Source organism: Corynebacterium sp. HMSC072G08 (assembly GCF_001809185.1).
Classification (GTDB): Bacteria; Actinomycetota; Actinomycetes; order Mycobacteriales; family Mycobacteriaceae; genus Corynebacterium; species Corynebacterium phoceense.
The window spans coordinates 1-52,861 of sequence record NZ_KV796462.1 but is presented as its reverse complement, the minus strand read 5'-3'; the positions used below and the strand labels follow the sequence as shown (position 1 = coordinate 52,861).

Below are 52,861 nucleotides of genomic sequence, written 5' to 3'. Positions count from 1 at the left end.
GATTAGTAGAGAGCGGGGCGGATAGCCGCCCATGCGGGAGCGAGTTGGCCCGAGAACATGGACCAGTCATGGACGCCACGGTCGAGATAGTTCGTGGTGTGCTCGATGCCGGCGCGGGTAAGAGCAGAGTCGAGACGCTGCGTGCACTGGCGCGAGCCTGCCTCGAGCAGCGTGCCGCCAATCTGATCCGTGAGCGGCTTGCCAGCGTAGCCGCGCTGGTCGGCCTCGGTGACCTCGCCGGTTGCCGCGGAGAGGTAAATGCGCGTGCCGCGCAGGCCTTCCGGGTGCGAGGTGACGTCGTTGCGCTTCCAGTCGGACGCGTCCCACATGTTGGCGGTGCTGCCGCCGCCGTTGCCGACGGTAAGCTCCACGGTGCCGCGGCCCGTCGGGTCGAGTGTCGAGTAGCAGCCGGAGATGCCCGCGACGGCGTCGAAGAATCCCGGATTGTTATTGGCCATCATGACGGCGCCGGAGGCACCCATGGACAGGCCGATGGCGGCGCGCTTGCCGTTATTGGGGATTTCGCGGTCTACAAGCGGGGCGAGTTCCTTCGTGTAGAACGTCTCCCATTTCATGCGGCCGAGCTTGGGGTCATCGCGGCGCCAGTCCTGCCACATGGAGGAACGGCCTTGGTTGGGAATGATGACGGTGGCATCGGAGTCCGCGAAGACCTTCTGCGCAATGCCGCGTTTGATCCAACCGGAGGTCTCCGGCGAGTCGACGCCCTCGAAGAGGAAGACGACTGGGCCGGTGCCCACGAGGACGTCGGCCTCGATGACGCGGCCCATGGCCGGTGAGGCGATGTCCCAGCGCTCTTGGCGACCATCGACCTTGTGGCGGGTGATGGATGCGGAGGGGAGGGAGGTGATGGGGTGGGGATAGGCGGCATCGGAAGCAGCCCAAAGATCGGTGAGAAGCTTGGCGTTGGGCCCCAGCGCGCCGAGGAGCGTGGTGACGGCCTCGACGGTGACGCGGGAGGAGCCGTGGTTGGTGCTGGAGAGCTGGTGTGCCTCGGAGGAAAGGTCCTGGGCGTGGGCCGCCGGGGCGGCGAGGGTAAGGGTAGCGGCGAGAGCAAGAGGGAGAATTCGCATGCGCGTTACCTTACAATAGGCGGGCATGACTACACCCCACATTGGCCAGCAGCTCCCGCCGCTTCCGGCGCCGGGCGCGACCTTGCAGGGCGAGCCTGCCGTCGACGTCCTGCGCAGCGAAGCTAAGGAATTATTGAATAACCTGCAGGTTATTCGGCGCGACCTGCACGAAAACCCTGAGATTGGAAATCAGCTTCCGCGTACGCAACGTCGCGTGCTCGAGGAGCTCGAAGGTCTGCCGCTGGAGGTGTCGACCGGCTTAGCCGTGTCCTCGGTCGTCGCGGTGCTGCGCGGGGGTAAGAGGGGCGACCATCCGGTCTCGGTGTTGCTGCGCGCAGACATGGACGCGCTCGAGGTGGGGGAGCGCTCTGGCAGCCCCTTTGCTTCGACGAATGGCTACATGCATGCGTGCGGCCACGACCTACACACGTCGGCGCTCATTGGCGCGGCGCGCATGCTCTGCGCGCACCGCGAAGAGCTCGAGGGCGACATTATTTTCATGTTCCAACCGGGCGAGGAAGGCCCGGGCGGCGCGCAGCCGATGATTGAGGAAGGCGTGCTTGACGCGGCGGGGCGCCGTCCGATTGCGGCGTACGGTTTGCACGTCGGCCCGCAGGACTTTGGCACGTTCAACCACGCACCGGGGCCGCTCATGGCATCCTCGTCGAACCTTCGCATTACGGTGCTGGGCAAGGGCGGTCACGGCTCGCGCCCGCACGACGCGGTGGATCCCGTGCTGGCGCTGGCGGAGATTCAGCTCGCGCTGCAGTCCGCGGTCACGCGCCGCTTTGACGCGCTCAATCCGGTGGTCATCACCGTGACCAACCTCTGGGCGGGCGACGGCGCGATTAATGCCATCCCGGAGCGCGCGGGCTGCTCGGCCACGGTGCGTGTGCTTGACGATGCCGCCATTGAACGGGTCCGCCAAGTCATCACCGAGGTCACCACCAATGTCGCAGCGGCGCACCGCTGCTCTGTGGAGACCGAGTTCGAGGTGCTCTACCCGTCCACGAAGACGAATGCGCGCGAGGACGCGTTTGCCGCGGGCGTGTGGGCTCGCCAGTTCGGGCAGGAACGCGTGGTGCGCATGCGCACGCCGATGATGGCCAGCGAGGACTTTGGCGTCGTGCTTCAGCAGGTACCGGGCACGTTCGCGTGGCTGGGCACGGTTGACCCGAGCCTGCCGGAGCAAAAGCGCGAGTGGAATCACTCGCCGCTCGCGCGCTTTGATGATCGCGTGCTCGGCGATCAGGCGGCGGCGCTGGCTGCGGTGGCGGTGGAGCGACTGCATGCGGCGCAGTCGCACCCGTCACCGACGATTCATGCGGCGCGCCAGGCTGCCCACCAGGTATAGGACCACCGCGGCCGCGATGAGCGCAAGGGTTTGGGGCAGCCAGTAGAGGGGGTAGTACTGCGCTGCATACCCGGCTGCGGCGGGATCGTCGAAGAGACGGTAGGCAAGAACGGGAATCCACCACAGGCGGTGGAGTGCGAGGAGGACGCCGGGGATGAGCAGCCAGCGGAAGCGCCAGCCTGCGATTGCGATGAGCACGAGGCCGACGATGGCGAGCAGCGAGAACGGGCCGCCTTCGGTGAGGAAGAGATGGTCGATCTGGTGCTGCTCGGCGAGTGAGTAGCCGTCGAGGACGACCTCACTAGGAATTCTTGTAGCCATCGGCCCATTCTCCTGTCTCGAAATCGTAGTCGACGTTCTCGCCGTCTTCGTCCGTGCGCTGGTACCACTCAGTGTAGCGGTCCGCGGCGGAGTCGAAGTCGGAACCGGCGCCGCGGCCCTCTTCCGCATGCTCGACGGAAATCTCGAAGTCGTCTCCGTGTTCCTCGATGCCGCGGACGACGGCGTTTTTGACGGCGGTGCGCGCGTAGGCGCGGCGGATAAACATCGGGTCGGAGTGCAGGTCCTTGATGAAGGCGACCATCATGACGAGCAAGACAACGCTAAACGGCAGGGCTGCGAGGATGGTGAGGTTCTGCAGTCCGGAGAGGACCTCCTCGCCGCCGGTGAGCAGCATGACGACCGCGATGCCCATCATGGACAGACCCCAGAAGACGACGACGAATTTATTGGGGTCGGGTCGCCCTTGGAGGACATGGTGCCCATGATGACGGAGGCGGAGTCCGCCGAGGTCACGAAGAAGACCGCGAGGACGAAGAGCAGCAGGAACGGCGTGATGGTACCCAGCGGCAGATCCTGGAACATGGCGAAGAGCACCTGTTCGTTGGATGCGGAGCCATCGAAGCCCTCGAGCCCCTTCTGGTTGAAGCTAATCGCGGTGCCGCCAAAGACGGTGAATGCGAGAATGAGGATGGCCGTGGGCGCGAAGACCGTGATGAGGGTGAATTCGCGCAGGGTGCGGCCGCGGGAGATGCGGGCGACGAACATGCCCACGAACGGGGTCCACGCAATCCACCATGCCCAGTAGAACGCCGTCCAATAGGACTGGAACTCGATGGTCTCATCACCCCAGGACAGGCCCTTGGCCATCATGGGCAAAAGCTGGTCGAGGTAGGTGATAATGCCCGACGGGATGAGGTTGAGCAGCAGCGTGGGGCCCACGATAAAGACGAAGATGACGAAGCCGAGCGTGAGCGTGATGTTGATATTCGACAGGTAGCGCACGCCGCGCGAGACGCCGGAGACCGCGGACAGGATAAACGCGCAGCCGAGGATGCCGATGATCACGAGCAGGCCCGCGTTCGCCACCGGGTGGCCGGAGATGATGGTTACGCCCTCGCCAATTTGGATGGCGGAGACACCCAGCGTTGCGGCGGTGCCGAAGAGGGTCGCGATGAGCGCGAGGGCATCGATAAGCTTGCCCAGCGGGCCGTCCGTGTCGCGGGAACCGAAGAGCGGCTTGAAGATGGAGGACACGAGCGGGACGCGGCCGCGGCGGTAAGACGAGTACGCGATGGCGCCGCCCACGAGGGCATAGGCCGCCCATGGGGAGATGCCCCAGTGGTAGTTGGCTTGCGCCATGGCCTGGTGGAGGGCCTCGACCGAATTGCCGTCCACGGTGTGCGGCGGCGGGGTGAGGTAGTGCGCCAGCGGCTCAGACGGGCCGTAGAAGAAGATACCGACGCCGATGCCAGCGCCGAACATCATGGCGATCCAGCTAAAGCGGCCGAACTCGGGTTCTTCGTCATCTGTGCCGAGCTTGATGCGGCCCAAGCGCGAGAAGCCGACGTAGGCCATGACGAAGATCGCGAGGATCATCGTGATGTTGAGCAGCCAGCCAGCGTTCGTAATCGCCCACGAGAACGCGGCTGAGGAGACATTGGCCACGGAGTCAGGCCAGATGACGCCCCAGATAATGAAGGCGATGATGAAGGCGGCCGTGGTGAAGAAGAGCGGCTTGTCGAGCCCGAAGCGGTTGCGCTGGTCATCGACGGAAATGCCCGGGACGAGGCCCGGGTGCATGTCGTGGGGATACAAGCCGACCGCGGTCTCCTTATCCGCGGGGTTGAGTGAAGCGTGGTAGGGATCCGAGGTTGTCACGGGAAATCCTTAAAGTAGACAGTGTCGCCAATTATCCCTGTGCGGCGCGGAAATTGCTACTATATGGCTAATCTAGACCGGTAGGTGATACGCATGCATGTACCTGATTTTGATGAGGCCCTGGTGGAACTCGACGTCTTTGAGCGCGTCGAGGAACATATCCTCAACCCTACCGTCCTGCTCGACATTTACTCCTCATAAGGTATTTGAGTGCGGTCTTGCCGCCCGACGAGGTCGCGCTTGTCGAGTCGCACCTGGGTGAGGGCCGCGGCTACGAGATTATCCAGATTTTTCTACTGCGCTCACCAGCTCGCGCAGCTCCGGCTCTATGGGCCGGCGGTCCGGGTGAAGTGAGCAGAAGTCGAGCAGGTGATAGCCCGCGCGGCGCAGCCGCTGGTGGCGCTCCCAGAAAAGCTCACCGTGTCCATTGGCGGCGAGCGAAAGAATGGCACGGCGCTCGGAGAGCAGCTCGTACTGGAGATCGCGGCGGGTGGTGAGCGCTGCGTCCGGGGTGGTGGTGAGCAACGAGCCGAGCAGCGTGGACATCGCCTGGACGCAGCGTGCCTGAAGACGCTGTTGATCCTGGGCCGCCGCACGGGGACGCCACAGCCACAGCACGGCGAGCGCGAGCGAGACGGACAAGGCAATCTCGGCGAGACGCGCCTCAATCGCCGCGAAGTTCGAGTTGCCCATGAGAAGCGCCAGCGGCGTGGAGAAGATAACGCAGATCGCGTAATTACGCACGACGAAGGTTTCCGCCGCGTACTGGCAGGCCGCGAGCGCGAGCAACAGCGTCCACCCGGAGACCCCGAAGTAGTGGAACGCCGCGAAGAGGCATACGCCCAGGCACGAGCCAAGCATGCGCTGCACGCCGCGAATGGTGCCGGGTACGCGGTCGGGACCCCATTGGAGGACGAGGAGCACGGAGACCGCTCCCCAGTCCGGGCGGTTGAGCCCGAGTGCGAGCCCAATGAGCACGGTGAGCAGACCGCCCACGAGGACGCGCTGCGCCGCCAAGGACGGGTGCGAATTGCGCGTCGCCGAACGGTAGAGACGGTAGCGCGCGGTCGGGTTCGTGTGCGGAATGACGGTGCGGGAAGGATCGATATCTGCGGGTTCATCCGAGAGCAGCGCCGAGTCCACGTGTTGTGCGGCGACGGCGCGTTGGGCGGCGAGCGTGCGCTCCACGAGGTCGCGCTGTGCGGGCTGGAGGATGCGGCCGCCGCGGATAATGGCGGCATCGGAAAGCGCTTGCCACGCGGAGACCAACGCGGTCTGCGCCTGGTGATGGTGGGCAAGCGTGGGCTCTTCTACGAAGGCGCGCGCGGCCTGTTCGACGCCGAGGACGCGGCGCTTCTCCGGCCCATGCGCGTCGAGGGCTGCGGGCAGCATGCCAAGGATGATGCCGGTGAGCGAACCGACCGCGCACCAGAGGCCGACTTCCCAGGCGGGCACTCCGGTGATCATGGTCGAGCCGCCGCCGACCATGACGATGAAGAAACAGCCCGGCGGCGGCAGGCGCAAGGCGTTTTGTACGAAGGTGCCCAGGACGCCGAGAGCTACCGCATAGAGACCGCCAGCGAGAAGGCCGTCGACGAGCACGCCGCCTACCGATGCCCCCAAGAGCAACAGCGCCGCAGTCGCCATCACCCGCAGGCGCGTGCGGTAGGGATGGCCCTCGCCGTAGATGACCGCGAACGCGCCGGCGGAGATGAGCAGGACCGCATGGTCATAGCCCAGGAGCAGCGCGATGGAGCCGGGGATGAGGATGGCGAGTGCTGCGCGCAGCGCGCCGGGCCAGCGGCGAACCTTCGAGTTGTAGGCGGTGAGTAACTGGAGGGGACTGGGTCTTTGGGGTAGCGCTTCCACGTCAGGGTAGCTTAGCCGCCGCGAGCAAACGCTGCGTATACGGGTGCTGGGGGTGCTCCCAGATCTCGTCGACAGGGCCGTGCTCGACAATCCGGCCCTCGTGGACAACGGCGACTGACGAACACATCTCTGTGACGACGCCCAGATCGTGCGTGACGAAGACGAGCGTGAGCCCGTATTCGTCGACGAGCCGGTCGAGGAGCTCGAGGATCTGCCGGCGCACCGTGACGTCGAGGGCGGAGACCGCCTCGTCCGCGAGCAGGATATCCGGGCGGCCGACGAGGGCGCGCGCGATGGAGATGCGCTGGCGCTGGCCGCCGGAGAACTCGTGCGGGTACTTCTTCGCGTCTGAAGGTTGGAGGCCGACGTCCACGAGAGCCTGTGCCACGTCGGGACCGGCTTCCTTGATCGACCGGCCGACCCGCAGCCGCGGGTTGAGCGAGCCCCGCGGGTCCTGGAAGACCATCTGGATTTTCCCGTGGACCTCGACCGTGCCTGACGCTGGCTTGAGCAGCCCCGTGAGCATCTTCAACAAGGTTGTCTTACCGGAGCCGGAGCCGCCCACAACGGCGAGCCGCTCGCCGCGCGCCACCGTGAGATCGACGTGCTCGAGCCCATAGGGCGCGGCGGCGTGGACCTCGATAATGGGTTCGCCGGTCCTAGCCGGCGATGGGGTAATCGGCTGCGGCACGAGGCTGCGGCCATACTCGGACTCGAGTGACTCAAAGTGGCCCGCCTTGAGCAGCAGCCGGCGCGTCGTCATGCGGTCGATGACCCGCAGGTCGTGCGAGATGAAAAGTAGCGCGAAGCCACGTTCATCCGCGAGCCGCTCGATCAAAGCGAGCACGCCTGCCTGAGTCGTCGCGTCGAGCGCCGTCGTGGGCTCGTCACAGATGAGCAGTTCCGGATTCTGCGCGAGCGCCATGGCGATGAGCACGCGCTGGCGCTGTCCGCCGGAGAGCTCATGCGGATACCGCTTCGCCACAGCAGGGTCGAGGTCTACGTCCTTGAGGGACTCCGGCGTCGCGCCGGCATAGTGCAGCTGGCGCGAAATCTTCATCAACGGGTCCAACGCGGAGAGCGGCTCCTGAAAGACCATGGCGGCTTTTCCATCGAGCTCCACATCACCGGAATGCGCAACGAGCCCCATGATGGACAGAGCTGTCTGCGACTTGCCCGAACCAGACTCGCCGATGAGGCCCACTCTTTCGCCGCGGCCGACCTCGAAGGTGAGGCCGTGGAGGATCCCCGGAATCGTGAGGTTGCGTACTTCCAGAACGTTCATTAATCCTCCGGATCCAGTAGGTCGCGCAGGCCATCGCCCAGCAGGTTAAAGCCCAAGACGGTGAGCGCGATGGCCAGGCCCGGCCAGAGTGCGAGCAGCGGCTGCGTGCCGAGCATGGTCTGTGCGTCGTGGAGCATGCGGCCCCAGGAAGCGGCCGGGGGAGCGGTGCCCAGGCCCAGGTAGCTCAGGCCAGCCTCGGCGAGGATGGCGAGCGCGCAGTAGACGGAGGCCTGCACGACGATGAGGCTCACGATATTGGGAAGCACGTGGCGCACCGCGATGACCGGATTGGATACGCCCGAAATCCGCGCGGCCGCGATGAAGTCCTGGTGCATGACCTGCAGCGTGCCTGCCCGGGCGACGCGGATAAACGACGGAATGCCTGCGATGCCAATGGCAATCATCGCCGTGAGCGTCGACGGCCCCCACACCGCGCCCGCGATAATCGCGAGCAGCAGCGCCGGGAACGCGAGGAGCAGGTCCGCGCCCCTCATGATGAGCGGGAAGCCCATGCCCGCCGCGATGCCCAGCGGCACGCCGATGACTGCCGCGATGAGCACCGCGACGATGGCAACAGACAGCGTAATCTGCGCGCCGGACATAAGGCGCGAGAGTTCGTCGCGGCCAAAGCGGTCGGTGCCGAGAAGATGCTCCGCCGACGGCGAGGCCGCAAGCTGGTTCGAGACTTGGAACGGGTCATACGGCGTCCAAATAAACGCGACAACGGTCGTGAGCACCGTGAGCGCGACGAGGATCGCGCCAATCCACCCTGTGCGACTCATGCGCGCGCTCCAATCCGGGGGTCGATGACGCGGTACACTACGTCCGTGAACAGGTTGACCGTGAGCGTAAACGCCACGAGCAGCATGACGAGCGTCTGTACCGTCGTGAGGTCGCGCACCGCGACCGCGTCAAGGAGCATGGAGCCCAGCCCTGGGATGACGAAGACGGATTCGATGACTACCGCGCCGATGACCAGCGTGGTGAGCTGCAGCCCCGCGACGGTCAGCACCGGCAGCGCGGCGTTGCGCAGCCCGTGCCGCAGCAATGCCTGGCTTTCCGATGCCCCCAGCGAGCGCGCCGTGCGCATATAGTCCCGGTGGAGCTGCTCCCGCACGGCGCTGCGCACGTAACGGGTGAGCATCGCGCCTTGGACGAGCGCCAGGGAGATGACGGGCAAGACGAGATAGCGCGGCGAGACCGGCACGACCCAGCCGTTGGCGGGCAACCAGCCGAGTTTTACGGCGAAGACGGCAACGAGGAGGATACCGACGAGGAAGCTCGGCACGGCGATGCCCAGCTGCGTGAGCGCCGACACGGCCGTCGAGTCGCGTCGAGCCAGGAAGATGCCGGCGGGGATGGCGCCGAGGAGGGCGAGCGCCATCGCGGCGAGGACGAGGATGAGCGAGACCTGAGCTCGGTCGAGGACGAGCGGCGTGATGTCCTGGCCGGAGCTCAAGGACGTGCCGAAGGCGCCGGTGAACAGTCCGGAAAGCCATTCCCAGTACTGCGTGAGCAGCGGGCGGTCCAGGCCGAGCTCATGTGTTAGCGCGGCGACGGACTCGTCGTCCGCGTTGACGCCGAGGGCGACACGTGCCGGGTTGCCGGGGACAGCGCGCATGAGAGCGAAGATGATGACGGAGGCGGCGAAGAGCGTGCCGAGGTAGCGAGCGAGGATTTTCACTGGGTGATCTCCTTCAAACGAATGCCGTCCGTGACCTGGTTGGCGTCGACGCCCGTGACGCCGTGGGAGAGCACGATATTGGGCATATTCGCGACGGTGAGCGCGCCGGCGTCGTCCATGATCTGGTCGACGGCGTCGTGCATGAGCTCCGGGTCCTTGGCGTCGGCCTCGGCGAAGAGCTCGCGGGTGTGCGCGTTGTCGTAGCCCAGGTAGTAGTCCGGGCTGCCGAAGAGCGTGGTGATATCGCGCGGCTCGACGTGCGCGACGATGGACATCTGGTAGTCCTTGGCACCCATGACTTGGCCGAGCCACAGTGCAGGGAACTCCGCGGACTCAAGCGTGACATCGAAACCGATATCCGTGAGCTGCGAGTAGAGCAGCTCGCCTAGCGTCTGCGCGTAGGGCAGCGTGGGCACCGTGATGGTCAATGGGGTACCCTCCGCGCCAGCGGAGGCCATGAGTTCCTTGGCCTTCTCCGGGTCGTACGGGTAGTAGTTTTTCCCGGTAAACCATGGGTCCGCGGGGGCGACGGGGGCGCCGCCGGTGTCGGTCGCCATGCCGTCGAAGAGGATGCGGTTGGCGAGCTCGCGGTCGACACCGTAGGCGACGGCCCGGCGCACGGTCACGTCGTCGAAGGGCGCGGTCTGGTTGTTCATGGAGACGAGCACCTCGCCGTTCGTGGCACCCACCTGGACCTCGTAGTCCTCCGGCAAGTTGGCGAGGAGCTCCGGATTCTGGACGGCCCACACGATGTCGACGCTGCCGGATTGCAAAGCGTTGACGGACGAGACGATATCCGGGAAGTAGCGGATCTGGACGTCCTCGTGCGCGGACTCGCCCCAATAGTCGCGGTTGACGGCGAGGTCGACGTACTCGCCAGGGGAGAAGGCGCGCACCGTATACGGTCCGGTGCCGATGGTCTCGCCGGACGGATGGAGCATGGCGCCGACGGTCGTGCCGAGCTTCCACAAGAAAGACTCCGAGGGCGCGTCCAGGCTGATCTTTAACGTGTGCTCGTCCACGGCGCGCGCGTGCGCGGCGGCGAGCTGCTTGCCCAGGGCGTTCGTCCACTCATGCGTATGATTAATCGCCCACGCGGCGGTCTCTGCAGAAAAAGCGTCGCCGTTACTGAAGGTGGCTTCGCGCAGGTGGAAGGTGTACTCCGTACCGTCGATATCCCAGGACTCGGCGAGGCCCGGCTGGATGGAGCCGTCGTCCGCGATGGTCACGAGGGTCTCGTAGACGTTGCCCATGAGCGCGGCCGGAATGGCGGCGCCGCCGGTCGTCGTGAAGTCGAGCGAGGTCGCCGCGGCCGTGGTGGCGAGGACCACGGAGGGAGTATCGGTCGCCTCGACGACGGCGGTGTGCCCGGCGGAACAGCCCGCGAGTGTGAACGCGAGCGCCACCGCCCCGAGAGAGGGTAGTTTCATACCCGATTAAGTTACTCGGTGGGTGATTGGAGAGTGAAGCGCAGGGGGGATCCGGCGCCGCGGATGGCGTTCATCTGCATCTGCATACGGTCAGCGGGGAAGACGTAAACGCCGTACTCGATGGGGTCGCCGTTGTGATTGTGGAGGCGATTGGTCACCTCGAAGACCGGGAAGCCCTCCTCAATGCCGAGCGTTTCCGCCTCCTCCGGAGTCGCGGGGCGGGCGCGCAGCTGACGCGAAAGATTGTCGACCTCGACGCCAGCGCGGGCGAGGACGGCATGCAGTGACGGCTCTGATTCATCGAAGTCGAGGATGTGGCGTCCCACCTCGAGCGGGAAGTATTCCTCCTGGATGAGGCGCGTCTGCCCCGCGCGTTGACGAGTGCGGTGGATATAGACGATGGGGTCGCCCTCTTTGACACCAAGGGCCTCGGCCACCTCGCGGGGCGCCGGGCGGCGGGCGAGCCAGTGAATCTTCTGCTCGAGCGTGAATCCAGCTTCCTTGTAGCGCTGCGCCGCGGAGTAGGAGGCCTCGAAAGACTCGGAGCTGAAGTTGCCCAGCACGACGGAACGGCGGCCGCGGCCCGAGGAGATGGTTCCCTCGGAACGCAGCTCGGCCATCGCCTGACGCACGGGGCCGCGCGAGGTCTGGAACTGCTCGCACAATTCCGCCTCGCTGGGAAGGACATCGCCTACACCGAGGCGACCAGAAGAAATTTCACCGCGCAGGAAGCTTGCGATCTTTTGGTACTGCTGCGGTTCGCGCCGACCAGGCATGGTGGTCTCTCCCCTGAATAGAATAGAAATGACCCACGTGGAACAGTGAAAGGTCGCTTAGATATTACATCGTGACGCATCAATGAATGAAGTCAGTTTGCATATTTTTGCGCATATTATTCACCCAGGTGCGGTAGAGCACTACGTGAGGTCCCAGGCCTCCGCGAGGAGCTCCATGTTGTGGAGCACGCTGTCATGCGTCGTGGACTGGAGCGAAATCATGAGTTCGTCGGCGCCCACGGACTGCTGGAACTGCTCGAGGTAGTCGCGCACCTCGTCCTTGGTGCCCACGGCGGAGTACTTGAGCATCTCGAGGATCTGCTGGCCCTGGTAGGACGCCACGATCTGCTCGACCTGCTGGTCAGTGAGGTACTTCCCGCGGCCCGCGAAGGCCTTGACACGGTTGAAGCAGACCTTCTCCCATTCTTCCTGGGCGGCCTCGTCCGAGTCCGCGGCAAGCACGTTGACGGCGGCGATGAGGTACGGCTCCGGGTACTGCTCGGACGGCTCGTAGTTGTCCTTGTAATACTTCGTCGCGGTCTGGAGGTGCTGGGGTGCGAAGTGGGAGGCGAAAGCGTAGGGCAGGCCCAGCTTCGCGGCGAGCGAGGCGCCGTACATGGACGACCCCAGGATGTAGATCGGGATACTGGTGTTCTCGCCAGGGATGGCGCGCACACCCGGGATGATCGACTTACCGGTGAGGTAGCCGTTTAATTCCTTGATGTCCTCAGGGAAGCGCTCGGCGGAGTGCGAGTCGCGGCGCAGTGCGCGGCCCAAGGTCTGCATGTCAGTGCCCGGTGCGCGGCCCAGGCCTAAGTCGATGCGGTTGGGGTGCAGCTCGGCGAGTGTGCCAAACTGCTCGGCGACGACGTAGGGGGAGTGGTTGGGCAGCATAACGCCGCCAGAACCCAGGCGGATGGACTGGGTGTTGGCGGCGATGTGTGCAATCAGCACGGCGGGGCTGGAAGAGGTGATGGTGGGCATGTTGTGGTGCTCCGTGTACCACATGCGCTTAAATCCGAACTTCTCTGCGTGCTGGGCAAGCTCCACGGAGCGGGCCATGGCCTGGCCGTAGGTTTCCCCTTCGTAGACGGTGCAGAAGTCGAGGACTGAGAGTGCGGCGCGGGTCATGGATTCTCCTTGAAAGTAAACAGCGTACTTACTAGAAAACCCTATCCGCGTCACGTTTATTCCGGTACCGTCACGGGCTCACCCTGCAACACGGCGGCGTCTTTGGCGCGGCCGCGGCGGGTGGCGAAGTCGAGGAGCAGGCCCACGATGAAGGCGAGGACGGTCGGCACGATCCAGCCCAGCTGAGCGTCCTGGCCCGGTGATAGCGCGAGCATGTCAGGGAAGATGCCCAGCTGGCTCAGTGCGGACCACAGGACGGACATCCACAATGCGAGACGGTAGCCCCAGTAGAAGATGACCTGCTTCTTCACCAGCGGCTGGACCATGGTGAGTGCGATGAGCGTGATCGCCGGCGGGTAGAGGAAGACGATGAACGGCACGGCGATGGAGAGCACCGTCTCCAGGCCCTGGAACGCGAAGAGGATGGACAGTGCGGTGAAGATGATGGCCCACAGGTGGTACGTCGTCTTCGGCACGAGGGCGGAGAAGAACTCCGAGGTCGAGGTGATAAGTCCCACGGCAGTGGTCATGCAGGCGAGCAGGACGATGGCGGAGAAGACGACCTGGCCGGCGGTGCCCATTGTGGAGTTGGCGGCATCGGCAAGCAACTGTGAACCGGACTCATAGGACTGGCCGTTGGGCATGGTCTGCGCGATGTAGCCCAGGCCCAGGTAGATGGCGGCGAGCAGGACGCCCGCGATGGCGGCGGAGACGACCGTCGCCTTGATGACCGGGGCACCGGCTTTGAAACCCTTGCCGCGCAGCGCGGAGACGATGACGATGGAGAACGCGAGGCCCGCGATGGCGTCCATCGTGTTGTAGCCCTCGAACAGGCCGGTGGCGAAGGCGCCGGAGGCATAGTCCTCAGTGGGCGTGCCAGGGTTGCGCGGATTGGCGAAGGCGGCCAGCGCGATCAGCACGACGAGCAGCGTCACCAGCGCCGGGGTGAGGAAGCGGCCCAGAGTGTCCATGATGGAGTTGGCCTTCCATGACAGCGCGAGTGCGATGAGGAAGAAGATGGCGTTGAAGATGCCGTTGGCGGCGGTGCCTTCCCAGCCCGTCATGGGAGTAATCGCCAGTTCCATGGACACAGCGCCGGTACGCGGCAGGGCATAGAACGCGCCGATGGCCAGGTACGCCATGGCGGAGAAGACGATGCCGAAGAGCCAGCCGCCGTGGTTGGCGATATCGCGCACGGAGCGACCGGTGATCGCGACGGCGACGACGGCGAGGACTGGCAGGAGCACGCCCGCGGTGAGGAAGCCCAGGATGGCGGGCCAGAAGTTGGTGCCGGAGCTAACCCCCACCATGGGCGGGAAGATGAGGTTGCCCGCACCGAAGAACATGGAAAAGAGCATGAGGGAGGCGACCACGACGGTCATCGCGCTCGGTGTTTGGGGAGATCCTGAGGAGACAGGTGAAGCCATGGAATTGGGGATCCTTTCGCGGCTTGAATACTTATCGACTACTCAACAGAGTAGCGATCCTCAGTATGGAAACACAATCCCATCATGTGAGACTACAGTGCGGTCGTGATCCTTTCGACCGCCTCACGGAGGATCTCCGGGGAGGTCGCAAAGTTGAGGCGGGCGTGCCCCGGGGCCGCGAAGGTCACGCCTTCGTTGACAGCGACCTTCGCGTGCGCGCGCAGCCATGCCGCAGGCTTCTCGCCGAGCTGGGGGAGCGTGAGCCACATGAGGTACGTCGCCGCGGGGCGCGTGGACTCGATACCGGCCTTGGTGAAGGCGTCAGCGGCGAAGTCGCGGTTCTGCTTAAGGATGGCGAGCTGCTCGTCCAGGTACGGGTCGCCGTCACGGTAGGCGGCCTCGGCAGCGAGCACACCGAGTGTGCCCGTGCCGTCCTTGGCCACGCCGGTGAGAGAACGCCACGTCTTCACGTCGTCTGCGTTGGCGAAGATCATCTGCGCGCACTTGAGACCCGCCACGTTAAACGCCTTGGAGGTCGCCGTCACGGTGATGACGCGGTCCGAGAGCGAGGCGAGCGGGATGTGCGTGCCTTCGTAGACAATGCCCGCGTGGATTTCGTCCGCGAGGATGCGGGCGCCGTATTTATCGGCGATGTTCACCAGTCGTGTGAGCCAGTCTTTTTCAAACGCGATGCCGAGCGGGTTGAATGGCGTGGACAGCACGATGGAGCCGGCGCCCTTCGCGAACGCAGCCTCGATCTCATCCAAGTCCAGCGAGGTCTCGATCTTCTCGCGGCCGGCGGTCTCCGGCAGCTCGAGCAGCGGCGGGTAGCTGGGCACCGGCACGACGACGGGGGAGCCGGGCGTGGTGAAGTACTGGACGCCGAGCAGCATGCCGCGCACGACGTCGCCGATGGTGAAGATGTAGTCCGGGTTCGGCTCCCACCCGAAGCGACGGTTGTAGAAGCCGGCGAGTTCCTCCGGCAACGTCGACGTGCCCGGCGTGTAGCCGAAGGACTCGTTCTTTACCGCGCGCTCGATCGCCTCCATGACCGGAGGGGCGGTGGGGAAATCGGACTCCGCGATCCACAGGGGCAGGACGTCGTCTCCGTAGACGGTCCACTTGCGGGTGCCGCGGGCTTTCAGTTCTTCAAGGCTGGGAAACTGCATGCACCCAGACTACTCATCGTCCTCAGATCCTGGCTCAATAAATCCATAGCGCTTGAGCCGCTCGCGGTCCTCCTTCGCCGAGGACTGCGTGAGCGCGAGCAGCTCAGCATAAATGCCTCCCGATGCCGCCAGCTCCGCAGGCGTACCAATCTCCGCGACCCGCCCGTGGTCCAGCGTGATGATGGTATCGACGTCCGCGATGGTGGACAAGCGGTGGGCGATAATGAGCGTCGTGCGGTCCTTCATGAGCTCGTCGAGGCCCGCCTGCACGACGCGCTCGGACTTCGTGTCGAGCGCCGAGGTCGCCTCGTCGAGGACCAGGATGGGCGCGTCCTTGAGCATCGCGCGGGCCACGGAGACGCGCTGCTTCTGGCCGCCGGAGAGCTTGAGGCCGCGCTCGCCGATGATCGTGTCGTAGCCTTCCGGGAACGCCATGATGAAGTCGTGGGCGTTGGCGCGCCTGGCCACGTCGAGGATTTCCTCCTCGGTCGCGCCCGGCTTGCCGTACGCGATGTTCTCGCGAATCGTGCCGGAGAAGAGAAAGGGATCCTGGAAGACGACGCCCACGGAGGCGCGGATTTCCGCCGCGGTGAGGTCACGGACGTCGTGGCCGAGGATGTGCATGCTACCGGAGTTGGGGCGGTAGAGGCCCAGGAGCAGGTTGACGAGCGTCGACTTGCCGCCGCCGGACTCGCCCACGAGCGCTACCTTGTGGCCTTCCGGCGCGGTGAACGTGATGTCCGTGACGACGGGCTTGCCTTCTTCGTATTCGAAGCCGACGTGCTGGAAGTCGAAGACGGGCGCGCCGGGGGTGACGTCCAGCGGTTCTGCCGTATCCAGGTCCAAGGTCGGTTCGTCCGAAGCCTCGATCGCCTTGACGAGCGACGCATTCGCCGTGGGCTCGAGGTCCTCCTCCATGACTTTGTAGTAGTCTGCCGAGCCCGCGATGGCGCGCTGGCCGGTGTCGACGATCCAGGAAAGCATGGTCACCGGCTGCTTGGACATGGTCACCAGCTGCATGAGCATGACCATGTCACCCAGAGTGAAGTCACCGGAGAGCGTGCGCCAGAAGATGACACAGTGAATGCCAAAGAACGCCGCCGCCATCGCGAGCTGACGCGCGGTGTCCATGGAATGCCACCAGTTCGACTGCGGCTTCGTCGTATCCACGATCCCGCGGTAGTGGTGCGCAAAGGAAGCGAGCTCGCGCGTCTCCGCCACGAAGGACTTGGTCACCTTCACCTGGCCGATGACCTCGGAGAAACGCCCGTTGGCCACGTCGATGTGCTCGTTCTTGACCTTCTCGAACTTCTGCCAGCGCTTGGAGGTAAGCGCCGTGAGCCAGAAATACAGCGGGAACAAGATGAGCAGCAGGATGGTGAGCGGCCAGTAGTAGAACGCCGTGATGACGAGCACCGCGACGATCTGCAGGATCATCGAGAAGAAGTTATTGCTAAACGACTGCAGGAACTGCGTGATGTTCATGATCGAGCGGTCGAGCCGTGCGATGATCGTGCCTGTCACCTGGTTGTCGTAATAACCCTGCGGCAGTGCGAGCAACTTTGCGAAGTAGCGCGTGGAGAGCACCTGACGCAGCCGCGCGACCATGACATCGCCGAAGTAGCCGCCGATATTGGCGACGATGCCTCTAGCGGCATCGGCAGCAAACAAAGCAACCGCAAGCCAGAGCACGGTGCGCAGCGCGCCCGTGGACGAGCCGCTCACGGCGTCGACAATCGTGTTGGTCGCCTCGCGGATAATGAACGGGGAAATAAGCGTCAGCACCGCGCCGGCCACGGCGGTGAGGAAAATTGCAAGATAATACGGCCACAGCGCAGCGGCGCCGCGCACGATACGAACGAGAGGTTTCATCAACCGGCTACTATGCCACCGCACGCGCGCGGTTGCACCTTGCCGTTACCTAAGATGGCCGGTGCGTCGGTTAAGGTAGAAGCACACTCATCGATATTCCGGAAGGTTCCTCCATTGCGTAAGCTCACCGTGGCATTTCTTGTGTCCGCCGCGTGCCTCCTCGCCTCGTGCAGCATCCTCGAACCAGGCGAGACCGGACTCAACCCAGGCGACGACATTTCCGTGACCACCTCGGAGACCCCCGCCTACCAGCCGCAGGACGTGAAGAACAAAGAGGTCAACTCGGACCTCGGCGCCCCCGTCCACGATGACGGCATGAACGTCGATTGGCAGCTCCAGGGCGTCTACTCCGACTCCGTCCAGGGGAGCGTGCTCACCGTGCTGCTCAAGAACCTCAACGACCAGCCCCTGCCTGTCGACGCCGTGACCGAGCCAGTCCTCGAGGTCGCCGACGGCAACGGCGGCTGGACCCGTGTCGAGCTCCTCCCGTATGACCCAGAGGCCAACGCGGACGTCCTCGCGCCGGGCCTCGACATGCCGCTGGGCGCGCATTCCGCGACGAACCTCCAGTACCGCTTCGACGCCGCCACCAGCACCCTGTGGAACGCCCGCCTCACCATGGGCAACGTGACGTGGACTGGAAACCTCAACCTATGACGGAACTTGTAGTCCTCTGCGACGACGCAGGCAACCCCACCGGCACCGCCCCCAAGGCAACCGTCCACACCAGCGACACCCCCTTGCACCTCGCGTTTTCCTGCTGGGTCTTCCGCGGCGACGACGTGCTCCTCACCCGCCGCGCGCTCACGAAGAAGACGTGGCCCGGCGTGTGGACCAACACCTTCTGCGGCCACCCCGGCTCCGGCGAGGCCACCGTCGACGCTGTCCACCGCCGCGCCGCCTTCGAGCTCGGCGCCCAGCTTTCCGATGTCGCCCTTGCCCTACCCGATTTCCGCTACCGCGCCGTTGATTCCTCAGGCGTCGTAGAAAACGAGATTTGTCCCGTCTACACCGCGTGGATCGCGGGCACCATCGACCCCAACCCGGAGGAAATCGACTCGTTCGCGTGGGTTCCCCTCGATGACGTGCGCCGCGCCGTCGCCGCGACCCCCTTCGCGTTCAGTCCGTGGATGGTGGAGGAGCTCGCGCTCCTCTAATTCCCCCTACAACCTCAAAGGCCATATCCCGTTGGCCATATTCCCTGGTCGCTTATTTTCGTCTCGTTTAGGCGACCTGCGGTTATGGCCACCGTGACATGGCCTTCTTGGGTTTAGTCCTCCTGGAACGCCTGTCCCACGTAGTCGAGCGCACCGTACGTGGTGGTCGCCTCGCCGGTGTCGAGGTTGAAGCGCCACACGGCGTGCTCGGGCTGGTACGGCTCGAAGCCCGGCTCGCCGGTGCGTGCGAGGCGCTGGAGCCAGCCGGTGAGTGGGGACTCGGTGACGCCGAAGAGCGGGCGCAGCTCTTGACAGTGCAAGGCGTTGCCGTCACGAACGAATTCGACCATCCACGTGTTCACGTTGTGGCCCACGAGTTCGACCCAGCGGCGGATGCAGCCGTCGCCGATGAGCCGACCCACAATGCCCTTCGTGCCCGCGAGGTCTGCCCACGTGCTGAAGCGCTCGCGCCGCATGCCGAACTTGGGCGCAATATACCAGCCAATCGCCTTGGGAAACGGCGCGCGGTCGAAACGCTCGCCGAGGTTGGCGAACTCTTCGCGCGTGGAACCGAGCACGATGGGAATATCCGCGAGCTGCGTCGGGTCGAGCGGGTAGGGGCCGAGCGCCATGTCGAAGCCAAACTTCTTGCGAAACTTCGCGTAGCCGGCCGCGAGTTGTTCGTCGGTGAGTTTGTCCAGGCCCGCGCGCGTAATGGGCACCTTGAGAAACTGCCGCAGGGTGGCCTTGCGTGCCTCGAAGGGCTCGCGTGGGTAGCACGGCGAGAGCGCGACGAGACGACGGAACGCGCCGCGGTAGTGGTCCCGGCGCGCGAGCCACAGGCCGATGGTCGCGCCCGCGGATTGACCGACGAGCGTGACATTCGTGGGGTCACCGCCGAAGGCCTCGATATTGCGCTGGATCCACTCGAGGCCCAGCTGCGCGTCGTCGATGGCGCGGTAGCGGAAGTACTCGTCCTCGGGGAATTTCGCGAGTCCCGCCAGGCCCACGCGGTAGCCGAGCTGCACCTCGACGATGCCAGCCCGTGCATTCGCGCTGCCCTCGGCCCGCGGATCTTCGTGGGTGCCCGACTCGAAGCGTCCGCCGTGGATATAGACGATGACGGGGGCGTCGCAGGCGTCCTCCGGTGTGGTGATGGTGAGCGCCACTGCGTCCGGCTGCGGCTCGCGCGCGTCGACGATGCCCTGGTCACCCAGCTTTTCCGCGTCCGCGAAGCGACTCGGGATATGCGAGTAGGGGATGGAGTGGAAGTAGCGGACTCCGCCTTCCGCGGTGCCGCGGAACGTGCCGCTGGGGGCCTCAATGCTCAACTCGTGCATGCCTTAAAGACTACAATTGCTCCCCATGGAATGGTTGCGCGAGGTCCTGGACGCCTTCTCCCAGTGGATGGTGGAGGCGCCCATCGCGGTGCAGATGCTCATCCTCACGGTGACGGTGGTGCCCGCCTTCGTCGCTGTGGCGTGGGTGCTCATGTTCTGCATTGACCGGGTGGCTAGAATAAAGCACCATGTCGACGCCGAATAACAATGATCCGCGCGAGGGCCTGTGGGACCCGGAGCGCCGCCCGGTCAAGCGCAAGCGGGCGCTGCCCAAGTCCCGCGTCGCGCCCACCCTGCTGGCGATGTTCGCTTTGATCTTCATCGCCGCCGTGCTCGGCTTTATCTTCTAGACGCCTCCGCGACCTGCTGGAAGAGCTCGAGGCCCGCGAGGTCCTCGATAATTACCGGCTTGCCATCCGGATCCGTAAGTGGCATGCACCAGTTGGGGTAGGTGTCGTGCGTCGTGCCCGGCATATTCTGCGCGCGGCGGTCACCCACCATGTCCACGAGGTTCGTGCACGTGAGCGCCGACGGCGTGCCCGCCATAAACTTGTGCAGCGCTACGAGCTGTTCGCGCTCGGTCTCGGCACCCGGCGCGGCGACGGCAAGGACGCGGTCCATCCACTCGCGCTCGCCAGCGAGCTCCTCGTCCGCCGGACGCGTGAGCAGGCCCAGGCGGGCGCGCAGCGTGATGTGCTCGCCAGCCAAGTACGCGAGCGTGGGCGGCAGATCGTGCGTGCCCACCGAACCGAGCGCCAGCGCGCGGTAGTCCTGCTGTGCCAGCGCGCTCACATTGTCCGAGGCGTGCTCGAACCACACGATGGACGTGCCCATGACACCGCGCGACGCGAGCGCATCCAAGACCCACGGCTCGAGCGTGCCCAAGTCCTCGCCAATGAGCACCGCGCCAGCGCGCTCGGCCTCGAGCGTGAGCACGCCGAGCATCGCCTCCCAGTCATAGGCGACATACGCGCCCATCGTCGGCGCCTGCATGCGCGGAATCCAGTACAGACGGAACAGGCCGAGCACATGGTCGACGCGCACGCCGCCGGCGTTGCGCAGCACCGTGGCCATCATGTCGCGCCACGGCTTGTAGCCCGCCTCCGCCAAACGGACAGGGTGCCATGGCGGCTGGGACCAGTCCTGGCCCATCTGGTTGTACTCGTCCGGCGGGGCGCCTACCGATGCCGCCGGCGCCAGGTAATCCGCCAAGCTCACCGCCTCTGCGCCGCCCGGGTGAATGCCCACCGCGAGGTCGGTGACGAGGCCGATGCCCATGCCCGCATCGATCGCCTTCTGTTGCGCCGCGGCGAGCTGCTCGTCGCAGAGGAACTGCAGCCACGCATAGAAATCCGTGAGCTCGGTGAGGCCTTCCGTCATCGCGTGGCGGCGGCCCGTGTCGCGCGCCAGGTGCTGCTCCGCGCACCACACGGCGAAGTCGCGCAGCGCCTGGCCCTCGCGGGCCTGGTACTCGCCGAAGGCCACCGCGCGCTCGTCGCTGAGCGGGTGCCCAAACATCGCATGGAGGGCCTGGAGCTTTGCCTCGAAGATGTCGTTGCGCACGATTTCCTCAGCCGACTGGTTGCGGGCGCGGAATTCCTCGGCGAGCTCGGCGACATCGGAAAGCTCGTCGGGGGAGAGGTTGTTCAGCTCCGGGACGTCCTCGACGCGCAGGTAGATGGGGTTGACGTAGCGGCGCGAGGTGGGCAGGTACGGGGAGTCCTCGACCGGTGGGAAGGGCTCGGCGGCGTGGAGCGGGTTGATAAGCAGGAAGTCCGCCCCAGCGTCGTGGGCGAGGGTCTGGGCGAGCTCGCCCAGATCGTGGAAATCGCCCATGCCCCAGGACTCGGCGGAGCGCACCGAGTAGAGCTGCGCCATGACGCCGCCGGTCGGGTGCTCGAGGTACTGGTCCACGGTGGACAGGCGGGTGGGGGTCACGATGAGCGGGCATGTGGCAGCGATTCCCTCGGAGACGAGTTCAATTTCGTGGTAGCCCAGCGGCAGGTCGCCCGGGACGTGGAAGGTGGCCTCGCCCCACATCTGGCCCGCGACGTCAGCGTCCGGCTGCATGTTCTCGTCCTGGTAGACCTCGCGCGTGCCGCCGTCCTCCAGTCGAATCTCGACACGGGCTTCCATGCCCGCGTGGACGTGGACGTCGAAGCGTTTCTCGTGCCCCGACGTCGTCACCACACATGCAGGCAGCGGCCGTGACATACGGGTCTGGTACTCCTCGAAGAGCAGGCGCGTGAGCTCCTCATCGGAAGGATCGGAGCTCACGTTCACACCGAGCGCGGTGAGGGTATAGAGAATAGACGAGGTTGGGGTGACGATGTACTGGCCGCCCGCGGAGGTATACCCGGTGGCGACGCCGTACCGTCCGGCGAGTTCGCTTAGCAGCTCATAATTAATCACGAACCCGATTGTGCCATCTTGAAGCGTTGCTAGAGTGGTGAATAGCAAATTTATCGCGCTACAAGGAGTTTCGCCCATGACCCTGCAGGAAGCCACCACGCCCGCCCCGTTTACCATCGAGCCGGGCGAAACGTGTCTCACCGCCATGATGGACACCGCCAAGGCGCGCCCGCACGGCGTCATGTTTACCCGACCGGCCAACTACGAGTGGGTTAACGTCACCGCGAAAGAATTCGTAGACGAGGTCTTCGAGGTGGCCAAGGGCCTCATTGCGTCGGGTGTTGAGCACGGCGACCGCGTGGTCCTGCTGTCGAATACCCGCTACGAGTGGTCGCTGCTCGACTTCGCCATCTGGGCCGCGGGTGCCGTAAGCGTGCCGATTTACCCGTCCTCCTCGTTGTCCCAGATTCAGTGGATTGTCGAAGACTCCGGCGCCGTGCTCGCTATTACCGAGACCCGTGACCACTCCGAGCTCATGCGCCACCTCGTCCTCGGCGAGGACGGCCAGCCGGGTATCAAGGGCTCGCCCTCGCAGCTGCGCCGCATGCTCGAAATCAACTCCTCGGCCATCGCCACCCTCAAGTTCGAGGGCCGCGAGGTCTCCGATGACCAGGTCTGGGAGCGCATTCACGGGACGAAGACGGAGGATCTTGCCTCGCTCGTCTACACTTCCGGTACCACCGGCCGCCCCAAAGGCTGCATCATCACCCACCGCAACTGGTTGGCGGAGGCCCGTGGCCTGCTCACCAACCCCATCGGCGCCATCGCCGTCCCGGGTTCTCACGTGCTCACGTTCCTGCCGCTTGCCCACGTGCTCGCCCGTGCGGTCTCGCTCGCCGTGGCCATCGGCGGCGCCTCGCAGAACCACTGGTCTGACTTCTCGACCATCACGATTGAGTTCGCCCGCTCGCGCCCGAACCTCATCCTCGGCGTCCCGCGCGTCTTCGAGAAGGTCCGCAACGCAGCGGCTGCGAAGGCCTCTGCGAACCCGGCCCAGGCGGCCATCTTCGCCCGCGCTGAGGCCACTGCCATCGAATACTCCAAGGCGCTCGACCTGCCGGAGGGCCCGTCCCGCCTGCTCAAGGCCCGCCACGCCATCTTTGACAAGCTCGTCTACTCCAAGGTCCGCGCGGCCATGGGCGGCGACGTCAAGTACGCGATTACCGGTGGCTCCGCCATGAGCCCGGACCTCCTCCACTGGTACCGAGGCCTGGGCGTGCCGGTCTATGAAGGCTATGGTCTCACCGAGGTCGCCGCGGCCGCCGCCGTCGACTTCGTGGACCAGACCATCGGCACCGTCGGCCCGCCGCTCGAGGGCGTGTCCATCAAGATCAACGACGAAGGTGAAATCCTCATCAAGGGTGACATCGTCTTTGACGGCTACTGGAACAACCCGGAGGCCACCGCCGAGTCCATCCAGGACGGCTGGTACAACACGGGTGACCTCGGCGAAATCAACGACGAAGGCAAGGTCGTCATCACCGGGCGCAAGAAGGACCTCATCGTCACCGCCGGCGGCAAGAACGTCTCGCCGGGCCCCATGGAGGACCAGCTGCGCTCCCACCCGCTCATCTCCCAGGCGATGGTGGTGGGCGACGGCAAGCCATTCATCGGTCTCCTCGTCACCCTCGACGACGACGCCCTGGCTCGCTGGCGCCTGGCTCACAACATCCCGGAGGGCCGTTCCATGAAGGAGCTTGCTACCGATGCCACCCTCCGCGCCGAGATTCAAGACGCCATCAACCAGGTCAATTCCACGGTCTCCCATGCCGAGGGCATTAAGAAGTTCTTCATCCTCGAAACCGACCTCACGGAAGAGGAAAACGAGCTCACCCCGACGATGAAGGTCAAGCGCAACGTCGTGGCGCAACGCTACGCGGATGCCATCGACCACATTTACCAGCGTTAGATTTCCTGTGAAATCCATCGGAGTGTCGCACAGTTAATCCGCGCGGCACCCGATAGAGTTTCACCCGTTGAGCAAAACCCTCAACCTTTACTAGAGGTCTTGAAAGGAGTGCGCGGGTGCACAAAATCGCCGCTGAGCTGCGTCACCGCGAGCTCACCCAGGAGCTCTACAACATCGGCGACGAGGTTGTCGAATACATCGAGCACCTCATCGAGGCCATCGAAGACTGGGACGACGAACTCACCCTCGACTGTCTGGCCGAGCTCCACGACATCGTGGGTGACGCCCGCCGCGACTCCGGCCGCGTCGTAGGCGAACTCATCGGCCTGCGCCACGCGCTCGTCTCGGGCGTACGCGCCGGCACCATCTCTGCGGCCGTCACTGGCGACTTCGACATCGAAGCCCCACGCGACGTCACGGCCCGCACTCTCACGCTCAAGTTTCCGCTCGAAGGACCCCAGGTCATCTCCGAGATGGCCCACGCCCTCCAAGGCCGCACGTTCCTCGTCACGGACTACCTGCGTGACATGGTCGAGTACGTCCTTGAGCAAACCGATGCCGTCGCCCGCAACCTCGACATGGTCTCGCTCCCGCAGCTCTACCGCCGCTCCGGCGAGTCCGTCGCCACCGCGGTCGAGGGCTGGCTCCACACCGTGGTCCACGCCCAGCCTGCCTATGCCCGCGCCATGCGTGGCCACAACCCGCCGCCGTTCCTCGAGGAACGCGCCCGCGTCAACGCCATCGTGGCCAAGGTTGCCGCGAAGCGTGCCGCCGCCCGTAAGAAGGGCCAGACGGCTTAAACCCCACATTCTTCGACTCCCCGCAGCACTCCCTCTTCCGCTGCGGGGAGTCGAGCCTTATCCGGAACCTTTCGCGGCGTGCTGCGGTCTAAGGAGGTATGAACCTTCACGAAGTACTCATCCGAATCCCCGGAGATCCGAAAGCCTCGAGACCCCTTATCGACGGAATCTCTGACGGCGCCTACCTGCGTCTCGGCAATGCTCATGCCGTGGCGCGTGGCGCGTGGTCGGAGATGCCCGCCTATCAGCAGCACCATCTCCGCACTCTGGCCATAGGTCGCGAGCTGCGCGGCGGCGTGCTCGCGGGGCGTTCTGCTGCGCGGGTTCACGGACTATGGGTAATTGCGGCAAAGGAAGAGCGCGTCCATGTCGTGTTGCCTTCCGGTGGCCGGCGTCCGCGTGGTGCATGGGGACCCCACACTCTTTATCTTAAACGGCGAATTTTCCCCGAGGATATCGTTGAGCTCCATGGCATCCGCGTGACAGCGGCTCCGCGTACCTGCGTTGATATTGCGTGCTGGGAGGGCTTCGCGGCCGGTCTCGCGGCGATGGATTGCTTCTTGAGCAACGGCGGCCACCTTTCTGCCTTGCAGAAAGCCATTGCGCGTGCAGCACGGCACAAAGGAGTTGCACATGCCCGTCGGGCTTTCGCCGCTGCGCGTAACGACACCGAGTCGCCTTACGAGTCTTATTTCCGTGCGCTGCTCCTCGACACTGAGATTGCCGGCCTAGTGAGCTGGCGCGAACAAGTCTCGCTCTATGGCTATCGGGTCGACTTCCTCATGCCTGGCGGGCTTGTCGTCGAAATCGATGGCGACAGCAAATACGGTGAGCGCCCAGAGTCGGTCATCGTCGCGGAGCGCAAACGGGAGAAGGAACTCACCAACCGTGGCCACCGAGTGCTGCGTTTCTCTCCGCGGCAGTTGCTTACGAAACCACAGCAGTGTCTCGCCCTACTGGAGCAGGCCCTCAGCGAGGTGAACGCAAAACAGAAGTAAACCAGAAGAAGTGAAGTTTTCGATCAATTTTTCGAGTGGTTCACTTCTTCTGGTTTACTCTTGAGGTCTCCGGCGCGTGCGCCTCGAGGGGCTACGACGCCGCCGGCGGAGCCGCCTGATCCAGCTGCTCCGTAATCTGCGGCCACAGCTGGCCCATGATGTCGTCCCACGTGAGGATCCAGGCCGCGTTGTCGGAACTCGGGCGGCCGACCATGACGAGCTGTTCGCCGCGGGCGCGCATGAGATCGAGCGTGCGCTGCACCGTGGCGGTGGGCGTCACGATGACGGCGGGGCGGGAGAACTCGAGCGCCTTCGTGTCCGGGGAAGCGAGCAGAGTGTCTCGGACGTGGACCACGCGGACATTGCGGGCGCGGTCGAAGACGAGGACGCGCATGATGTGCTTGGACGTCACGAGACGCTGCAGGTCGGCGACCGTCGCATCCGCGGGCAGCGGCACGATCTGGGAACCGTGGGCGCGCGCCATGTCGGCGGCCGTGGCGGACTCGAGCTCGATGACGCCGGTGATTTGGTTCGCGGACTCATCGTCCATGGTGCCGACTTGGCGGGAGTGTTCGACGAGATTGCGCAGCGTCTCCGGGTCGTAGCCAGCCGCACCCGCCCGGTCGACCGGGGTTTCACCGGCGGCGCGGACCATGTGGTTGGCCATGGTGTTGATCCACGTGAGCAGCGGGCGGAAGACCCAAATGAAGCCGCGCGCGGGAACTGCGATGAGCTGCAGCGCCGTCTCCGGATGGGTAATCGCCCAGGACTTTGGGGCCATCTCGCCGATGACGAGGTGGATGAAGGTGACGATGAACAGCGCGAGGATGAACGCGACCACGTCCGCGATGCCCAGCGAGAGGCCGAGCGCCTCGAGCGGGTGCATGAGCAAGTGGTGCACCCATGGCTTGGTCACGGCACCGAGGATCAGCGTGCAGGCGGTAATGCCCAGCTGCGCGCCGGCGAGCATGATGGTGAGTTCGTTGAGGGAGCGCAGGCCGGCACGAGACGTGCGGGAGGTCTCCGCGGTTTCTTCGAGGCGGTTGCGGCGCGCGCCCATGGTGGCGAACTCGATGATGACGAAGAACGCGGACGCGATGAGGATGAGGATGGTGATGATCAAATCAGTCATTGTCGGCCTCCTCTTCGATAAGTTCCAGAGCAAGGGAGGACGGGACGTGACGCTCGACCTCCTGGACGGTGATGTGGAGGCGGCGGGTGGGGGCATCGTCGCCCTCGACCCAGTCCTCCGGCTCGGCCTCGAGCTCGACGGAGAACTCTTCGCCTTCCTCCGGCAGAGAGGAGGACTGCGCGATGAGCAGGCCCGCGATGGTCTCGTAGTCGCCATCCGGCAGGTCGTGGCCCACGGCGCGCTCGATCTCATCGATGGGCGTGTCGCCGTCCACGATCCAGTGGGAGTCGTCCGTCTCCGTGATTTCCTCGGTTTCCTCAAGATCGTGTTCGTCCGTGACGTCGCCGAGGATTTCCTCCGCGAGGTCCTCCATGGTGACGATGCCGATGAAGCCGCCGTATTCGTCAATGACGCACGCGAGCTTCTCGGAAGAATCGCGCAGCTCCTTCACCGTGTCCGGCAGGTCCATGAGCTCCGGCACGACTACGGCCTCGCGCATGAGCGTGGTGACGTGTGCGTCGGAAGGCAGTGTCGATTCGAGCACGTCATAGAGGTGCACGACGCCAATCGGGTTGTGCTCGTCATCGATAACGGGGTAGCGCGTGTGGTTCTCGGCCATCATCTCGCGCACCTCGCCCAGCGTGGTGTCCGGGTCGACAACGTCCACGCGCGAACGCGGAATCATCGCGTGGCCCGTGTCATGTTCCGGGAAGTCGAGCAGACGGTCGAGCACCATGTACGTGTTCTCGTCCAGGGTGCCAGACTCGTGCGAGTTGTCCACGATGGATTCAAAGTCTTCCGTCGTCGCCGAGGAATCGAGGTCCTCGACCGGCTCAATGCGGAACAGACGCAGCAGGCCGTTGGAGGCGTACTCGAAGAAGTGGATGAGCGGGCCGAAGATGCGCAAGTACCAGCTCGTCGAGTTGGTAATGCCCATCGTTACCTTCATGGGCGTGGCGAGCGCGTAGTTCTTCGGGAACAGCTCCGCGAAGACCATGGACGCCACCGTCGACAAGGCGAGTGCTGCCACCGTGCCGACGGTCACCGACGCCGCGCGCGGGATGCCCACGCCGCCGAGGAGCTCGCCCAGGCCGTTGCCCACGAGGGGCTCTGCGATATAACCCACCAACAGGCCGGTGACCGTAATGCCCAGCTGCGAGCCGGAGAGCACGAACGAGGTGCGGTGGGTGAGCATGAGCGCGCGCTCTGCTTTTTTATCCCCCTGTGCCGCCATGGTGCGCAGCTGCGCGCGGTCCACGTTCATAAACGCAAACTCTTGGGCCACGAAATACGCGTTAAACGCGATGATGATGCCAATGACAACAATGCCTAGGACAATCATGCCGATTGCAGTCCACATGGCTAGACCCCGCTCCTAAGCTTCAGGAAACGGGGACTTCGACTCGGAGGTTCCACCTCGGTAGTGCCTTTCTTCAGGTAGCAGATTAAAAGATGAGAAATAGCGTACACGCACGCTAGGCTAAAACGCTATGAATCCTCCGTTTGGCGTTTATATCCATGTCCCGTTTTGTTCTTCACGCTGCGGATATTGCGACTTCAATACCTATACGCCGAATGAATTAGGGGGCGCCGAACTCATCGGCGCCTACCTCGACGCGCTCGACCTCGAACTTGAGCTGGCCGCTGCTCGCGCGCCTCAGCGTGCCGATACCGTCTTTATCGGCGGAGGCACTCCCTCCCTGCTTGGCTCGGAAGGCCTTGCACGCATTGTGAACAAGGTCAAGGACACCTTCGGGCTCCAGCCCGGCGCCGAGGTGACGACCGAGTCGAACCCCGAATCCACGAGCCCCGAGTACTTCGCGGCGCTCCGCGACGCCGGTTTCACGCGCATCTCGCTGGGCATGCAGTCCGCGTCTTCGCACGTCTTAAGAATCCTTGAGCGCGTCCACACGCCCGGCCGCGCCTTCGACGCCGCGCGTGAGGCGAAAGACGCAGGCTTCGAGCATGTGAATCTCGACATGATTTACGGCACGCCCACGGAAACGGATGACGAGGTCAAAGAAACCCTGGACCGTGTCCTTGAGACCGGCGTCGACCACGTCTCCGCGTACTCGCTCATCGTCGAAGACGGCACCCGCATGGCCCGCAAGGTGAAGAAGGGGCTGCTGCCGGCGCCGGACGAGGACGTCCTCGCGCGCCGCTACGAGTTCATCTCCGAGACTCTGGAAACCGCAGGTTTTCAGTGGTACGAGGTCTCCAACTGGGCGAAGCCCGGCGGGGAGTGCCAGCACAACCGCATCTACTGGGTCGATGGCAACTGGTGGGGAGCCGGCCCCGGCGCGCACTCGCACCTCGACGGCGAGCGCTTCTATAACGTCAAGCATCCGCGCCGCTACGTCGACACCCTCGCGCACGGCGAGCTGCCCATCAAAGAATCAGAGACGCTCACGCCGGAGGAACGCCACGAGGAAAAGGTGATGCTCGGCCTGCGCCTGCGGGAGGGCATCCCGGCGGACTGGATAAGCGACAACGCGACGCAGACCCGTGACCGCTTCATCGACAGCGGTCTCCTCGAACTCGCAGGCGGTCGCCTGCGAGTAACAAAGGAAGGCCGCCTGCTCGCTGACGGCATAATCACCGACTTGCTCGTCGCCGAGGAACGAGGCGACGAAGTACACTAACGGGCATGTCTACCTCAACCGAAGCGCGGCGCCGCGAGGTCCTGCGCGCCATCGTCTCGGACTTCATTGCGAGCCAGGACCCGGTGGGCTCCAAGGCGTTGCTCGAGCGCCACCAGCTGGGCGTGTCCTCGGCGACCATTCGCAATGACATGGCGGTCCTCGAGGACGCCGGGCTCATCACGCAGCCGCACTCTTCGTCAGGGCGCGTTCCCACCCAGGCGGGCTACCGCCACTTCGTCGACACGCTCCACGACGTCAAGCCGCTGTCCAAGCCGGAGCGCCAGGCCATCCTGCACTTCCTCGAGAACGGCGTGGACTTGGAAGACGTGCTGCGCCGCTCCGTGCGGCTGCTCGCGCAGCTCACCAAGCAAGCCGCCGTCGTCGCGATGCCGAACCTCAAGGTCTCGCGCGTCAAGCACTGCGAGGTCGTGGCGCTCTCCCCGGTGCGACTGCTGCTCGTGCTCATCACGGACGCCGGCCGCGTGGACCAGCGTAACGTCGAGCTCGACCAGATCATCGAGCCGGACGACGTCGCGCGCCTGCGCGACCTGCTCAACCAGGCGCTCGAGGGCCGCACGCTCGACGAGGCCTCCGTGGAGCTCGCGCAGCTTACCGAGCAGGCGCCGCTCGACCTGCGCGGCCATGTGCTCAACTGTGCGACGACGCTCATCGAAACACTCGTCGAGCACCCCGCGGACCGGCTCATCATTGCGGGTGCCTCGAACCTCACGCGCGTGGCCCGCGACTTCCCGCAGCGCCTGCCCGGGATCATCGAGGCCCTCGAGGAGCAGGTCGTCGTGCTCAAGCTGCTGTCCAAGGTCCCGGATCTGGGCAACGTCTCGGTCGTTATCGGCGAGGAGCATGAGGAGGATCGCCTGCGCGGCTCGTCCGTCGTCGCCACCGCGTACGGCACTGACGGCGCGGCGCTGGGCGGCATGGGCGTCGTGGGACCGACGTTTATGGACTATTCGGGAACAATTTCCAAGGTTTCTGCTGTTGCACGCTATGTGAGTGACATCGTGGCGGGCGAGTAAACTCGCAACGATCCCCGAAGACGATTGAGTAAAGGACTGGTAATTTCCCGTGGCTCGTGATTATTACGGCATTCTCGGCGTGGACAAAGACGCTACCGATCAACAGATTAAGAAGGCCTACCGCAAGCTAGCGCGCAAGTACCACCCGGATCTCAACCCGGACGACGCGGAGGCCGCGGAGAAGTTCCGCGAGGCCTCGCTCGCCCAGGAGGTCCTGCTTGATCCGCAGAAGCGCCAGATTGTCGACCGCGGCGGCGACCCCATGGAGCAGGGCGGGTCCATGCCTGGCGGCGGATTCGCCGGCGGCTTCGATACCGGCGGCCTGGGCGACATCTTTGCCGAGTTCTTCGGTGGCGGCGCGGCGTCTCGCGGCCCGCGTTCGCGCGTGCAGCCGGGCTCGGATGCGCTGCTGCGCACCCAGATCACGCTCGAAGAGGCGTTTGCTGGTGCGAAGAAGCCCGTCACCATCGACACGGCCGTGCTCTGCGATACGTGCCACGGCTCCGGCTCGGAGTCCGGCTCCAAGCCCGTGACTTGCGAGACCTGCCACGGCGCCGGCGAGGTTCAGGAGGTCCAGCGTTCCTTCCTCGGCAACGTTATGACCTCCCACCGCTGCCCGACGTGCCAGGGCTACGGCGAAGTCATCAAGGACCCCTGCGGCCACTGCGGTGGCGACGGCCGCGTAAAGAAGCGCCGCGACCTCACCATCAATATCCCGGCTGGCATCGGCGACGGCATGCGCATTCGCATGTCGGGCCAGGGCGAGGTCGGACACGGCGGCGGCCCGGCTGGCGACCTCTTCGTTGAGGTCCATACGCAGCGCCACCCCGTCTTCGAGCGTGACGCGGACGACCTGCACGTCACGGTCCGCGTCCCCATGGTCGACGCGGCGTTGGGCACGAATTTCACCGTCACGCAGCTCGACGGCACGGACCTCGAGGTCGAGATCGAGCCGGGCACGCAGCCGGGCCAGACAATCTCCGTCGAGGGCCAGGGCATGCCGCGCCTGCGCACGGACGGCCGCGGCCGCCTGCTCGCGCACGTCGACGTCGTCGTGCCTACCGACCTCGACTCCAAGTCCCGCGAGCTGCTCGAAGAGGTCCGCGACCGCACCGAGCACACCACCGCCATCCACACCGAGGACGAGGAAGACAGCTTCTTCGACCGCCTGCGCGCAAGGTTCCGCCGCTAAATGAGCCTTGCCGTCTTCCGCGTAGAATCGCTCGCTGGCGCGAGCGAGAGTGATATCGTTGAGCTCTCCGGGCCCGAGGGCCGCCATGCCGTCACCGTCAAGCGCGTCGCGCCCGGCGAGCGCATCCAGCTTGCCGATGCCGCCGGGCGCCTCGCCACAGTCACCGTCACCGAGGTGCGCGGCAAGGACGCGCTCGTCGCGCGCGTCGACGAGATCGAGACCATCCCCGAGCCTGACCCCAAGGTCATTGTCATCCAGGCGATCCCCAAGTCCGAGCGCGCCGAGCTTGCCGTCGACCTCGCGACGCAGGCCGGCGCGGATGGGATCATCGCGTGGCAGGCGGACCGGTGCATCGCCAAGTGGGACGCGAAGAAGGCTCCCAAGGCGCTCGCCAAGTGGCAGTCTGCGGCGACCGCTGCCGCCAAGCAGTCGCGCCGGGCGCGCGTGCCCGAGGTCACCGGTCCCTTAAGCACCGCACAGGTCGCCGAGCTCATCAATGGCGAGACTGCCTACGTCCTCCACGAAGACGCAACGACATCGCTGCGCGATGTCGAGTTACAAGGAACGGTGTACCTGCTCATCGGGCCGGAGGGCGGCATCGGCAGCACAGAGCTGGCTAAGCTGGGGGCTACGGCGGTGAAGCTGGGGCCGGAGGTCTTGCGGACGGCATCGGCAGCAATGGTGGCCTTGGCCGCCATCGGGGTGCGGACCTCGCGCTGGTAGATTGGGACTCGTGCCAATTATCACTCAGAAGATAGAGGTGGACTCCGCCTATGTCGCCGCCGTGCTGGGCACGGCGGATGCCAACCTGCGGGTCCTCAACAATCAGCTCGATGCGGACCTTTTCGCACGCGGGACGACCGTGACCATCACGGGACCGGACTACGAGGTCGCGCGTGCGGCCAAGGTTCTCGACGAGCTCGAGTCTATCGCGCGCCGCGGCCACACCATCTCCCCGGAGACGGTCAAGCACGCCGTGAAGATGGTCGCCGTCGAGGCCCCGCAGTCGGTCTCCGCGGCGCTCGCCGCGGATATTGTCTCGCGCCGCGGCAAGACCGTGCGGCCTAAGACCGTCGGCCAGTCCGAGTACGTGCGCGCCATCGATAACAACACGGTCGTCTTCGGTATTGGCCCGGCCGGTTCCGGTAAGACGTACCTCGCCGTGGCGAAGGCCGTGCAGGCGCTGCACAATAAGGACGTCTCGCGCATTATTTTGACCCGCCCGGCCGTGGAAGCGGGGGAGAAGCTCGGCTTCCTGCCGGGCACCTTGAACGACAAGATCGACCCGTACCTGCGCCCGCTGTACGACGCGCTGCGCGACATGCTTGATCCGGAGATCATCCCCAAGCTCATGGAGGCCGGCATCATCGAGGTCGCCCCGCTGGCGTACATGCGTGGCCGCACGTTAAACGACGCCTTCGTCATCCTTGACGAGGCGCAGAACACCACGCCTGCGCAGATGAAGATGTTCTTGACGCGCCTGGGCTTCGGCTCAAAGATCGTGGTCACTGGCGATATCTCACAGGTCGACCTCCCGCGCGGTCATGTCTCTGGCCTGCGCATCGTGCGCCGCATCCTCGACGGCATTGACGATATCTACTTCGCGGACTTGGGCGCCGACGACGTGGTGCGCCACCAGCTTGTGGGTCGCATTGTGGGTGCCTACGATCGCTTCGACGCAGAGCAAGAACGGAAGAAGGACCAAGAATGAGCATCGAGTTTTTGAACGAGTGCGGCTACGACGGCGTCAACGAAGAAATGCTCATCGACGTTGCCTCCTACGCCTTCGGCCGCATGGACGTGAACCCGGACGCGGAGTGCACCATCACCGCCGTGGATCTTGCGACCATCGCGGATCTGCACGTGCGCTGGATGGATCTCGACGGCCCGACCGACGTCATGAGCTTCCCCATGGATGAGATCACCCCGGGGGCTGCGGGCGGGCGTCCCGATGCCGCCGCTCCCGGCCCCGCCATGCTGGGCGACATCGTGCTCTGCCCCGAGTTCGCACAGCGTCAAGCCACGGCCGCCGGCCACTCGCTGGGACACGAGCTGGCCCTGCTCACCGTCCACGGGTGCCTCCACCTGCTGGGCTACGACCACGCGACGCCAGCCGAAGAGAAGGAAATGTTCGGCCTCCAGAACGAGCTGCTCGCGGACTGGTACGACGACGTGAAGGAACGCGGCTTGAGCTTCCAACCGAAGCCCTCCGGCCCTAAGGCCTTCCCGGACGCCGCCGAGCGCGCGAACCTGGACAAGCAGGTGCCCGGTGGTGGGATTCCGGCGGTGGGGGAGCCGCACGGGGAGTAATATCTGTCTTCTTATTGTTGAATTTTCACGTTCCGTGTTATCCTGAAATCCCGTAGGTAAATAGTTCACCTGCGGGATGTCGCATTTTTCGCGGTACACGCAGGTCCGTCTCCGTCAAGGAGGACCCCCCATGTCTGCTACGCCGACTAAGTTCATTTTCGTCACCGGAGGCGTTGTCTCCTCGCTGGGCAAGGGGCTCACCGCCGCCAGCCTGGGCCAGCTGCTCACCGCCCGCGGCCTGTCCGTCACCATGCAAAAGCTCGACCCGTACCTCAACGTGGACCCGGGCACCATGAACCCGTTCGAGCATGGCGAGGTCTTCGTCACCGAGGACGGCGCCGAGACCGACCTGGATCTGGGCCACTACGAGCGCTTCCTCGACCGCAACCTCACCAAGAACGCGAACGTCACCACCGGCAAGGTGTACTCGACCGTCATCGCCAAGGAGCGTCGCGGCGAGTTTCTGGGCAAGACCGTCCAGGTCATCCCGCACATCACGGACGAAATCAAGGCCCGCGTCATCGCGATGAGCGAACCGGACGCCGAGGGCAACACCCCGGACGTCGTCATCAGCGAGATCGGCGGCACCGTGGGCGACATCGAGTCCCAGCCCTTCCTCGAGGCCGTGCGCCAGGTCCGCCACACCGTGGGCCGCGACAACGTCTTCTTTATCCACTGCTCCCTCGTGCCGTACCTCGCGCCGAGCGGGGAACTCAAGACCAAGCCCACCCAGCACTCCGTGGCGGAGCTGCGCGGCATCGGCATCGTGCCGGACGCCGTGGTCCTGCGCTGCGACCGTGAGGTCCCGGCCCCGCTCAAGGCCAAGATTGCGCTCATGTGCGACATCGAGAAAGAGGGCGTGACCTCCTGCCCGGATAGCCCGTCCATCTACGACATCCCGGAGGTCCTCTACCGCGAGCATCTCGACACCTTCGTCATCCGTAAGCTGGGCCTGCCCTTCCGCGACGTGGACTGGACGCAGTGGCGCGACCTCCTCGACCGCGTCCACAACCCCCAGCGCGAGGTCACCGTGGGTATCGTGGGCAAGTACATCGACCTGCCGGACGCCTACCTTTCCGTGGCCGAGGCCACCCGCCACGCCGCCTTCGCCTTCCACGCCAAGGCCAACGTCCGCTGGATTGCCGCTGACACCATCGCCGAGGACACGAGCGAGCTCGAGGACCTCGATGCCATCATCGTCCCCGGCGGCTTCGGCGTGCGCGGCATCGAAGGCAAGCTGGCCGCCGTGACCTACGCCCGCGAGAACGACGTGCCCTTCCTCGGCCTGTGCTTGGGGCTCCAGTCCATGGTGCTCGAGGCCGCCCACCACGCCGGGCTTTCCGATGCCTCCTCCACCGAGTTCGACCCCACCACCAGCACCCCAGTCATCGCCACCATGGCCGAGCAGAAAGCGGCCGTGGCCGGCGAGGCAGATCTGGGCGGCACCATGCGCCTGGGCGCCTACCCGGCCGTCCTGGCCGAGGGCAGCGCGGTCGCCCAGGCCTACGGCACCACGCAGGTCTCCGAGCGCCACCGCCACCGCTACGAGGTCAACAACGCGTACAAGGAGCAGATCACGGAGGGCTCCGGCCTCGTCTTCTCCGGCACCTCGCCCGACGGCAACCTCGTCGAGTTCGTGGAGTACCCCGACCACAAGTACATGGTCGCCACCCAAGCGCACCCGGAGTATAAGTCGCGCCCGACTCGCCCGCACCCGCTGTTCACCGGCCTCATCGGCGCCGCCCTGGGGGAGGAGACAACGAAGACCGACAAGTAATTCGCCAAATACTTGGTACGCGTCCGTGCTTCGTAGCACAATAAGCCCCATGAATATTCTGTCGATTCAGTCCCACGTCACCTACGGCCACGTCGGCAACTCCGCCGCAGTGTTCCCGCTTCAGCGCGCAGGCCACGAGGTGTGGCCCATCCACACGGTGAATTTCTCCAACCACACCGGCTACGGTGACTGGGGCGGACCGATGATTCCGGGCACCGAGGTGACCTCGATTGTCGACGGCATCGAGAAGCGCGGCGCCTTCCCCAAGATCGATGCCATCCTCTCCGGCTACCAGGGCGGCTCGGACATCGCCGGCGCCATCGTCGACGCCGTGCGCCGCATCAAGGCCGTCAACGGCAACGCCCTCTACGCGTGCGACCCGGTCATGGGCAACGCGAAGTCCGGCTGCTTCGTCTCGGACGAGATCCCGCCGCTGCTGCGCGACAAGGTGGTTCCCGTCGCGGACATCATTACGCCCAACCAGTTTGAGCTGGGCTACCTCACCGAGCACGAGACCGGCACCCTTGAGCAGACCCTCGAGGCCGTCAAGGTCGCCCAGGAGATCGGCCCCCGCACCGTGCTCGTGACCTCCGTCAACCGCCCGGAGACCCCGGAGGATTCCATCGAGATGCTCGCCGTGGACGGCGACCGCGCTTTTATCGTTGCGACCCCGCGCCTGCCGTTCAAGCGTAACGGCTCCGGCGACGTCACCGCCGCGCTCTTTACCGGCCACTACGCCAAGACTCGTGACGCGAAGGCCGCGCTCAAGGCCACCGCGTCCTCCGTCTGGGACCTGCTCAACGTCACCTATGAGGCCGAGTCGGACGAGCTGTGCCTCATCGCTGCCCAGGACTACTTCGAGCACCCGCAGCTCCAGTTCTCCGTCACCGACGTCGAGGATCTCTAGCAGGGATCGTGAAAACCCCCGCCGAGCGGGTATGATGTGGGCACGATGAACGATACAGACCCTCACGAATCGAACCCGGCCGACAAACCCGCAGCCACTCCTGCAGACAACTTTGACGCCGCCTTCGAGAACCTGCCCGACGAGGCAGCACTTGATTACCGCGACTACACCGACACGCCCGAGGGCTTCCGCTCTGGGTTCGTGTCATTTGTAGGCCGCCCCAACACCGGCAAGTCCACGCTCACCAACGCCATTGTGGGCGAGAAGATTGCCATCACGGCCAACCAGCCGGAGACCACCCGTCGCCCCATTCGCGGCATCGTCCACCGCGAGGACTGCCAGATCGTGGTCGTCGACACCCCAGGCCTCCACCGCCCGCGCACTTTGCTGGGCGAGCGCCTCAACGAGATCGTCAAAGACACCTACGCCGACGTCGACGTCATCGGCCTGACCATCCCCGCAGACGAGAAGATCGGCCCCGGCGACCGCTGGATCCTCGACAACGTCCGTGAGGTCGCCCCGAAGACGAAGATCATCGGTATCGTCACCAAGCTCGACAAGGGCTCCCGTGACCAGGTCGGCGCTCAGCTGCTCGCCCTCCACGAGCTGCTCACCGAGCACGACCCTGACGCCGTGGTCATCCCCGTCTCCGCCAAGGACGGCACCCAGGTCGAAGACCTCGTCGGTGTTATCCGCGACGCCCTGCCCGAAGGCCCCAAGTTCTACCCGGACGACCACGTCACGGACGAGCGCCAGGAAGAGCGCATCGCCGAGCTCATCCGCGAGTCTGCTCTCGCCGGCCTCAAGGACGAACTCCCGCACTCCGTCGCCGTGGGCATCGACGAAATGCTGCCCAACCCCGAGCGCCCCGGCGTCCTCAACATCCATGCGATCATCTACCTCGAGCGCCCCGGCCAGCAGAAGATCATCGAAGGCAAGGACGGCCGCCGCCTCAACCGCATCATGGGCGAGTCCCGCAAGAAGATCATCGCGCTGCTCGGCCAAAACGTCTTCCTCGACCTGCGCATCAAGGTCCTGAAGAACTGGCAGTCCGACCCGAAATTCCTGGGACGCCTTGGCTTCTAAGCCCACAGGCGCGGGCGCTCGTACCTCGCGCCCGAAAAGCAGCGGCGGTCGCCCCAACTTCCGGGATCGCGCCGTCGTCATCCGCACATACGACTTCGGCGAGGCCGACCGCATTATCGTGCTGCTCACGCACCACCATGGACTCGTGCGCGCCGTCGCCAAGGGCGTGCGCCGCGCCAAGTCCCGCTTCGGCTCGCGCCTTCAGCACTTCGTCGACCTCGACGTGCAGTTCTACGAGGGGCGCAACCTCCACACTATCTCCCAAGCAGACACCGTGGGCTACTACGGCGCGCACATCATCGACGATTACGAGCGCTACACCGCCGCCTGCGCCGCCCTCGAGGCCGCCGAGAAACTCGCCCTCGACACCGACCCCTACTTCTATGAGGCCCTCGTCGCCGCCTTCCGCGACTTCCAACACGAGCCGCCCACCCGCGTCCTCGACCGCTTCCTCCTTCAAGCCATGGCCCATTCCGGCTGGGCGCCGAGCCTCTTCGACTGTGCCCAGTGCGGCAAACCCGGCCCGCACCACGCCTTCCACCCGGCCATCGGCGGCGCCGCCTGCCACGAATGCCGCCCGCCCGGCGCCGCCGAGGTCGACCCGGAGACCCTCCATCACCTCTGGCTACTTGCGCACGGACACCCCAGCACACCCACACCCGTACAGGAAGCGGAAGGCCACCGGCTCGCCATTGCGCACCTCCAGTGGCACATCGAGCGCAAAGTGACCGCACTGGCGGTCATGGACCAATAGCGAGTCGAGTAAGATCGGGCGGGTGATTACGCCTGACCCCAACCGAGTCCTCACTCCGCCCGAGATCCCCGCGGAGTTCCTCCCCAAACACATCGCCCTCGTCATGGACGGCAACGGGCGCTGGGCCCAAGAGCGCGGCATGGAGCGCACGGAAGGTCATAAGAGGGGAGAGGCGGTCCTCCTCGACGCGGTCGACGCCTGCCTTGCCATGGGTATCCCGTACCTGTCCGCCTACGCCTTCTCCACGGAGAACTGGCGCCGCAGCCCCAAGGAAGTTCGCTTCCTCATGGGCTTTAACCGCGACGTCATCCGCCGCCAGCGCGACTGGCTCAACGAGCGCGGCGTCCGCGTCGTCTGGGCTGGCCGCCGCCCCCGCCTCTGGCGCAGCGTCATCAAAGAGCTTGAGGCCGCCCAAGAGCTCACCAAAGACAACACCCGCATGACACTCGCCATGTGCGTCAATTACGGCGGCCGCGCCGAGCTTGTCGATGCCGTCCGCAAGCTCGGCACTGATATCCAATCCGGTCAGCTGGCGCCCAGCGCCATCAATGAGAAGACCATCGCGCAGTATCTCTACGACCCGCAGATGCCTGACGTAGACCTGTTCCTGCGCCCCTCCGGCGAGAAGCGCACGTCCAACTTCCTGCTGTGGCAGTCCGCGTACGCGGAGATGGTCTACCAGGACAAGCTCTTCCCAGATTTCACGCCGGAGGATCTCTTCGCCGCGGTCGAGGAATACGCCCGCCGCGACCGCCGCTTCGGCGGCGTCAAAAAGAATTAGCGTTAAGCTGCTTTCGCGCGGCACTGCGCGCAGATGCCAAAGACCTCGGCGTCGTGGCCAGTGAGTTCGAAGTCGAACCTGCTGGCCATTTCCTTTGCCCAGGCCTCGATGGGGCCGCCATCGATTTCCTCGGTGCGGCCGCATTTGGTGCATACGAGGTGGTGGTGATGGTGGCTCGATTCGCAGTGGCGGTAGAGCGTCTCACCTGTGGGCATATGAAGCGCGTCCACTGCGTCGATCTCGGACAGGGACTGGAGGGTGCGGTAGACGGTGGTAAGACCCACCTTGGCCTCGTGCGCCTGCAGCTCCTGGTGAATGTCCTTGGCCGAAGCGAACTTATCCATCTCGCGAAGAACCTCGACGACGGCAGTGCGCTGCTTCGTATTGCGCGCACCCAGCTTCGGAATATTGGACTGCACAGTCATACGGCTATCTTAACGCATATAACTTGAAAATCAGTTCTCGCTTGCTGCCATGAGCTCTTCTTCGAGCTTTGCGGCCGTGGTGATAAGGCGGATTGACTTCGGCGAGGACAGTGAATAAATGACCTCGCGGCCCGAGCGCTCGGAGCGCACGAGACCCGCGGACTTGAGCACGCGCAGGTGTTGGGAAATAAGCGGCTGCGACTTCTCCAACTTGCCCACGAGCTCGTGGACGAAGTGGCCGCGATCGGCCAGCAGGATGAGGATACGCAGACGCAGCGGCGAGTCGAGTGCGCTGAACAGATGCTCAGCGTTCTTCAGCTCGTCTGCAGTGGGTAGTGTGTTGGGCACGGTAAATCCTCCGTCGACGTGTATGACCTAGACACTATATCAATAGACCATTTTTGTGCATACTTGCCCTAGCTGGGAAGTTACTGTGGGACATTGGAAAAGTCTGGGTGAGTTTTTCCACTCTTTCTCAATGGTGTTATTCACCTGCGGCTAGGGATAATGTTTACGCATTTCACCCATAGTGTTAGGAACGTGCACTGTTTCCCTCCACCCCTTCCTGCCGGTCCGCCCCCGTACAGGCTAGGATAGGAGGCTATTGCAAGCGTCCGACGATTCGCCCTCAACCGCGAATCCGATCCGTAGGAGTGTAAAAGGAATCATGGCATCCGTCATCGACACCGTTGTTAGCCTGTGCAAGCGCCGCGGCCTGGTCTATCAGGCCGGCGAGATTTACGGCGGTTCCCGCTCCGCATGGGACTATGGCCCGCTGGGTGTCGAGCTCAAGGAAAATATCAAGCGCCAGTGGTGGCGCCACATGGTCCAGTCTCGCTCGGACGTCGTGGGCGTCGACACCTCCGTCATCCAGCCGCGCCAGGTGTGGGTCTCCTCCGGCCACGTCGAGGTCTTCACTGACCCGCTCGTCGAGTCCCTCTACACCCACAAGCGCTACCGCGCTGACCACCTCCTCGAGGCCTACGAGGAGAAACACGGCCACCCTGCTCCCAACGGTCTCGCTGACATTAACGATCCGGAGACCGGCCAGCCGGGCAACTGGACTGAGCCCAAGGCCTTCTCCGGCCTGCTCAAGACCTTCCTCGGCCCCGTCGATGACAAGGAAGGCCTGCACTACCTGCGCCCGGAGACCGCCCAGGGCATCTTCGTCAACTTCAAAAACGTCCTCACCTCCTCGCGCATGAAGCCGCCGTTTGGCATCGCCAACATCGGCAAGTCTTTCCGTAACGAGATCACCCCGGGTAACTTCATCTTCCGTACCCGCGAGTTCGAGCAGATGGAGATGGAGTTCTTCGTCAAGCCGGGCGAGGACGAAGAGTGGCACCAGTATTGGATCGACGACCGCTACAACTGGTACGTCGACCTGGGCATCGACCCGGAGAACCTCCGCCTCTACGAGCACCCCAAGGAAAAGCTCTCCCACTACTCCAAGCGCACCGTCGACGTTGAGTACGCCTTCGGCTTCACCGGCTCCAAGTGGGGCGAGCTCGAGGGTGTTGCTAACCGTACTGACTACGACCTCCGCGTCCACTCCGAGGGCTCCGGCGAGGATCTGTCCTACTTCGACCAGACCACCGGCGAGCGCTGGATCCCCTACGTCATCGAGCCGGCCGCCGGCCTCGGCCGTTCCATGATGGCCTTCCTCGTCGATGCCTACGACGAGGAAGAGGTCCCCAACGCCAAGGGTGGCACCGACAAGCGCGTCGTCCTGCGCCTCGACCGCCGCCTCTCGCCGGTCAAGGTCGCCGTTCTTCCGCTCTCCAAGAAGGAAGAGCTGTCCACCCCGGCCCAGGAGCTGGCCAACAAGCTGCGCGCCAACTGGAACGTGGACTACGACCAGTCCGGTGCCATCGGTCGCCGCTACCGCCGCCAGGACGAGATCGGCACCCCGTTCTGCGTCACGTACGACTTCGACTCCCTCGAGGACGGCTCCGTCACCGTGCGCGAGCGCGACTCCATGGAGCAGGAGCGTGTGAAGATCGACGAGCTCGAGTCCTACCTCGCCGCCCGCCTGGTGGGCTGCTAAGCATGCACTACACGAGCTGGGATCGCACCGATCGCTCTGCACCGCGTCTCCTTGCGGAGGCCGCAGAGCCGATCGGTGAGTTCACCGAGTCTTCCGCCACCGTTGCTGACGCCTACTGGCGCCTCGACGCCTCGGACCTCGGCGCCTCTGCCACGCTTGCCGATGACCGCGTTTTCCGCCTCGCCGGCAACGCCAGCCGCGACAAGCGGCTCGACGCGTCCCTCGACGGCCGCACCTTCGCGTTCATCTGCGAGACCTCCGGCAATTGGATCATCGAGGATGCCTCCGGCACGAAGGTCGCCCAGTTCACCTCGAAGAACCGCGGCGTGCGCGAGGCCATCCTCGAATTCGAGGGCGACTACACCGACCACGACCTCTCCGTCGAGGAAGTCGCCGCTCTCAGCTGGTTCACGCGTCTCATCCTTGAGGCGAAGACCTCCAGCGGCGCCATCGCCTGGATCGCCACGCTCGTTCTCGCGTCCCTCGTCGCCGTCGGCGCGCTGTTCCTGGGCTAGGTCACCATGTCGACTGAATACTGGACCTGGCGCCACGACGGCCTCACGGACCCCGGCGGGGCCGAGGCCGCCGCCGTGCGTGAGCACGTCATCCACTTCGCCCACGGCCAAATCCTCACCGAGGTCACCCGCGACGACATGCAGTTGGTCATCAAGGCCACGACCTCCGACGGCGAGGTCTTCACCGTCGCCCAAACCGGCTTCTCCGTCAACCGGCTCTCCGCCGTGTGCGGCACCCGTCGCTACACGCTCAACCGCACCCGGCGGCTGCGCCGCGAGCGCGCCATCATCGACGCCGCCGGCAACGTGGTCGCCCGCACCCGCCCCCACGGCTCCACCCTCGAGGTCTTCGACCACCCGCAGGACATGCCCATCCCAGACGTGGACTTCGTCTTCCTCACGTGGTGCTGCATGGAAGTCGACAACTCCGGCCACATCCGCCGCATGTAGCCATCGGCAACCACCCCCGCGGCCTCCACAACCACCTATCCCCGACAAAGGCAATGTCATAATAGCCATATGCGCTGGTCGCTTTAATTCACCCAAATTCCACGACCAGCGCATAGTGCCAACGGCACATTGCCTTTGTTTCTTTTACGCCGCTTTCCGCGCAAGCGCCGCCGATACCTCCGCGATGAAGCGCTCCGGCTCCCGGCGTAATTGGGCAGGGGAGTAGCGCACCATCTGATACCCCGCGTTGTGGAGCTGCTTCTCGCGCGCTCGCTCCGCCACGATGGTTTCCTCAGTCCCGCGATACGTCTGCCCGTCGTATTTCACGTCGCCATCAATCTCCACGACCACGTGCTCGTCCACGAGCAGGTCTACACGAACCCCCGGCAGCACCCGTACCTGCGGCCGAACCGCCGCTCCCGGAAGCCCCTCGATGAGCAGCGCCCGCGCGAAAGACTCATACGGCGACTCCGACGTCGATATTGCCAACTCGAGGCACCGTCGCGCGACCGTGATGTTCTTACACCGCCCCATCCGTGCAATCACAAGTGAGACATGCTCGCGGTAGTACCCCTGCCGCAGCAGCGAATCCATCGCCACCAGACCGTCCGCGAAGCCGTGGAAGCGCGCGGTATCGATGCACGCCCGCGGCCGTGACGTCACCCGCAGACCGTCAATCTCTCGATAATCGTCATCCGCCAAGATCAATCGCCTATACCGATATCCCGCGCTCCACTGCGTCCGACGCGGCAAGCCGCCTGCCGGCAACGTGAGCTCGACTTCTTCCTCACGCGCCGATAGGACCCATAATCCATGGATACGCGCCGCGGATTTCCCCACGAGCACCGCCTCCCGGACCGATAATCCTGCCGCGCGCACCCGCCACTCCTGTTGTTCGTGATAGGCGAGTGCCTCCCACTCCGCGCGGTCGCACGCGTACCCGCCCGCGACCTGAATGAGCTGTCCCGCAGCGACCAATGCCAGTGTTTCGTGTGTTGCTTCGTGCAATGCAATGAGGTTCATACCCCTAGAAAACCCACAACGGCGGCCACCCGCAAGCATGTACCCTGCATACCTGTGGATAACCGCCGTCTTGCACAATTTAGTGGGCAACCATGACCCTGCAACCTGTGGACAACACCCGAGGACTAGAACGCACCCGTCCTCGAACCGCCACCGCCCCCAAAGTCGCCTCCACCGAAGCCGCCCCCAAAGCCTCCGCCGTAGCCACCACGGTGTCCACCGCCGCCGAGCATCTGTCCAATGACCATGCCCGTGATGAGGTCACCCGCACCGGACGCCATCTGCTGGCGCTGCTGGCGCCGGCGGTAGTCATCGATATCGTTCTGCGCACGACGCTGCGCTTCCTGGGCCGCGGCAACTGCCTGACGCGCCAAATCCAGGGCACTACGAATGTCACGGTCACGCTGCTGCAACGCCTGCGCATGCAGACGCTTCGCATCCTCCAACGCGGTACGCGCCGAGGCACCCACCAAACGACCACGCGCCGAGATGAGGTCTTCCGCCGCCTGAATCGTGGACGAGGCCACCGAAATCTGCTGCGCAAACATATCCAGCTGGCGCGCATGCGTCTGCGTCACCTCACGCACCGTATCCAGCGCCTCATCGAGCCGCCCGTCCAGGGACATCAGCGTCGTGTAATGCCCCAACGGATCCGCCGCGCCACCCGCACGCGCCGCCTCAGCGGCAGCAGACGCCTCCGACAACAACGCCTCCAAGGACGCCCAGTCCGCCGAGGTCCCCTGGGATTGACCCTGCGCCTCAATCTGACGCGCCTCAGAAATCTCGCCATCAACCTCTGCAATGAGCGCGGACAGACCCTGCTGCGCCGTCGTGATCGTGGACTGCGCGTTCTCCACAGCCGACAGCAACCGGTCCGCAACCTCAATCGCGTGCTCGGAGTCACGAATCGCCCCCACGAGTCCGCCTTGCTGGCCAGCCGGCTTCGACTGCAACGAACGACCCAACGACAAGGACTTCTCTGCCTCATCCAAGGACACAGACGCCATCTGAGGATTATCCGCAATCGACTGCAGCATTTCCTCCGAGTACTGCTCCCGCAACGAATTCAACGTCGCCGTCGCCTGCGGCATACGCGCCCTCAAATCCACCGTCTTCTGCGTCAACTCATCAAGCTTCGAACCAGCATTGACCAACAAGTCGCGCATCGACGCAAACTCAGCTGCCTGCGCATCCAACGCATCATCCGCCTGCCCGCACGAGGACACAATCGACACCAAAAGCTCACGCTTCTGCGCCTCCGGCATCCCACGCTGCGCCTCAATCTGCTTATGCGTCGCAAACGCACGCTGCAGGGTCGAGGTGGACTGATTCATCGCCGCCGTAAACTTCCGCGCGCGCTCCGGCCCGAACTCCGCAATCGCAATGTCGAGCTCCTCCTTGCCACGGCGAATGGACTCATCTGTGGACACGAGCTCTTCCTGCGCGAGTTCCTCCAACACGGGCAGTGGCAACCGTGCTAACGCCGTCGTGTTCGTTGGCTCGATCTCCCGCGCGGACTCGACCGTCGCCGCGGTCTCCTTCTTAGTCTTCCGCTTCGACATCGCATACGCGCCGCCGCCCGCCGCGAGCACAGCCGCACCGCCGGCACCCAGCCACAGCGCGCCATCACCCGAGCCCGAGCTTCCCGATGCCGCCTCCACCACAGCGCTGCCCGCTCCAGCCCAATCGGAGGCAGCGAGCGAATCATAGGCGGCCTCAAAGAGTTTGTCCTGCGAGCCCGACGGCCACTCGGACCCCACGCTCACCGTCGCCTTACGTGCCTCGGTATCCACGACGAACGCCGCCGTATTCGTACCGCGCGAATCCACAATCGACTCCGCATAGGACTCGACCTGGGAATCCAGGCCCGTGGTGTAGACGACGTAGAGCAAACGTTGATCGGAGGACTGCAGCTGCGCAATCTGCGACTCCAAGTCGGACTTCTGCGACGAGGAGAGCACACCCGAGTCATCCGTCCCCTTCGCCGTGATCGAGGAAGCTGCCGGCGCCGCCTGTGCGACCGCCGTGCCCAGGAACACCGCCGGTGCGCCCGTGCCCAGTCCGATGAGTAGCGCGGCCACTGCCGCGCGTCCAACGCGCGAAAAAGTCATGCCACTAGACTACCCACTAATGGAACATGAACTCGGCCCAATCGTCATTTTGGGTGCCGCCCAGTATGACGGCCGCCCCTCCAAGGTCCTCCAAGCCCGTCTCAACGCCGCCCTTGCGCTTGGCACCGACCGCCACTTCGTGACGACCGGCTCCAACCTGCCCGGCGACCGCTTCACCGAAGCCGGCGTCGCCGCCCGATACCTCGAAGTCCGCGGCGCCACCCACATCACGGCTCTGCGCGAAGGCCACACCACCGGCGAAGAACTCGACGCTGTCAAGCGCGCTTTCCCGGACATCAAGGACATCACCCTCGTCACCGACCCCTACCACGCGCCGCGCGCCTGGCTCATCGCCCGTCGCCACGGCTTCCGCGCGACAACCGTCACCGCCAAAGACTGCCCCATCCACTTCCCACAGGCATCCTGGTTCCGCTGTGTCATCCACGAAGTCGGCGGCATCCTCGCGCTTGTCATTCCTGGCCTCACACCCGCCCTGCACCGCCTCGAGCGCATTATGCGCCCCAACTGGAGCGCGCGCCACGACCAGCTCGAACGCGAATAAACGCTAGGCTTAACCTCGATGTATTCCTACCAACCCGCCGATACCGAGCGCCTCTTCGACGAGTCCCCCAAAGGCTCCTCTTTCGCCCACGACGCTCGCCCAGATCATCGAGGCGCCTTCTCCCGCGACCGCGCCCGCGTGCTCCACTCCGCAGCCCTGCGCCGCCTCGCCGATAAAACGCAGGTCGTCGGACCCCGTGACGGCGACACACCCCGCACCCGCCTTACCCACTCTCTCGAGGTCGGCCAGATCGCCCGCGGCATCGGCAGCGGCTTGGGCCTGGACCCGGACCTCTGCGACATGGCCGGGCTTACCCACGACATCGGCCACCCGCCCTACGGACATAACGGCGAGACCGCCCTTAACGAGGTCGCCCAGAATGGCTTCGAAGGCAACGCCCAAACCCTGCGCATCCTCACCCGCCTCGAGCCCAAAGTGGTCGCGACCGTGAACGGTCGCGAGGAAAGTTATGGACTTAACCTCACCCGCGCCGCCCTCGACGCTGCCTGCAAATATCCCAAGCTCAAGACCAACCCGGACGGCACAACGAACCGCAAGTACGGCTGCTACGACGAGGACGCCCACATCCTCGAGTGGGTCCGCCAAGGCCACACCGACGGCCTTCCGCCCATCGAAGCCCAAGTCATGGACTGGTCAGACGACATCGCCTACTCCGTCCATGACGTCGAAGACGGTATCATCTCCCGTCGCATTTCCCTGTCCGTCCTCTGGGACTTGGTGGAGCTTGCCACCCTCGCCGAAAAGGGCGCCCAGGCCTTCGGCGGGGATGCAGCAGAGCTTCTCGATGCCGCCGATTCCCTCCGCCGTCTCGACGTCATCAATGCCATCGGCGATTTCGACTACTCCCTGCGCGCCTACACCGATCTCAAGAAGATGACCTCCGAGCTCGTCGGCCGCTACGTCGGCGCCACCGTGGGTGCCACCCGTACCGCCAACGCAGACCTCCTCGCCGAGAACAAGCTGGGCCGCACCAACGGCCACCTCGTCGTCCCCGAACTCGCCCAAGCCGAGGTCAAGCTGCTCAAAACCATCGCGGTCCTCTATGTCATGGACGTCCCCGCGCACCTCGCGCGTCAGGACCGCCAACGCGAGCGCATCTACCGCGTCTATGACTACCTCGTCGCCGGCGCCCCCGGCTCCCTCGACGCCATGTTCGCCGGCTGGTGGCTCGCCGCCGACTCCGACGCCGAACGCGACCGCGTCATCATCGACCAAATCGCCTCCATGACCGAGTCACGCCTCGAGCGCCTGGCCAAGCGCAGCGCCGAGCTTTCCGGCTTCATGGACTAGCGAACCAACTTCACACCCTCAGCCTCTAACACCCGCACCAGATCCTGGTAGTCATGCAGCTCGAGCGCCATATCTGCGGCCACAATCACGTCAACGCGGAATTCGCGCACAAAGTCGGCAAGTGCGTCGAGGTTGCTGGGAGCAGGGGAGTCTCCCACAAAGTGCATCTTGCCCAGGGCGGCAAAGAATTCCTCGCGCGTGCGCAGCGGTTCGGTGATGAGAACTCGGTTCATGATGGTTACCCTTCCGCGTCGGGAATAGTGCAGAAGCTTTCGTAGTGGTCGTCGGTGTAGTACCAGACGTCGGGGTCGGTGTCGGAGCCGCCGCCGGTGACGATGCGGCGCGTGCCGCGATGGTTAAGCCCCGGCGTCTCGACGGTGTATTCGCGGTAGTAGTCCCGCGACTCCTTCGGCAGCACGCCTTCGTAGTTGCCAAACCGCACGTTGTCGTTGTCGGGGTACTCGTACGGCCCGCCGGCGAGGATATCGTCGACCGTCTCCGCCGCCTCAGCCGGCAGCGTGTCCAGAGCACACGAGCTTTCCGATGCCCCCTCAGCCTCCGCCGTCCCAGATGCTGAGGCAGGAGCAGACGTCGCCGACGACGAAGCCCCAGAATCGCCCTTCAAGTCGATGCCAAAATAGCCCGCTACGAGGACCAGCACCACGCCGCCGATGACGGCAGGCAGTGATTTCTTCGAGGGGGTAGAGTGCGCCATACCCCCATCATTGCAAACGGATAGCACCATGAAGAAATCGGTCGCTGATTTGCCAGTGCAGGTAATCTATTACCCATGGCGAAAGGCAGGATTCCGGACAGCGATATTCAAGCGATCCGTGAACGTGCACCCATTGAGGAAATCGTGGGGGAGTACGTACAACTAAAGCCTGCTGGCTACGACTCGATGAAGGGGCTGAGCCCATTCAAAGACGAGCGCACCCCGTCCTTCCACGTGCGCCCGCAGCGCGGCTACTATCACTGCTTCTCCACGGGCAAGGGCGGCGACGTCTTCAACTTCCTTATGGAGATGGAGCAGCTCACCTTCCCCGAGGCCGTCGAGGCCGTCGCCCAGAAGATCGGCTACCACATCACCTACCAGGGGGGTAGTGCCGCCGCCCGTGAGGAAAAGCCAGGCCTGCGTCAGCGCCTTATCCAGGCGAACAAGGCGGCGCACGATTTCTACCGCAAGCAGCTCGAAACCCCCGAGGCAGCACCTGGCCGAGATTTCCTCCTCAACCGCGGCTTCTCCCAAGAGATCATTTACGACTTCCAGTGCGGCTACGCTCCCGAGGGCTGGGACACGCTTACCAAGCACCTCATCCGCATGGGCTTCTCCTTCGAGGAACTGGAGAAGGCCGGCCTGTCCAAAATGGGCAAGCGCGGCCCCATCGACATGTTCCACCGTCGCCTCATCTGGCCCATCAAGGACCTCGCCGGCAACGTCATCGGCTTCGGCGCCCGCAAGCTCTTCGATGATGACCCGATGGGCAAGTACATGAACACCAGAGAGACGATGCTCTACAAGAAGACTAAGGTCCTCTTCGGCATTGATCTCGCCAAGAAGCACATCGCGGAGGGCCACCAGGCCGTCATCGTCGAGGGCTACACAGACGTTATGGCTATGTACGCCGCCGGCGTCAAGACCGCCGTCGCCTCCTGTGGCACCGCCTTCGGTGAGGACCACCTCCAGATCCTCCGCCGCCTCATGCTCGACGACTCCTACTTCAACGGCGAGCTCATCTACACCTTCGATGGCGACGAAGCCGGCCAGAAAGCCGCTATGCGCGCCTTCGAAGGCGACCAGAAGTTCACCGGCCAGTCCTTCGTCGCCGTCGCCCCCGAGGGCCTCGACCCCTGCGACTTACGCATCAAGCGTGGCGATGCCGCCGTCCGCGACCTCATCGCAGACCGCATCCCCATGTTCGAGTTCGTCGTGCAGACCATCATCACCGGCTACCGCATCGACACTGCCGAGGGCCGCCTCCAAGCCCTGCGCCGCGCCGTCCCCGTCGTCGCCGACATCCGGGACAAGCCCCTGCGCGACGAGTACGCACGCCGCCTTTCCGCGTGGGTTGGCTGGCCTGACCCCATGGAGGTCCTCCAGCAAGTCGAGCAGGCCCACCGTGCACCTAAGAAGGAGAAGCGCACCATTCGTCGCTTCGACGACTCCAAGCAGGCTCCTGCGGCGCAGGACGTCCCGGTGCTCCATCGCCCCAACCCGAAGGACACTCATCTCTGGCCGCAGCGTGAGGCGCTGAAAATCGCCCTCCAGTACCCGCAGAACGCCGGTGAGTACTTCGATGGCATCGATGCCGCCAGCTACACCAACCTGGCCTACCGCGCCGTGCGCGAGGCCATCTCCAAGGCCGGTGGCATTGCCACCGCGCTGACGATGCCCCCCGTCGAATGGGTCGCACGAGTCAGCGAGCAGATGCCCGACGTCACCGCCCAGAGCTTCATCTCGGAGCTCGCCGTCGAGGAAATCCTGCCCACCGACGTCGACATGAACGTCTACACCGACTCCGTGCTCTCCCGTCTCCAAGAGTCCCGCGTTGGCGACCAGATTGCTCTCATCAAGGCCCAGCTCGGCCGCATGCGCCCCTCCGATGACCAAGCGGCGTACAACTCCCTGTTCTCGGATCTGGTTGCGCTAGAACAAGCTCGCAGGGAGCTCAACGAGCGCGCGTTCCGCAGTGGGCAGAACTAAGAAATTAACCATTTTCGACGCGGCCAGTAATCCGCCGTCACTTTTTGCTACTTAACCCAAAAATTCGGAATGAGCACTGCCCTCAGGGCAGTGCTCATTCTGGCTACTAGTGTGCAATGCACACTAATATCAGCCTAAACCACTAATCTTGGTCGGGTTCGTACACGGTATCCGAATTGTCGAATTGACCCGAATTCCGCCGTCCGCGTGAGAGATCCTTGACCTCTTTCATTCTCGGTTCCGGATCGAGACGGTTGGCAATTGCCCGACGAGTGCCGTTAACAAGCGTCTTGGTGGCAGGGGAGTTCACCAGCTTTTCGTAACCATCCTTGATCTGGTGGTAGCGCTTTCGGCCCGCCTTAGTGCCGAATACGTAGCCTGCCGCGGCGCCAACAACAAACTGGATCATCTGTGGGGAGCTTCCTTAATGGTTTGAGTAGTAGGTATGCGGAACATAGCCTACCTACTTCTCGCTTTCGACGTCTCGTGCCCCTCCAATACGGCCTGGGAACTAGAAAGGCCTTTGGCTACTTAGCCCCGGTTAGGCATCAGAGCCAGAGGAAAACGAAGAAAGCCGCCCTTTCAGGCGGCTTCGTTGAGTGCTCCTCCAACTGGGCTCGAACCAGTGACCCTTCGATTAACAGTCGAATGCTCTGCCAACTGAGCTATGGAGGAATATCACGGGGAATCTCTTGCGTTCCCTTGCGACGTGAATAAACTATATCGGTGATGTCTGATTGAAACAAATCGCCTGGTAAGTAGGGATTTTCTCGACGATGGCAGCCAGGGGTCGATCAGGCAACAGGTCTCGTTCGTGGGTGCCTGTTGCCTGTGATCTGCACAGAATAATGGGTAGAAAACCGGTTCCATCAGCAAGGCCAGCATCCTTGTAAACCGGGGCCGCGGGGGAGGTCGGAGACCTTGATATTTGGGGCTGAAAGGCAAATTGATGCGTGAAGCGGGTCAGGTCCGTGTAGGTGGTGGATGAGTTCTTTCGAATCGTCGGTGATCTGTGAGCAGGGATCGGGTCCGGCACGGGCCTGGGCGTGGTTGGTCATTAGGCTGCAATCTCCTTGCCTGCCGGGGTGGTGGTGTCGGCGTCGATGACATTGGCTGTGATCAACGCCTTGGTTTGCTCTAGGCTTGTCAACGGCATGGAGCGTTTCTGCTGAATCCACACATCATGCTGCTCAGCAAGGACGGCCCCGACTAAGCGAATCACAGCATCACGGTGGGGCAAGATACCGACAACATCAGTGCGCCGGCAGATCTCGCGCTTGAGCCGTTCGGTGGGGTTATTCGACCAGACTTTGGTCCACACTGACTTCGGTGTGTGTAAACGCCAACACATCATCAAGTTGTTCTTCGAGCTAGTTTGCCACATGCGGAAATTTCGCCTGGCAGAATTCCACCACTTCCCGAGCCTGAGCCCACACCGCTTCAGCATCGGGTTGTTGGAAGATCGTGTGGAACGTCGCCGATAATGTCGGCCACTGGGTCTTTGGCACCATGGACGAGAGGTTCTTAGCGAAGTGAGTGCGGCACCGTTGCCAGGAGGCATTTGGCAGCACATCAGACACCGCTGCTTGAATTCCTACGTGAGCGTCACTTGTCACCAGGTAGACATCACCTAGACCGCGGGCTTTTAAGTCCCTGAGGAAGCCGGGCCACGAGCCGGTGGACTCAGCGGTAGCTATTTTGCATGCCTAATAGTTCTCGGTAGTCGTCATTGTTGACACCGGTTGCTAGGAGCACACTCGTTTGACCACGCGTCCGCCTTCCCGGACTTTCATCGTCAGCGCGTCGCACGAGAGGTAGTAGTACGGGCCGGTATCCAGTGGCCGGGTGTGGAAATCCTCCACTATCGAATCCAAGTCGTTGGCCATCTCACTAACTTGTGACTTCGATAGATTCATCGATGCCGAGGGTGGCGACCAGGTCGTTCATCCTGCGGGTAGACACATCGACGATGCCGACCCGTGTATCCAGTGGTCGGTGGCGGTAGTCGTTGCGGTGGTTGACGCGGTTGTCGCTGGTGGTGCCCCAGTCAGCGCCGCAGACAGTATCGGCTTGGGCAGAGAGAATTTGGTTGATGAAATCACCGAGCATTTCACGCATCAGATCGGGCGATGCTTGGGTGAGTAGCTCTTCGAGATACGCGGTCGGGTCGATAGACTCAGGGCCAGCGGCCATTATGGATGTAGGGCCTGACCCCTGGAAAGTAGACACGTCGG

General features: G+C 64.3%; 49 protein-coding genes, 1 tRNA gene and 2 pseudogenes. 25 read left to right on the top strand and 27 right to left on the bottom strand.

Going from position 1 to position 52,861, the window contains the following annotated elements:
• Nucleotides 1-2: 2 nt before the first annotated feature.
• Nucleotides 3-1,091: an alpha/beta hydrolase gene (locus HMPREF2559_RS11455; RefSeq protein WP_066492462.1), complete on the bottom strand. Its 1,089-nt coding sequence runs from the start codon at nucleotides 1,089-1,091 to the stop codon at nucleotides 3-5.
• Nucleotides 1,092-1,116: 25 nt separating this feature from the next.
• Between HMPREF2559_RS11455 and HMPREF2559_RS11450 the strand changes: the two genes are divergently transcribed.
• Nucleotides 1,117-2,445, top strand: coding sequence for a M20 metallopeptidase family protein (locus tag HMPREF2559_RS11450; RefSeq protein WP_066492459.1), 1,329 nt, complete (start codon nucleotides 1,117-1,119; stop codon nucleotides 2,443-2,445).
• Here the strand turns inward: HMPREF2559_RS11450 and HMPREF2559_RS11445 are convergent.
• From HMPREF2559_RS11445 to HMPREF2559_RS11390, 12 genes and pseudogenes are all read right to left on the bottom strand, one after another.
• Nucleotides 2,401-2,766 (bottom strand): hypothetical protein, encoded by a 366-nt coding sequence (locus HMPREF2559_RS11445; protein WP_066492457.1) that lies wholly within the window; start codon nucleotides 2,764-2,766, stop codon nucleotides 2,401-2,403. The two genes, HMPREF2559_RS11450 and HMPREF2559_RS11445, sit on opposite strands and share 45 nt — an antisense overlap.
• A pseudogene (locus HMPREF2559_RS11440) lies at nucleotides 2,747-4,527 on the bottom strand (BCCT family transporter). Before HMPREF2559_RS11440 ends, HMPREF2559_RS11445 begins: the two are co-directional and overlap by 20 nt.
• Before the next feature lie 357 nt (nucleotides 4,528-4,884).
• Nucleotides 4,885-6,474 (bottom strand): FUSC family protein, encoded by a 1,590-nt coding sequence (locus HMPREF2559_RS11435; protein WP_070540828.1) that lies wholly within the window; start codon nucleotides 6,472-6,474, stop codon nucleotides 4,885-4,887.
• Nucleotide 6,475: 1 nt separating this feature from the next.
• Nucleotides 6,476-7,759: an ATP-binding cassette domain-containing protein gene (locus HMPREF2559_RS11430; protein ID WP_070540825.1), complete on the bottom strand. Its 1,284-nt coding sequence runs from the start codon at nucleotides 7,757-7,759 to the stop codon at nucleotides 6,476-6,478.
• Nucleotides 7,759-8,541 carry an ABC transporter permease gene (locus tag HMPREF2559_RS11425; RefSeq protein ID WP_070540823.1) on the bottom strand — a complete coding sequence of 261 codons (783 nt, stop codon included), beginning with the start codon at nucleotides 8,539-8,541 and terminating at the stop codon, nucleotides 7,759-7,761. The genes HMPREF2559_RS11430 and HMPREF2559_RS11425 overlap by 1 nt, the downstream gene beginning before the upstream one ends.
• Nucleotides 8,538-9,443: an ABC transporter permease gene (locus HMPREF2559_RS11420; RefSeq protein ID WP_068801995.1), complete on the bottom strand. Its 906-nt coding sequence runs from the start codon at nucleotides 9,441-9,443 to the stop codon at nucleotides 8,538-8,540. The genes HMPREF2559_RS11425 and HMPREF2559_RS11420 overlap by 4 nt, the downstream gene beginning before the upstream one ends.
• Nucleotides 9,440-10,873, bottom strand: coding sequence for an ABC transporter substrate-binding protein (locus tag HMPREF2559_RS11415; protein WP_066492443.1), 1,434 nt, complete (start codon nucleotides 10,871-10,873; stop codon nucleotides 9,440-9,442). The genes HMPREF2559_RS11420 and HMPREF2559_RS11415 overlap by 4 nt, the downstream gene beginning before the upstream one ends.
• A gap of 11 nt (nucleotides 10,874-10,884) precedes the next feature.
• Nucleotides 10,885-11,649 carry a GntR family transcriptional regulator gene (locus HMPREF2559_RS11410; RefSeq protein ID WP_066492442.1) on the bottom strand — a complete coding sequence of 255 codons (765 nt, stop codon included), beginning with the start codon at nucleotides 11,647-11,649 and terminating at the stop codon, nucleotides 10,885-10,887.
• A 141-nt stretch (nucleotides 11,650-11,790) separates the two neighbouring features.
• Nucleotides 11,791-12,780: an LLM class flavin-dependent oxidoreductase gene (locus tag HMPREF2559_RS11405; RefSeq protein WP_066492441.1), complete on the bottom strand. Its 990-nt coding sequence runs from the start codon at nucleotides 12,778-12,780 to the stop codon at nucleotides 11,791-11,793.
• Between the two features lie 56 nt (nucleotides 12,781-12,836).
• A complete protein-coding gene (gene brnQ, locus HMPREF2559_RS11400) occupies nucleotides 12,837-14,207 on the bottom strand; it encodes a branched-chain amino acid transport system II carrier protein (RefSeq protein WP_066492439.1) in 1,371 nt (456 codons plus the stop codon).
• Nucleotides 14,208-14,299: 92 nt separating this feature from the next.
• A complete protein-coding gene (locus HMPREF2559_RS11395) occupies nucleotides 14,300-15,376 on the bottom strand; it encodes a MalY/PatB family protein (protein ID WP_070540820.1) in 1,077 nt (358 codons plus the stop codon).
• Between the two features lie 9 nt (nucleotides 15,377-15,385).
• Nucleotides 15,386-17,248, bottom strand: coding sequence for an ABC transporter ATP-binding protein (locus HMPREF2559_RS11390; protein ID WP_066492435.1), 1,863 nt, complete (start codon nucleotides 17,246-17,248; stop codon nucleotides 15,386-15,388).
• Between the two features lie 114 nt (nucleotides 17,249-17,362).
• On the opposite strand from HMPREF2559_RS11390, the gene HMPREF2559_RS11385 reads away from it, so the two are divergent.
• A complete protein-coding gene (locus HMPREF2559_RS11385; protein WP_210387038.1) occupies nucleotides 17,363-17,905 on the top strand; it encodes a hypothetical protein in 543 nt (180 codons plus the stop codon).
• Nucleotides 17,902-18,405, top strand: a complete 504-nt coding sequence (gene idi, locus HMPREF2559_RS11380) for an isopentenyl-diphosphate Delta-isomerase (RefSeq protein WP_070540818.1) — start codon at nucleotides 17,902-17,904, stop codon at nucleotides 18,403-18,405. The genes HMPREF2559_RS11385 and idi overlap by 4 nt, the downstream gene beginning before the upstream one ends.
• 113 nt (nucleotides 18,406-18,518) lie before the next feature.
• Here idi and HMPREF2559_RS11375 read toward each other — a convergent pair whose 3' ends face one another.
• Entirely contained in the window at nucleotides 18,519-19,745 is a 1,227-nt protein-coding gene (locus HMPREF2559_RS11375; protein ID WP_066492432.1) for a carboxylesterase family protein, read from the bottom strand.
• Nucleotides 19,746-19,770: 25 nt separating this feature from the next.
• Here HMPREF2559_RS11375 and HMPREF2559_RS11370 point away from each other — a divergent pair, with 25 nt between their 5' ends.
• On the top strand, nucleotides 19,771-19,950 hold the full coding sequence (locus HMPREF2559_RS11370; protein ID WP_066492429.1) for a hypothetical protein: 180 nt from the start codon (nucleotides 19,771-19,773) through the stop codon (nucleotides 19,948-19,950).
• Nucleotides 19,934-20,095: a hypothetical protein gene (locus tag HMPREF2559_RS13090; RefSeq protein ID WP_168162255.1), complete on the top strand. Its 162-nt coding sequence runs from the start codon at nucleotides 19,934-19,936 to the stop codon at nucleotides 20,093-20,095. Before HMPREF2559_RS11370 ends, HMPREF2559_RS13090 begins: the two co-directional genes overlap by 17 nt.
• Here HMPREF2559_RS13090 and malQ read toward each other — a convergent pair.
• Entirely contained in the window at nucleotides 20,085-22,157 is a 2,073-nt protein-coding gene (malQ, locus tag HMPREF2559_RS11365) for a 4-alpha-glucanotransferase (RefSeq protein WP_246818479.1), read from the bottom strand. The two genes, HMPREF2559_RS13090 and malQ, sit on opposite strands and share 11 nt — an antisense overlap.
• A 76-nt stretch (nucleotides 22,158-22,233) precedes the next feature.
• Here malQ and HMPREF2559_RS11360 point away from each other — a divergent pair, with 76 nt between their 5' ends.
• The 3 genes from HMPREF2559_RS11360 to HMPREF2559_RS11350 all read left to right on the top strand — a co-directional run bounded on the left by HMPREF2559_RS11360 (nucleotide 22,234) and on the right by HMPREF2559_RS11350 (nucleotide 25,864).
• Nucleotides 22,234-24,066: an AMP-dependent synthetase/ligase gene (locus tag HMPREF2559_RS11360; RefSeq protein ID WP_070540815.1), complete on the top strand. Its 1,833-nt coding sequence runs from the start codon at nucleotides 22,234-22,236 to the stop codon at nucleotides 24,064-24,066.
• 116 nt (nucleotides 24,067-24,182) lie between these two features.
• Nucleotides 24,183-24,866, top strand: a complete 684-nt coding sequence (locus tag HMPREF2559_RS11355; RefSeq protein ID WP_066492427.1) for a hypothetical protein — start codon at nucleotides 24,183-24,185, stop codon at nucleotides 24,864-24,866.
• Between the two features lie 98 nt (nucleotides 24,867-24,964).
• The gene (locus HMPREF2559_RS11350; protein ID WP_070540813.1) at nucleotides 24,965-25,864 is read left to right on the top strand and encodes an endonuclease domain-containing protein; all 900 of its coding nucleotides are present in this window, start codon (nucleotides 24,965-24,967) and stop codon (nucleotides 25,862-25,864) included.
• A gap of 91 nt (nucleotides 25,865-25,955) precedes the next feature.
• Here the strand turns inward: HMPREF2559_RS11350 and HMPREF2559_RS11345 are convergent, their stop codons facing one another.
• Entirely contained in the window at nucleotides 25,956-26,996 is a 1,041-nt protein-coding gene (locus HMPREF2559_RS11345) for a CNNM domain-containing protein (protein ID WP_066511500.1), read from the bottom strand.
• Nucleotides 26,989-28,356 carry a hemolysin family protein gene (locus HMPREF2559_RS11340; RefSeq protein WP_066492420.1) on the bottom strand — a complete coding sequence of 456 codons (1,368 nt, stop codon included), beginning with the start codon at nucleotides 28,354-28,356 and terminating at the stop codon, nucleotides 26,989-26,991. Before HMPREF2559_RS11340 ends, HMPREF2559_RS11345 begins: the two co-directional genes overlap by 8 nt.
• A 130-nt stretch (nucleotides 28,357-28,486) precedes the next feature.
• On the opposite strand from HMPREF2559_RS11340, the gene hemW reads away from it, so the two are divergent.
• The 11 genes from hemW (at nucleotide 28,487) to HMPREF2559_RS11285 (ending at nucleotide 39,479) form a co-directional block, all read left to right on the top strand.
• A complete protein-coding gene (gene hemW, locus HMPREF2559_RS11335) occupies nucleotides 28,487-29,638 on the top strand; it encodes a radical SAM family heme chaperone HemW (protein WP_070540810.1) in 1,152 nt (383 codons plus the stop codon).
• 5 nt (nucleotides 29,639-29,643) lie between these two features.
• Nucleotides 29,644-30,672, top strand: coding sequence for a heat-inducible transcriptional repressor HrcA (gene hrcA / locus HMPREF2559_RS11330; RefSeq protein ID WP_070540807.1), 1,029 nt, complete (start codon nucleotides 29,644-29,646; stop codon nucleotides 30,670-30,672).
• A gap of 49 nt (nucleotides 30,673-30,721) precedes the next feature.
• Nucleotides 30,722-31,864, top strand: a complete 1,143-nt coding sequence (dnaJ, locus tag HMPREF2559_RS11325; protein ID WP_066492409.1) for a molecular chaperone DnaJ — start codon at nucleotides 30,722-30,724, stop codon at nucleotides 31,862-31,864.
• A complete protein-coding gene (locus HMPREF2559_RS11320) occupies nucleotides 31,865-32,587 on the top strand; it encodes a 16S rRNA (uracil(1498)-N(3))-methyltransferase (RefSeq protein WP_066492407.1) in 723 nt (240 codons plus the stop codon). It abuts the gene before it with no gap.
• Between the two features lie 10 nt (nucleotides 32,588-32,597).
• On the top strand, nucleotides 32,598-33,575 hold the full coding sequence (locus tag HMPREF2559_RS11315) for a PhoH family protein (RefSeq protein ID WP_066492405.1): 978 nt from the start codon (nucleotides 32,598-32,600) through the stop codon (nucleotides 33,573-33,575).
• Nucleotides 33,572-34,174, top strand: coding sequence for an rRNA maturation RNase YbeY (gene ybeY / locus HMPREF2559_RS11310; RefSeq protein ID WP_066492403.1), 603 nt, complete (start codon nucleotides 33,572-33,574; stop codon nucleotides 34,172-34,174). Before HMPREF2559_RS11315 ends, ybeY begins: the two co-directional genes overlap by 4 nt.
• Nucleotides 34,175-34,304: 130 nt before the next feature.
• Nucleotides 34,305-35,951, top strand: a complete 1,647-nt coding sequence (locus HMPREF2559_RS11305; protein ID WP_066511517.1) for a CTP synthase — start codon at nucleotides 34,305-34,307, stop codon at nucleotides 35,949-35,951.
• Nucleotides 35,952-36,000: 49 nt separating this feature from the next.
• A complete protein-coding gene (gene pdxY / locus HMPREF2559_RS11300) occupies nucleotides 36,001-36,858 on the top strand; it encodes a pyridoxal kinase PdxY (RefSeq protein ID WP_066492397.1) in 858 nt (285 codons plus the stop codon).
• A 45-nt stretch (nucleotides 36,859-36,903) separates the two neighbouring features.
• Complete coding sequence (era, locus tag HMPREF2559_RS11295; RefSeq protein ID WP_066492394.1) at nucleotides 36,904-37,944, top strand: GTPase Era; 1,041 nt, start codon at nucleotides 36,904-36,906, stop codon at nucleotides 37,942-37,944.
• The gene (gene recO / locus HMPREF2559_RS11290) at nucleotides 37,934-38,698 is read left to right on the top strand and encodes a DNA repair protein RecO (RefSeq protein WP_066492389.1); all 765 of its coding nucleotides are present in this window, start codon (nucleotides 37,934-37,936) and stop codon (nucleotides 38,696-38,698) included. Before era ends, recO begins: the two co-directional genes overlap by 11 nt.
• A gap of 22 nt (nucleotides 38,699-38,720) precedes the next feature.
• The gene (locus tag HMPREF2559_RS11285; protein WP_077210089.1) at nucleotides 38,721-39,479 is read left to right on the top strand and encodes an isoprenyl transferase; all 759 of its coding nucleotides are present in this window, start codon (nucleotides 38,721-38,723) and stop codon (nucleotides 39,477-39,479) included.
• A gap of 2 nt (nucleotides 39,480-39,481) precedes the next feature.
• On the opposite strand, the gene HMPREF2559_RS11280 is transcribed toward HMPREF2559_RS11285, so the two are convergent.
• Together HMPREF2559_RS11280 and HMPREF2559_RS11275 are read right to left on the bottom strand one after the other, a co-directional pair.
• The gene (locus tag HMPREF2559_RS11280; RefSeq protein ID WP_066492386.1) at nucleotides 39,482-39,904 is read right to left on the bottom strand and encodes a Fur family transcriptional regulator; all 423 of its coding nucleotides are present in this window, start codon (nucleotides 39,902-39,904) and stop codon (nucleotides 39,482-39,484) included.
• A gap of 30 nt (nucleotides 39,905-39,934) precedes the next feature.
• Complete coding sequence (locus tag HMPREF2559_RS11275) at nucleotides 39,935-40,252, bottom strand: ArsR/SmtB family transcription factor (RefSeq protein ID WP_066511531.1); 318 nt, start codon at nucleotides 40,250-40,252, stop codon at nucleotides 39,935-39,937.
• A 319-nt stretch (nucleotides 40,253-40,571) separates the two neighbouring features.
• Here HMPREF2559_RS11275 and HMPREF2559_RS11270 point away from each other — a divergent pair, with 319 nt between their 5' ends.
• From HMPREF2559_RS11270 to HMPREF2559_RS11260, 3 genes are read left to right on the top strand one after another with little or no spacing between them, the layout of a single operon-like run.
• Nucleotides 40,572-41,951: a glycine--tRNA ligase gene (locus HMPREF2559_RS11270; RefSeq protein WP_066492382.1), complete on the top strand. Its 1,380-nt coding sequence runs from the start codon at nucleotides 40,572-40,574 to the stop codon at nucleotides 41,949-41,951.
• 2 nt (nucleotides 41,952-41,953) lie between these two features.
• The gene (locus HMPREF2559_RS11265) at nucleotides 41,954-42,466 is read left to right on the top strand and encodes a hypothetical protein (RefSeq protein WP_066492380.1); all 513 of its coding nucleotides are present in this window, start codon (nucleotides 41,954-41,956) and stop codon (nucleotides 42,464-42,466) included.
• A gap of 6 nt (nucleotides 42,467-42,472) precedes the next feature.
• Nucleotides 42,473-42,916, top strand: a complete 444-nt coding sequence (locus tag HMPREF2559_RS11260; protein ID WP_066492375.1) for a hypothetical protein — start codon at nucleotides 42,473-42,475, stop codon at nucleotides 42,914-42,916.
• A gap of 144 nt (nucleotides 42,917-43,060) precedes the next feature.
• On the opposite strand, the gene HMPREF2559_RS11255 is transcribed toward HMPREF2559_RS11260, so the two are convergent.
• Together HMPREF2559_RS11255 and HMPREF2559_RS11250 are read right to left on the bottom strand one after the other, a co-directional pair.
• Nucleotides 43,061-43,939 carry a hypothetical protein gene (locus HMPREF2559_RS11255; protein WP_066492371.1) on the bottom strand — a complete coding sequence of 293 codons (879 nt, stop codon included), beginning with the start codon at nucleotides 43,937-43,939 and terminating at the stop codon, nucleotides 43,061-43,063.
• A 125-nt stretch (nucleotides 43,940-44,064) separates the two neighbouring features.
• Nucleotides 44,065-46,050, bottom strand: coding sequence for a TPM domain-containing protein (locus tag HMPREF2559_RS11250; RefSeq protein WP_070540804.1), 1,986 nt, complete (start codon nucleotides 46,048-46,050; stop codon nucleotides 44,065-44,067).
• A 19-nt stretch (nucleotides 46,051-46,069) separates the two neighbouring features.
• Between HMPREF2559_RS11250 and HMPREF2559_RS11245 the strand changes: the two genes are divergently transcribed.
• Both HMPREF2559_RS11245 and HMPREF2559_RS11240 read left to right on the top strand, forming a co-directional pair.
• Nucleotides 46,070-46,612, top strand: a complete 543-nt coding sequence (locus HMPREF2559_RS11245; protein WP_066492363.1) for a YdcF family protein — start codon at nucleotides 46,070-46,072, stop codon at nucleotides 46,610-46,612.
• An 18-nt stretch (nucleotides 46,613-46,630) separates the two neighbouring features.
• A complete protein-coding gene (locus HMPREF2559_RS11240; RefSeq protein ID WP_066492361.1) occupies nucleotides 46,631-47,923 on the top strand; it encodes a deoxyguanosinetriphosphate triphosphohydrolase in 1,293 nt (430 codons plus the stop codon).
• Here HMPREF2559_RS11240 and HMPREF2559_RS11235 read toward each other — a convergent pair.
• Nucleotides 47,920-48,156, bottom strand: coding sequence for a hypothetical protein (locus HMPREF2559_RS11235; protein WP_068801977.1), 237 nt, complete (start codon nucleotides 48,154-48,156; stop codon nucleotides 47,920-47,922). The two genes, HMPREF2559_RS11240 and HMPREF2559_RS11235, sit on opposite strands and share 4 nt — an antisense overlap.
• 5 nt (nucleotides 48,157-48,161) lie before the next feature.
• On the bottom strand, nucleotides 48,162-48,638 hold the full coding sequence (locus HMPREF2559_RS11230) for a guanyl-specific ribonuclease (RefSeq protein ID WP_070540802.1): 477 nt from the start codon (nucleotides 48,636-48,638) through the stop codon (nucleotides 48,162-48,164).
• Between the two features lie 75 nt (nucleotides 48,639-48,713).
• On the opposite strand from HMPREF2559_RS11230, the gene dnaG reads away from it, so the two are divergent.
• Nucleotides 48,714-50,627 (top strand): DNA primase, encoded by a 1,914-nt coding sequence (gene dnaG, locus HMPREF2559_RS11225; RefSeq protein WP_070540799.1) that lies wholly within the window; start codon nucleotides 48,714-48,716, stop codon nucleotides 50,625-50,627.
• A 142-nt stretch (nucleotides 50,628-50,769) separates the two neighbouring features.
• Here the strand turns inward: dnaG and HMPREF2559_RS11220 are convergent, their stop codons facing one another.
• From HMPREF2559_RS11220 to HMPREF2559_RS13350, 4 genes and pseudogenes are all read right to left on the bottom strand, one after another.
• Nucleotides 50,770-51,036: a hypothetical protein gene (locus tag HMPREF2559_RS11220; RefSeq protein ID WP_066511559.1), complete on the bottom strand. Its 267-nt coding sequence runs from the start codon at nucleotides 51,034-51,036 to the stop codon at nucleotides 50,770-50,772.
• A 193-nt stretch (nucleotides 51,037-51,229) separates the two neighbouring features.
• Nucleotides 51,230-51,302, bottom strand: a tRNA-Asn gene (locus HMPREF2559_RS11215).
• Between the two features lie 382 nt (nucleotides 51,303-51,684).
• A pseudogene (locus HMPREF2559_RS11210) lies at nucleotides 51,685-52,513 on the bottom strand (transposase).
• Between the two features lie 4 nt (nucleotides 52,514-52,517).
• Nucleotides 52,518-52,861: transposase (locus tag HMPREF2559_RS13350; RefSeq protein WP_246818478.1), on the bottom strand; the 344-nt coding region annotated here is incomplete at its 5' end.

What these genes read in the sequence shown, in the direction of transcription:
- era (WP_066492394.1), top strand. Translation starts at nt 36,904, where the DNA reads ATGAACGATACAGACCCTCACGAATCGAACCCGGCCGACAAACCCGCA.
- HMPREF2559_RS11280 (WP_066492386.1), bottom strand. Translation starts at nt 39,904, where the DNA reads ATGACTGTGCAGTCCAATATTCCGAAGCTGGGTGCGCGCAATACGAAG.
- dnaG (WP_070540799.1), top strand. Translation starts at nt 48,714, where the DNA reads ATGGCGAAAGGCAGGATTCCGGACAGCGATATTCAAGCGATCCGTGAA.
- HMPREF2559_RS11340 (WP_066492420.1), bottom strand. Translation starts at nt 28,356, where the DNA reads ATGTGGACTGCAATCGGCATGATTGTCCTAGGCATTGTTGTCATTGGC.
- HMPREF2559_RS11455 (WP_066492462.1), bottom strand. Translation starts at nt 1,091, where the DNA reads ATGCGAATTCTCCCTCTTGCTCTCGCCGCTACCCTTACCCTCGCCGCC.
- HMPREF2559_RS11430 (WP_070540825.1), bottom strand. Translation starts at nt 7,759, where the DNA reads ATGAACGTTCTGGAAGTACGCAACCTCACGATTCCGGGGATCCTCCAC.
- HMPREF2559_RS11425 (WP_070540823.1), bottom strand. Translation starts at nt 8,541, where the DNA reads ATGAGTCGCACAGGGTGGATTGGCGCGATCCTCGTCGCGCTCACGGTG.
- HMPREF2559_RS11255 (WP_066492371.1), bottom strand. Translation starts at nt 43,939, where the DNA reads ATGAACCTCATTGCATTGCACGAAGCAACACACGAAACACTGGCATTG.
- HMPREF2559_RS11240 (WP_066492361.1), top strand. Translation starts at nt 46,631, where the DNA reads ATGTATTCCTACCAACCCGCCGATACCGAGCGCCTCTTCGACGAGTCC.
- HMPREF2559_RS13090 (WP_168162255.1), top strand. Translation starts at nt 19,934, where the DNA reads ATGTCGACGCCGAATAACAATGATCCGCGCGAGGGCCTGTGGGACCCG.
- HMPREF2559_RS11220 (WP_066511559.1), bottom strand. Translation starts at nt 51,036, where the DNA reads ATGATCCAGTTTGTTGTTGGCGCCGCGGCAGGCTACGTATTCGGCACT.
- HMPREF2559_RS11260 (WP_066492375.1), top strand. Translation starts at nt 42,473, where the DNA reads ATGTCGACTGAATACTGGACCTGGCGCCACGACGGCCTCACGGACCCC.
- HMPREF2559_RS11405 (WP_066492441.1), bottom strand. Translation starts at nt 12,780, where the DNA reads ATGACCCGCGCCGCACTCTCAGTCCTCGACTTCTGCACCGTCTACGAA.
- HMPREF2559_RS11270 (WP_066492382.1), top strand. Translation starts at nt 40,572, where the DNA reads ATGGCATCCGTCATCGACACCGTTGTTAGCCTGTGCAAGCGCCGCGGC.
- HMPREF2559_RS11360 (WP_070540815.1), top strand. Translation starts at nt 22,234, where the DNA reads ATGACCCTGCAGGAAGCCACCACGCCCGCCCCGTTTACCATCGAGCCG.
- idi (WP_070540818.1), top strand. Translation starts at nt 17,902, where the DNA reads ATGACGGAACTTGTAGTCCTCTGCGACGACGCAGGCAACCCCACCGGC.
- hemW (WP_070540810.1), top strand. Translation starts at nt 28,487, where the DNA reads ATGAATCCTCCGTTTGGCGTTTATATCCATGTCCCGTTTTGTTCTTCA.
- HMPREF2559_RS11230 (WP_070540802.1), bottom strand. Translation starts at nt 48,638, where the DNA reads ATGGCGCACTCTACCCCCTCGAAGAAATCACTGCCTGCCGTCATCGGC.
- HMPREF2559_RS11245 (WP_066492363.1), top strand. Translation starts at nt 46,070, where the DNA reads ATGGAACATGAACTCGGCCCAATCGTCATTTTGGGTGCCGCCCAGTAT.
- HMPREF2559_RS11305 (WP_066511517.1), top strand. Translation starts at nt 34,305, where the DNA reads ATGTCTGCTACGCCGACTAAGTTCATTTTCGTCACCGGAGGCGTTGTC.
- HMPREF2559_RS11350 (WP_070540813.1), top strand. Translation starts at nt 24,965, where the DNA reads ATGAACCTTCACGAAGTACTCATCCGAATCCCCGGAGATCCGAAAGCC.
- ybeY (WP_066492403.1), top strand. Translation starts at nt 33,572, where the DNA reads ATGAGCATCGAGTTTTTGAACGAGTGCGGCTACGACGGCGTCAACGAA.
- HMPREF2559_RS11395 (WP_070540820.1), bottom strand. Translation starts at nt 15,376, where the DNA reads ATGCAGTTTCCCAGCCTTGAAGAACTGAAAGCCCGCGGCACCCGCAAG.
- HMPREF2559_RS11410 (WP_066492442.1), bottom strand. Translation starts at nt 11,649, where the DNA reads ATGCCTGGTCGGCGCGAACCGCAGCAGTACCAAAAGATCGCAAGCTTC.
- HMPREF2559_RS11250 (WP_070540804.1), bottom strand. Translation starts at nt 46,050, where the DNA reads ATGACTTTTTCGCGCGTTGGACGCGCGGCAGTGGCCGCGCTACTCATC.
- HMPREF2559_RS11390 (WP_066492435.1), bottom strand. Translation starts at nt 17,248, where the DNA reads ATGAAACCTCTCGTTCGTATCGTGCGCGGCGCCGCTGCGCTGTGGCCG.
- HMPREF2559_RS11235 (WP_068801977.1), bottom strand. Translation starts at nt 48,156, where the DNA reads ATGAACCGAGTTCTCATCACCGAACCGCTGCGCACGCGCGAGGAATTC.
- HMPREF2559_RS11345 (WP_066511500.1), bottom strand. Translation starts at nt 26,996, where the DNA reads ATGACTGATTTGATCATCACCATCCTCATCCTCATCGCGTCCGCGTTC.
- HMPREF2559_RS11415 (WP_066492443.1), bottom strand. Translation starts at nt 10,873, where the DNA reads ATGAAACTACCCTCTCTCGGGGCGGTGGCGCTCGCGTTCACACTCGCG.
- HMPREF2559_RS11265 (WP_066492380.1), top strand. Translation starts at nt 41,954, where the DNA reads ATGCACTACACGAGCTGGGATCGCACCGATCGCTCTGCACCGCGTCTC.
- pdxY (WP_066492397.1), top strand. Translation starts at nt 36,001, where the DNA reads ATGAATATTCTGTCGATTCAGTCCCACGTCACCTACGGCCACGTCGGC.
- HMPREF2559_RS11445 (WP_066492457.1), bottom strand. Translation starts at nt 2,766, where the DNA reads ATGGCTACAAGAATTCCTAGTGAGGTCGTCCTCGACGGCTACTCACTC.
- HMPREF2559_RS11450 (WP_066492459.1), top strand. Translation starts at nt 1,117, where the DNA reads ATGACTACACCCCACATTGGCCAGCAGCTCCCGCCGCTTCCGGCGCCG.
- HMPREF2559_RS11320 (WP_066492407.1), top strand. Translation starts at nt 31,865, where the DNA reads ATGAGCCTTGCCGTCTTCCGCGTAGAATCGCTCGCTGGCGCGAGCGAG.
- brnQ (WP_066492439.1), bottom strand. Translation starts at nt 14,207, where the DNA reads ATGGCTTCACCTGTCTCCTCAGGATCTCCCCAAACACCGAGCGCGATG.
- hrcA (WP_070540807.1), top strand. Translation starts at nt 29,644, where the DNA reads ATGTCTACCTCAACCGAAGCGCGGCGCCGCGAGGTCCTGCGCGCCATC.
- HMPREF2559_RS11375 (WP_066492432.1), bottom strand. Translation starts at nt 19,745, where the DNA reads ATGCACGAGTTGAGCATTGAGGCCCCCAGCGGCACGTTCCGCGGCACC.
- HMPREF2559_RS11370 (WP_066492429.1), top strand. Translation starts at nt 19,771, where the DNA reads ATGGAATGGTTGCGCGAGGTCCTGGACGCCTTCTCCCAGTGGATGGTG.